General features: G+C 56.6%; 57 protein-coding genes, 1 tRNA gene and 1 pseudogene (1 of these 59 running past the window's edge). 20 read left to right on the plus strand and 39 right to left on the minus strand.

Features of this window, described 5'->3' with window-relative positions:
• The 19 genes and pseudogenes from ACU6HM_RS18230 to ACU6HM_RS18320 all read right to left on the minus strand — a co-directional run.
• Positions 1-1,482: pseudogene (locus tag ACU6HM_RS18230) on the minus strand (hypothetical protein); the annotation flags it as partial.
• A 73-nt stretch (positions 1,483-1,555) separates the two neighbouring features.
• A complete protein-coding gene (locus tag ACU6HM_RS18235; RefSeq protein ID WP_446764165.1) occupies positions 1,556-2,212 on the minus strand; it encodes a DUF2612 domain-containing protein in 657 nt (218 codons plus the stop codon).
• The gene (locus ACU6HM_RS18240; RefSeq protein WP_446764166.1) at positions 2,212-3,603 is read right to left on the minus strand and encodes a baseplate J/gp47 family protein; all 1,392 of its coding nucleotides are present in this window, start codon (positions 3,601-3,603) and stop codon (positions 2,212-2,214) included. Before ACU6HM_RS18240 ends, ACU6HM_RS18235 begins: the two co-directional genes overlap by 1 nt.
• A gap of 71 nt (positions 3,604-3,674) precedes the next feature.
• On the minus strand, positions 3,675-4,037 hold the full coding sequence (locus tag ACU6HM_RS18245; protein ID WP_254499481.1) for a hypothetical protein: 363 nt from the start codon (positions 4,035-4,037) through the stop codon (positions 3,675-3,677).
• A complete protein-coding gene (locus ACU6HM_RS18250; RefSeq protein ID WP_446764167.1) occupies positions 4,037-4,708 on the minus strand; it encodes a Gp138 family membrane-puncturing spike protein in 672 nt (223 codons plus the stop codon). Before ACU6HM_RS18250 ends, ACU6HM_RS18245 begins: the two co-directional genes overlap by 1 nt.
• Entirely contained in the window at positions 4,705-5,556 is an 852-nt protein-coding gene (locus tag ACU6HM_RS18255; RefSeq protein WP_446764168.1) for a phage protein, read from the minus strand. Before ACU6HM_RS18255 ends, ACU6HM_RS18250 begins: the two co-directional genes overlap by 4 nt.
• Before the next feature lie 40 nt (positions 5,557-5,596).
• On the minus strand, positions 5,597-5,926 hold the full coding sequence (locus ACU6HM_RS18260; RefSeq protein ID WP_247965630.1) for a phage baseplate plug family protein: 330 nt from the start codon (positions 5,924-5,926) through the stop codon (positions 5,597-5,599).
• The gene (locus ACU6HM_RS18265; protein ID WP_446764169.1) at positions 5,923-6,489 is read right to left on the minus strand and encodes a phage baseplate protein; all 567 of its coding nucleotides are present in this window, start codon (positions 6,487-6,489) and stop codon (positions 5,923-5,925) included. Before ACU6HM_RS18265 ends, ACU6HM_RS18260 begins: the two co-directional genes overlap by 4 nt.
• Positions 6,490-6,567: 78 nt before the next feature.
• On the minus strand, positions 6,568-8,469 hold the full coding sequence (locus ACU6HM_RS18270; RefSeq protein WP_446764170.1) for a tape measure protein: 1,902 nt from the start codon (positions 8,467-8,469) through the stop codon (positions 6,568-6,570).
• A 142-nt stretch (positions 8,470-8,611) separates the two neighbouring features.
• On the minus strand, positions 8,612-9,091 hold the full coding sequence (locus tag ACU6HM_RS18275; protein ID WP_254499493.1) for a phage tail assembly chaperone: 480 nt from the start codon (positions 9,089-9,091) through the stop codon (positions 8,612-8,614).
• Positions 9,091-9,519, minus strand: coding sequence for a phage structural protein (locus ACU6HM_RS18280; protein WP_247965634.1), 429 nt, complete (start codon positions 9,517-9,519; stop codon positions 9,091-9,093). Before ACU6HM_RS18280 ends, ACU6HM_RS18275 begins: the two co-directional genes overlap by 1 nt.
• A gap of 77 nt (positions 9,520-9,596) precedes the next feature.
• Positions 9,597-10,955, minus strand: a complete 1,359-nt coding sequence (locus ACU6HM_RS18285) for a DUF3383 family protein (RefSeq protein ID WP_254499494.1) — start codon at positions 10,953-10,955, stop codon at positions 9,597-9,599.
• Between the two features lie 94 nt (positions 10,956-11,049).
• A complete protein-coding gene (locus ACU6HM_RS18290; RefSeq protein WP_446764171.1) occupies positions 11,050-11,529 on the minus strand; it encodes a phage neck terminator protein in 480 nt (159 codons plus the stop codon).
• A gap of 177 nt (positions 11,530-11,706) precedes the next feature.
• Entirely contained in the window at positions 11,707-11,955 is a 249-nt protein-coding gene (locus ACU6HM_RS18295; protein WP_009459904.1) for a hypothetical protein, read from the minus strand.
• On the minus strand, positions 11,952-12,332 hold the full coding sequence (locus tag ACU6HM_RS18300) for a hypothetical protein (RefSeq protein WP_021446766.1): 381 nt from the start codon (positions 12,330-12,332) through the stop codon (positions 11,952-11,954). The genes ACU6HM_RS18295 and ACU6HM_RS18300 overlap by 4 nt, the downstream gene beginning before the upstream one ends.
• A 13-nt stretch (positions 12,333-12,345) precedes the next feature.
• Positions 12,346-12,669 (minus strand): hypothetical protein, encoded by a 324-nt coding sequence (locus tag ACU6HM_RS18305; protein ID WP_369326629.1) that lies wholly within the window; start codon positions 12,667-12,669, stop codon positions 12,346-12,348.
• Between the two features lie 7 nt (positions 12,670-12,676).
• Positions 12,677-13,384 carry a replication protein P gene (locus ACU6HM_RS18310; protein WP_254002993.1) on the minus strand — a complete coding sequence of 236 codons (708 nt, stop codon included), beginning with the start codon at positions 13,382-13,384 and terminating at the stop codon, positions 12,677-12,679.
• Positions 13,368-14,153 (minus strand): hypothetical protein, encoded by a 786-nt coding sequence (locus ACU6HM_RS18315; RefSeq protein ID WP_250757008.1) that lies wholly within the window; start codon positions 14,151-14,153, stop codon positions 13,368-13,370. The genes ACU6HM_RS18310 and ACU6HM_RS18315 overlap by 17 nt, the downstream gene beginning before the upstream one ends.
• A 262-nt stretch (positions 14,154-14,415) precedes the next feature.
• The gene (locus ACU6HM_RS18320) at positions 14,416-14,607 is read right to left on the minus strand and encodes a hypothetical protein (protein ID WP_094196318.1); all 192 of its coding nucleotides are present in this window, start codon (positions 14,605-14,607) and stop codon (positions 14,416-14,418) included.
• A gap of 82 nt (positions 14,608-14,689) precedes the next feature.
• On the opposite strand from ACU6HM_RS18320, the gene ACU6HM_RS18325 reads away from it, so the two are divergent.
• The gene (locus ACU6HM_RS18325) at positions 14,690-15,379 is read left to right on the plus strand and encodes a LexA family protein (protein ID WP_009459439.1); all 690 of its coding nucleotides are present in this window, start codon (positions 14,690-14,692) and stop codon (positions 15,377-15,379) included.
• Positions 15,380-15,415: 36 nt separating this feature from the next.
• On the opposite strand, the gene ACU6HM_RS18330 is transcribed toward ACU6HM_RS18325, so the two are convergent.
• Positions 15,416-15,682 (minus strand): hypothetical protein, encoded by a 267-nt coding sequence (locus ACU6HM_RS18330; RefSeq protein ID WP_446764172.1) that lies wholly within the window; start codon positions 15,680-15,682, stop codon positions 15,416-15,418.
• Between the two features lie 189 nt (positions 15,683-15,871).
• On the opposite strand from ACU6HM_RS18330, the gene ACU6HM_RS18335 reads away from it, so the two are divergent.
• The 4 genes from ACU6HM_RS18335 (at position 15,872) to ACU6HM_RS18350 (ending at position 17,891) form a co-directional block, all read left to right on the plus strand.
• Positions 15,872-16,126, plus strand: a complete 255-nt coding sequence (locus ACU6HM_RS18335) for a type II toxin-antitoxin system Phd/YefM family antitoxin (protein ID WP_009459443.1) — start codon at positions 15,872-15,874, stop codon at positions 16,124-16,126.
• A complete protein-coding gene (locus ACU6HM_RS18340) occupies positions 16,119-16,382 on the plus strand; it encodes a Txe/YoeB family addiction module toxin (RefSeq protein ID WP_009459444.1) in 264 nt (87 codons plus the stop codon). Before ACU6HM_RS18335 ends, ACU6HM_RS18340 begins: the two co-directional genes overlap by 8 nt.
• A 786-nt stretch (positions 16,383-17,168) precedes the next feature.
• Positions 17,169-17,247: transfer RNA gene (locus ACU6HM_RS18345), tRNA-Ile, on the plus strand.
• A 152-nt stretch (positions 17,248-17,399) separates the two neighbouring features.
• Complete coding sequence (locus ACU6HM_RS18350) at positions 17,400-17,891, plus strand: MFS transporter (RefSeq protein WP_446764173.1); 492 nt, start codon at positions 17,400-17,402, stop codon at positions 17,889-17,891.
• Between the two features lie 22 nt (positions 17,892-17,913).
• Here the strand turns inward: ACU6HM_RS18350 and ACU6HM_RS18355 are convergent, their stop codons facing one another.
• Positions 17,914-18,150 (minus strand): hypothetical protein, encoded by a 237-nt coding sequence (locus ACU6HM_RS18355; RefSeq protein ID WP_254499498.1) that lies wholly within the window; start codon positions 18,148-18,150, stop codon positions 17,914-17,916.
• Between the two features lie 137 nt (positions 18,151-18,287).
• On the opposite strand from ACU6HM_RS18355, the gene loiP reads away from it, so the two are divergent.
• The 7 genes from loiP to nhaA all read left to right on the plus strand — a co-directional run bounded on the left by loiP (position 18,288) and on the right by nhaA (position 23,114).
• A complete protein-coding gene (loiP, locus tag ACU6HM_RS18360) occupies positions 18,288-19,046 on the plus strand; it encodes a metalloprotease LoiP (RefSeq protein WP_009459460.1) in 759 nt (252 codons plus the stop codon).
• Between the two features lie 335 nt (positions 19,047-19,381).
• Entirely contained in the window at positions 19,382-19,783 is a 402-nt protein-coding gene (locus tag ACU6HM_RS18365; protein ID WP_009459461.1) for a YchJ family protein, read from the plus strand.
• A complete protein-coding gene (locus tag ACU6HM_RS18370; protein WP_446764174.1) occupies positions 19,780-20,250 on the plus strand; it encodes a GNAT family N-acetyltransferase in 471 nt (156 codons plus the stop codon). The genes ACU6HM_RS18365 and ACU6HM_RS18370 overlap by 4 nt, the downstream gene beginning before the upstream one ends.
• Before the next feature lie 37 nt (positions 20,251-20,287).
• On the plus strand, positions 20,288-20,806 hold the full coding sequence (locus ACU6HM_RS18375; RefSeq protein WP_009459463.1) for a DedA family protein: 519 nt from the start codon (positions 20,288-20,290) through the stop codon (positions 20,804-20,806).
• 6 nt (positions 20,807-20,812) lie between these two features.
• Positions 20,813-21,157 (plus strand): DMT family transporter, encoded by a 345-nt coding sequence (locus tag ACU6HM_RS18380; protein WP_009459464.1) that lies wholly within the window; start codon positions 20,813-20,815, stop codon positions 21,155-21,157.
• A gap of 15 nt (positions 21,158-21,172) precedes the next feature.
• A complete protein-coding gene (dtd, locus tag ACU6HM_RS18385; protein ID WP_009459465.1) occupies positions 21,173-21,631 on the plus strand; it encodes a D-aminoacyl-tRNA deacylase in 459 nt (152 codons plus the stop codon).
• A 118-nt stretch (positions 21,632-21,749) separates the two neighbouring features.
• Positions 21,750-23,114, plus strand: coding sequence for a Na+/H+ antiporter NhaA (gene nhaA, locus ACU6HM_RS18390; RefSeq protein WP_336972119.1), 1,365 nt, complete (start codon positions 21,750-21,752; stop codon positions 23,112-23,114).
• Positions 23,115-23,179: 65 nt separating this feature from the next.
• On the opposite strand, the gene cnbZ is transcribed toward nhaA, so the two are convergent.
• Positions 23,180-23,941, minus strand: a complete 762-nt coding sequence (cnbZ, locus tag ACU6HM_RS18395) for a 2-amino-5-chloromuconate deaminase CnbZ (protein ID WP_009459468.1) — start codon at positions 23,939-23,941, stop codon at positions 23,180-23,182.
• A 483-nt stretch (positions 23,942-24,424) separates the two neighbouring features.
• Here cnbZ and mgtE point away from each other — a divergent pair, with 483 nt between their 5' ends.
• From mgtE to ACU6HM_RS18415, 4 genes are all read left to right on the plus strand, one after another.
• Positions 24,425-25,765, plus strand: a complete 1,341-nt coding sequence (gene mgtE, locus ACU6HM_RS18400) for a magnesium transporter (protein ID WP_446764175.1) — start codon at positions 24,425-24,427, stop codon at positions 25,763-25,765.
• A 160-nt stretch (positions 25,766-25,925) separates the two neighbouring features.
• Entirely contained in the window at positions 25,926-28,892 is a 2,967-nt protein-coding gene (locus tag ACU6HM_RS18405) for an MHYT domain-containing protein (protein ID WP_446764176.1), read from the plus strand.
• Complete coding sequence (locus tag ACU6HM_RS18410) at positions 28,885-29,901, plus strand: response regulator (protein WP_009459474.1); 1,017 nt, start codon at positions 28,885-28,887, stop codon at positions 29,899-29,901. The genes ACU6HM_RS18405 and ACU6HM_RS18410 overlap by 8 nt, the downstream gene beginning before the upstream one ends.
• Positions 29,902-29,959: 58 nt before the next feature.
• Positions 29,960-30,532: a helix-turn-helix domain-containing protein gene (locus ACU6HM_RS18415; RefSeq protein WP_009459475.1), complete on the plus strand. Its 573-nt coding sequence runs from the start codon at positions 29,960-29,962 to the stop codon at positions 30,530-30,532.
• A gap of 9 nt (positions 30,533-30,541) precedes the next feature.
• Here the strand turns inward: ACU6HM_RS18415 and ACU6HM_RS18420 are convergent, their stop codons facing one another.
• The 11 genes from ACU6HM_RS18420 to ACU6HM_RS18470 all read right to left on the minus strand — a co-directional run bounded on the left by ACU6HM_RS18420 (position 30,542) and on the right by ACU6HM_RS18470 (position 45,010).
• Positions 30,542-30,958: a hypothetical protein gene (locus ACU6HM_RS18420; RefSeq protein ID WP_009459478.1), complete on the minus strand. Its 417-nt coding sequence runs from the start codon at positions 30,956-30,958 to the stop codon at positions 30,542-30,544.
• Positions 30,959-30,971: 13 nt separating this feature from the next.
• Positions 30,972-32,087: an aminotransferase class V-fold PLP-dependent enzyme gene (locus ACU6HM_RS18425; protein ID WP_446764177.1), complete on the minus strand. Its 1,116-nt coding sequence runs from the start codon at positions 32,085-32,087 to the stop codon at positions 30,972-30,974.
• Between the two features lie 15 nt (positions 32,088-32,102).
• Positions 32,103-33,401: an MFS transporter gene (locus ACU6HM_RS18430; RefSeq protein ID WP_009459482.1), complete on the minus strand. Its 1,299-nt coding sequence runs from the start codon at positions 33,399-33,401 to the stop codon at positions 32,103-32,105.
• Positions 33,402-33,500: 99 nt separating this feature from the next.
• Positions 33,501-35,897, minus strand: coding sequence for a mechanosensitive ion channel family protein (locus tag ACU6HM_RS18435; protein ID WP_446764178.1), 2,397 nt, complete (start codon positions 35,895-35,897; stop codon positions 33,501-33,503).
• Between the two features lie 43 nt (positions 35,898-35,940).
• A complete protein-coding gene (locus tag ACU6HM_RS18440; RefSeq protein ID WP_446764179.1) occupies positions 35,941-38,382 on the minus strand; it encodes a DUF3772 domain-containing protein in 2,442 nt (813 codons plus the stop codon).
• 305 nt (positions 38,383-38,687) lie between these two features.
• Positions 38,688-40,280: a phytoene desaturase family protein gene (locus ACU6HM_RS18445; RefSeq protein WP_446764180.1), complete on the minus strand. Its 1,593-nt coding sequence runs from the start codon at positions 40,278-40,280 to the stop codon at positions 38,688-38,690.
• Positions 40,281-40,384: 104 nt separating this feature from the next.
• Complete coding sequence (locus ACU6HM_RS18450) at positions 40,385-41,212, minus strand: SDR family oxidoreductase (RefSeq protein ID WP_009460939.1); 828 nt, start codon at positions 41,210-41,212, stop codon at positions 40,385-40,387.
• A gap of 9 nt (positions 41,213-41,221) precedes the next feature.
• Positions 41,222-41,830: a cysteine hydrolase family protein gene (locus tag ACU6HM_RS18455; RefSeq protein WP_035268323.1), complete on the minus strand. Its 609-nt coding sequence runs from the start codon at positions 41,828-41,830 to the stop codon at positions 41,222-41,224.
• On the minus strand, positions 41,830-42,366 hold the full coding sequence (locus ACU6HM_RS18460; RefSeq protein ID WP_088452498.1) for an aromatic-ring-hydroxylating dioxygenase subunit beta: 537 nt from the start codon (positions 42,364-42,366) through the stop codon (positions 41,830-41,832). Before ACU6HM_RS18460 ends, ACU6HM_RS18455 begins: the two co-directional genes overlap by 1 nt.
• Positions 42,367-42,398: 32 nt before the next feature.
• Positions 42,399-43,790, minus strand: a complete 1,392-nt coding sequence (locus tag ACU6HM_RS18465) for an aromatic ring-hydroxylating dioxygenase subunit alpha (protein ID WP_035268328.1) — start codon at positions 43,788-43,790, stop codon at positions 42,399-42,401.
• A 38-nt stretch (positions 43,791-43,828) separates the two neighbouring features.
• Positions 43,829-45,010, minus strand: coding sequence for an ABC transporter substrate-binding protein (locus ACU6HM_RS18470; RefSeq protein ID WP_009460946.1), 1,182 nt, complete (start codon positions 45,008-45,010; stop codon positions 43,829-43,831).
• A 305-nt stretch (positions 45,011-45,315) separates the two neighbouring features.
• Between ACU6HM_RS18470 and ACU6HM_RS18475 the strand changes: the two genes are divergently transcribed.
• Complete coding sequence (locus ACU6HM_RS18475) at positions 45,316-46,302, plus strand: AraC-like ligand-binding domain-containing protein (RefSeq protein WP_009460948.1); 987 nt, start codon at positions 45,316-45,318, stop codon at positions 46,300-46,302.
• On the opposite strand, the gene ACU6HM_RS18480 is transcribed toward ACU6HM_RS18475, so the two are convergent.
• Complete coding sequence (locus ACU6HM_RS18480; protein WP_009460950.1) at positions 46,299-47,459, minus strand: 2-methylaconitate cis-trans isomerase PrpF family protein; 1,161 nt, start codon at positions 47,457-47,459, stop codon at positions 46,299-46,301. The two genes, ACU6HM_RS18475 and ACU6HM_RS18480, sit on opposite strands and share 4 nt — an antisense overlap.
• Before the next feature lie 4 nt (positions 47,460-47,463).
• Positions 47,464-48,474, minus strand: coding sequence for a GntR family transcriptional regulator (locus ACU6HM_RS18485; protein WP_009460951.1), 1,011 nt, complete (start codon positions 48,472-48,474; stop codon positions 47,464-47,466).
• A 169-nt stretch (positions 48,475-48,643) separates the two neighbouring features.
• On the opposite strand from ACU6HM_RS18485, the gene acnA reads away from it, so the two are divergent.
• Positions 48,644-51,298, plus strand: a complete 2,655-nt coding sequence (gene acnA, locus ACU6HM_RS18490) for an aconitate hydratase AcnA (RefSeq protein WP_250756995.1) — start codon at positions 48,644-48,646, stop codon at positions 51,296-51,298.
• Between the two features lie 34 nt (positions 51,299-51,332).
• On the opposite strand, the gene ACU6HM_RS18495 is transcribed toward acnA, so the two are convergent.
• The 3 genes from ACU6HM_RS18495 to ACU6HM_RS18505 form a co-directional block, all read right to left on the minus strand.
• Positions 51,333-51,863 carry a CinA family protein gene (locus ACU6HM_RS18495; RefSeq protein WP_250756994.1) on the minus strand — a complete coding sequence of 177 codons (531 nt, stop codon included), beginning with the start codon at positions 51,861-51,863 and terminating at the stop codon, positions 51,333-51,335.
• A 129-nt stretch (positions 51,864-51,992) separates the two neighbouring features.
• Positions 51,993-52,457 (minus strand): MarR family winged helix-turn-helix transcriptional regulator, encoded by a 465-nt coding sequence (locus tag ACU6HM_RS18500; RefSeq protein ID WP_250756993.1) that lies wholly within the window; start codon positions 52,455-52,457, stop codon positions 51,993-51,995.
• The gene (locus tag ACU6HM_RS18505) at positions 52,457-54,370 is read right to left on the minus strand and encodes an FUSC family protein (protein WP_250756992.1); all 1,914 of its coding nucleotides are present in this window, start codon (positions 54,368-54,370) and stop codon (positions 52,457-52,459) included. The genes ACU6HM_RS18500 and ACU6HM_RS18505 overlap by 1 nt, the downstream gene beginning before the upstream one ends.
• A gap of 374 nt (positions 54,371-54,744) precedes the next feature.
• Here ACU6HM_RS18505 and ACU6HM_RS18510 point away from each other — a divergent pair, with 374 nt between their 5' ends.
• On the plus strand, positions 54,745-56,451 hold the full coding sequence (locus ACU6HM_RS18510; RefSeq protein ID WP_009460959.1) for an FMN-binding glutamate synthase family protein: 1,707 nt from the start codon (positions 54,745-54,747) through the stop codon (positions 56,449-56,451).
• Between the two features lie 20 nt (positions 56,452-56,471).
• Here ACU6HM_RS18510 and ACU6HM_RS18515 read toward each other — a convergent pair whose 3' ends face one another.
• The gene (locus ACU6HM_RS18515) at positions 56,472-56,636 is read right to left on the minus strand and encodes a hypothetical protein (RefSeq protein ID WP_155624338.1); all 165 of its coding nucleotides are present in this window, start codon (positions 56,634-56,636) and stop codon (positions 56,472-56,474) included.
• A gap of 82 nt (positions 56,637-56,718) precedes the next feature.
• Between ACU6HM_RS18515 and ACU6HM_RS18520 the strand changes: the two genes are divergently transcribed.
• Positions 56,719-56,747, plus strand: partial view of a hypothetical protein gene (locus ACU6HM_RS18520; protein WP_021446777.1) — the beginning only. It continues 388 nt past the right edge of the window; the window shows 29 of its 417 coding nt (coding positions 1-29); its start codon is at positions 56,719-56,721; its stop codon lies off the right edge, out of view.

Consider the following 56,747-nt stretch of genomic DNA (forward strand, 5'->3'; position numbering starts at 1 on the left):
AAATACTCCAGTAGAGGGAACCCCCCCGATCATTTCAGCGAGTCTCATTGAGCCTACTATGCGCTCTACTGCGTCATTTTGGCTACTTCCTAACAGTCTCGCATTTGCAGTGTCAGCGTCAGTTCCGGTTGCGCGGATGAATTGATCACGCAAATCAGGTAGACGGAAACTGCCTGCAGAGACTCTGGAAAACACAAACGCTCCCTTCCTCCAGTCGCCGGGAGCAACAACGTGACCGTTTGCCTCTGCCCAGGCGACCAGGGCCACAAAGCGTGTATTGGTTGGAGCAACAACCTGCCCAATTGCATCCACTTCATCGGCACGGGCATCCCTTGATGTCCCCCACACGAAACGACCAACGTTCAGGCTGGCGTAACCGGTAAACGAACCGATGGTTTGCCATTGCAAAAGCTGCTGGCGGTCAATTGCGTAAATCACTGGACCTTCGTTAGTCTTGGGTGCAGTGGCAAACGTAGGAATAGAGGCTGATTTATCGGCCTTGGAGTCGGGGTCAAAGTTTTTGTCGTGCCAGATTTTGCACGCGGCACGATATTCCTTCTTACCCGACACTCCACCGTTTAGATAAAAATTATCAGTGTAAGGATCGGTGGACAGGCGCAAGCCTGCATTCAAGGACGTGCCATAAGGCATATCCAGAAAGAACGAGCCTCCGCCCCAAGTCGTAGCACGGTTCTGGTAGTACCACCCAAATGGGTTGACACTGTCTCGGCCATTAGCCGGATTGACAGTGCCTGCGCCCAAGCCATAATCCCCAACAGCCAGCGCCCGGTTCCATGCGGTGTACTCTCCGGATCGGCGACCGCGCCAAGCCAGCTCACCATCAAAAGACGCATAGAGCTGGCCACCACCGGAACCCGACTGACGGTGAAACACCACCCCTTGATTAGTCACACCGGCTGGCAAGTTGCTGGCGGCTCCTTGCGCATTAGGCACGTAATACATGCCAGCTCCTACCTCCAGCGTACTCAGATTTTCCGCCGGCCAAGCATCCGTCGTTGTATCAGCGCCCGCTCTGCCCAGGCCAAATGCACCTACCGTCAGAATTTTTCCGGCGGTAGTATCACGAGCCGAGGACTGCAGGTTCAGGCCCAGACCGTAAGGAGTCAGTGCCTTGGTCTTGATCGTCCGGGCAGCGGCCTCTGCATCACTAGCGTAGGCTGTCATACCCTTGACCGTCACGCTCGCATCAGGCGTTGCCGCCGTCAGAAGTTTGTTCAGCCCCAGCAGATCATTAGCACCGAGTGTGACCTTGCGCGCACTGGCAGCTGACTTGAACTGTCCCCACAACCAGGCAAATTTTTCATCGTTCAGTTGCTGCAGTTTGTTGAACTGCTCAACGGAAGGCGGAGTCGAGCCGATAAAGGCCCAGCCCAATTTGTATTGATCATCTTGCAGATCAATGACCCCTCCAGTTTGACCCCACTTGTACTCGAAGCCAGAATAAAAATTCACTGCTGCCATATTCACACCTCATAAAAAAACCGTCCGAAGGCGGTGGCTACCAACACGCGTGCGTAGTTGGCAATATTGGTTGTCAAATCACTCGTGCAAGCATCCCAACGCCAAAGCCATAAAAGCCCTGGCTGGTAAAGCCGAACGGTTTGTCGTTGGACCCGGTAAATATGTGGACCCCAACTCCAGCTGCCGCAGGTACCCACCGATAAGGATCAGCCATCAACGGGTTGTTAGGGCCAGGTAGAGCGCTGATCCAGATATTCAGCTTGGCGTTACCCACATCTTTGATGCGCGCTTGGGAGACATCAAAAATTGTCTTCAAGGCCGCCGCAATTTCCGGGGTTGTGCCGTGTCCGTTATTGACGGCGATCTTCCAGTACAGGATTCGCCGGTACTCCGGATCCAGAAGCTTGCTGGAGCCCGATGTCTCGCTTTCATGTTCACGGCGAATACGCGCCAGATCGAAGCCAACGGTAGCTGGCTGACCGACAAAGCCAAAGAACTGCACATAAACCGAGTTTTCAATCTCGCGAGATTGCCCCACGATCTGACCAATGCCATCCAGTTGGCGACCCACTGCAGCATCCAGCCAACGCTCGTCATGCAAAGCCTTGAGCTGATGATGTTCAAGCGGCACATACAAGGCTCGCACCAAAGACTCCAGCCTTGAGGAGCCGCCGTATTGGTCCAGAAAGTGTTTCCAGGCAATATCGGCATGATCTTGTTCCAGATTCATCACGTCACCTCGATCCGGCTGGCATCAAACAGCGCCTTCTGGGCATCCCCAATTTCAATATTGGCTGCCTTGTAATCAGCGGGGCGAGGCACAAAATGGGGATCGGTGGAATGGGCAAGCTTCAGATCCACCTGCGCAATGCCCTTGGTGCCATAAATCAGACAAAAGAAGCGCTGGTGGCGTACATCCAGACCAATCGTGTGCTCTTGCCCGGTCGCCAAGATAGCTTTCTCTATCTGTCCAAAACCATCGGGCGGAAAGGCCTGCTCGTCTACCGGAAGCAAGCTCACCACTGCCCGCACCCACACGTATACAGGCTGAGGCCGATCAAACTGAATCAGTTGGATTCCTTCCGATGTGTCCAGCACTTTGGTGACTGCACCATTGGTATCAATGCCACCGCTCTTGAAGCGATAAATCGCATGGGCAATATCATCATCAAGGCCACCATCAACAATCACATGCACACTGTGCGGCTTGCGTCCGGCGGTATCAATTTGATCAGTTTGATTGTTGAAAACCCGGATATCACTAATACCGGGAACCTCGTTAAGAATGTTGGGACCGATACTTGGTAGCGTAGCTGCACCAAACCGGAACACACCCAGGCGATAGCGCGCACGCAACTGAGCGTCTGTTTCTCGCTGATGTCCTACTGCCCCTTGCTGCAAATTCACGACCCGCGCCCAGCCGGGAACCAGTGTCACGATCGAATCCAGGTCCCCGGGTGCGGCCATCTCGGCGATTGCATCCACAGTTTCTGCCAACACAGGCGAACCAAGCTCTGCGAAAGACAGGTTGCTGCTTAGCTGAACACTGACTGCCAAGGTGGCCACGGCAACCAGACGGATGGTTGCGCCGTCACTGGCGATCCGTAAACCACTGGGTGCCAAAGCCACCATCAACCCAGCCAGGACAGAAGCCATGGTGGCCCCGATGCCACTGGTATAGACATAGGGCGTGCCATCTACCGTTACCGAATAGCTGGTCGAAGACTGCACAATCGGAGCAATGCGCAAATCTGCAGCGGTCTCCGCACCGATAATCAGGTCCTGGGTTGTGCGCCAGATCGTTTGCGTACTACGGTGACGAATCTGTGCACCAGCCGGAACTTGAGTGCCTTGCAGGCCATACGCCACGACATACACTCGGCTGCGTTCTGCCTTCAAGCGCTTCACCCCTGAAAAAGACACTGCCCTGTCCAGGGAAGCTCCACTGGCCGAACCCGGATACATGGCGTAGTACACCCCCTCTCCCATTTCCCACAGAGCCGCTTCACGCTCGGCAAACGTGTCGATCAACACCCCCGTTACCGAATCCGGCCTGGTTTCCATATCATCAGGCAAGCCGCGAGCACGTAAATTGCGGCGCAGCTCTTCTATGATTTCCATCCGGACCTCAGGTAGGCGCGGACGCACAAACCCCTCCGGAGTCACACCGTAATCAGCCATTTTGAAGAATCCTATTGGGTGACGGTGACCGTAAGCGGGCCCGCGTCTGTTTGAATTTCAGGCAACGTGATCCGGGCTCGGCGCGCAATGGCATTGAGCTCAATCTGCACCATGGGCACAGCAATCACACCTGGGACGGCACGCACTTTGGCGCGCACAATGTTTTCAATCTCAGCCCGATTAGGAGCCTTGACCATGATTTTTTCCAGATAGGGAACGCCCCAGCTCTGGTCCAGAAACCACTCGCCCAGAAAAGTCAGCAAAGTGATGGTAATTTGCTGACGAATCCGCCCAACCCCCTCAATCAAAACCAAATCCTGCTCTGAAGACAAAGCCAAATCATGGCGGCCATTAAGTTGCAGATCCCATGTCATTACACCGGCCCTCCAGTTGTGCCACCGCCGGTCTGCACCCCGCTATGACGATGGTCCGAACCGATGTTCTTGCCGTCATGCATAATCGTTCCCCCCTCAAAACTGGCACCACCACTGATGCTGATTGAATTGCCAGAGCCCCCAGAACCGGCCATCCCAGCGGTGTAAGTCAGCAAGCCGTTGACGGTGACAGGACTATCAAAAATAGTTTCCTGGGCAATAACATGCTGACGGGGGACGCGCACGGTCAAACTGCCATCCGGCGCCAGCTTCATCGAGCCAGGACCATATTGCACTGTCAGATTTTCCGTATCCGCTACCGGGCCAGGGCGCATTACTGGCGTAGCAAAGGCATCGCTCAAATCAAATTGACGGGGATCATCGGGAGCCTGGTCTGAACCCGATAGCCAGTTCTCCAGGCTGCGTTGAGAAAAATGCAAAACAACGGGATCACCCGATTTCAGGGGGACCGTAATCATGGCCTGCCCCCCATCGGCAATCGGCCAACACACGGGTACAGCAACGATCAGCGGTGCAGCCAAAGTCTGACCATTGGCCAATTGCTTGGGCAAAGCTGGTTTTGCAGTCACGGTCTTGCCGTCGTAGGTCTGTACCACACCGGGCAAGCAGACATTAATGTCCGACAAAATAGACGTAATGAGCTGATTCATGAGCTGTCCCTCTCCTCTTCAGGTGATGCGTGCCGATCCAGCAGCTCCATCGTGGTATGCCAGTTTCCGGAGGCACTCCAATCCCCTGAGTGCTTCAGACTTTCTACCCGAAACCAATCCACTGCCTGGCGACTTTCCAGTTTGACCAGATCACCAGGGTTCAAGCCGGGCAACAGCAAGGATGTGACACGCCAACCATCGGCCTGCTGGCGTTCGGACTTGGTCCTTTCGCTGCCTTTGCTATCCGCCTTTTCTTTGGCGCTCTGCCGTATCCGTTCCGGATTGCCTAGCAAACCACTTTGTGCCGACAGAACAAAACCCTTGCGCGGCGTTACTCCACAACGCTCAATAACTTGTAACTCGCCATTCTGTATGGAGTACTCGAGGCCGCTTCCCTGCACAACTTTATGCAAGGCCACGCGGGCAGCACCGTAAAAACTGAAACCGTTTTGCCAGACACGATCTGGCGCATCCTCAGCCATCACCAATGACAAGCCCATTTGGAAGGCAATATCCTCAATGATCAGCCGGGCCCGAACACCAGCACCACAGCCCAAGCTGACGACGGTGTCTCGAATTTGGGTAAAACCATCCAGCACCTCCAATTCGGTCACGATTTCCGCACCCTGAACGCTACTTGCCCCCTGCACCACGGTTCCATAAGCCAGAAGTAAAGCCCCGTCTTCCTGACCGTAACCCGCATAAAGGGTGACCACATTATCGGGCTCCACAATGGCTTCACGGGTCTGCGGGCTCAAATTCCAGACGCTGATCCTGATCTGGTTCGGAGACTCGCTGGTATCCTTGCTCACCTCAAACTTCATGCGCAATGGCGGAGCGATTTCCACGCCCTTCTCCCCTGGCCGGCCCACCAACAATCGGTACGTTCTATCGAAGCGCGCCATACTCTTGCCTACTCAAGTAAAAGAAATTGGCCTGGCCGCTCAAAAAAGAGTCTCGATTCAATTGCAGTTTTTCATCCTGCACATCCACGATAAACTCTCCAGGGGGCACATTCAGATGCCGAAATTGCTCCAGCAATGGTGTATTGGGTACCAGTACCAAACCATTCAAAATGCTTTTTGTATGGGCGTCCTGCAGCCCCAAAATCCAGATTTTGGCCTCACTGTTCCAGTTGAAGCTCAGAAAGTAGCTGGCTCCTTCCAGACTGGCTTCAATCACAAAGCTGTTCTGGTCTGCCAAGGGAATTTCAATCATATCCCACTCCCTCCTTGCACTTTCAGTTTGCTGGCAGGCGTGCTTTGAGACCGGGTATCGCTGACTTTCCCACCCGCTGCCCCTGTCTGGCCCGCCTTGCCTTGAACAGAGGGCGCTACCTTGTCTGCAGGGATATCAGCCTCTCGCAGCTGGGCTACAACAATCTTCTGAAAGTTGCAGACCACGTCCAGCTTTTCACCTTCATTCTTGCGAGTGATCGCTGCCTTGGTCATCGCGTAATTCTGATAAATATCAGCCCCGGTCACGATAGTGACAGGCTGACGTCGTTCATGAATCTGGCGAATGGCATCCTTGGCAGCAATCAACTTGGATCGGCCACCACTCAGAAACGTGTAAATACTGGCAGCGGTAATCACCCCTGACAGACTCAAAGTCTCCGGCTCCTGGGCAATGTGGTCGGAGATGACCGAACCATCCTCAACCGCGTACTTGCTGACGCTGGCGGTCAGCTCAGTTTCCTCTGTCAGCAACGCATCCAAAGGGATACTCCCCAACATGCTTTGCTTGCCAGCCAAATCAAATAACAAGGTTACAAATGCCATGATGAGCACCCATAAAAAACGCCGCTCTATGGCGGCGGGTCTGCATAAAGCGCATCAAGGGCGCAAGAAAAAGCAAGCTCAAGGTGGGGCTTCGGTATACGGAGCACGCGCACTCAGACCCTGACTCGAGTTGGCAAATCCATACTGCTGCACGGCCTGGCCAACCGTATCTACAATCTTGTCGGCCTGATCTTTCGTCTGCACAGTCACCGTCATGGTGCGATTGTCGGTGTACTGACCTGCCGCCCCTGTACTGGATACGGGAGTCGCCGTTTCAAAGCCCAAGACACTCTTGACGCCATCCAATGTGGCCCAGCTTGGCAGCTCCGGCACCATGGAGGAAAAGAAAGCCCCCACATTGGCAAACTGCTCTTCAAACCAGTTGAACATACGGGTGAATGTGGCTTTGATCTCGACCCAGGTCTGCTCGGCTGCCAACACGAACGTGTCCCAAAAATCTTTCGCAAAACTCACAATCTCGTCGCGGTAGCTCAGGATCAATACAACCAGTGTCACGATCAAGGCCGGAATGCCACCAATCAACAGCACCAGGCCAGTCACTACGGTGAGAACCGCTCCCCACTTTTCAATCCAGGAGTCCACAGTCTCTGCTCCGCCCCCCAGCAAGTCCTTGACCCATACTAAAGCACCACGAACGGCCTCAATCTCACCTTGCCACTGCTCGGATCGACCAATAATCGAACCCAGTACAGAATCGCCCCCCTGAAACCAGGAAATTACATCCTGAATGACCAGACTGATGGCTTCCACAATAATCATCCAGCGCAAGAAAGGACGGACCGCTACCCAGAGCTCCTTGGCTAATACCCCCGCTACGCCGACCAAGCCACGCAGCATTTGGGTCACAGACTGCCCTTTCCCTAGCAGGGCCCCCATCCCGGCTTCCAGTTTGCGCAGGCCCTGTGCTGCTCCAACCAGGAGCAGCAGATGCACAATTTGCTCAAGATGTTCACCCAACACTTTCAAGGTGAAACTCAACAGATCAATCACACCGGTCTGTTGCTGCAGTACCCCGCTAACCCGCGCCAGCTTGTCCGAAAATTCAGTCAAAGAGTTGACCAAGGAAGCTGGCAGTTTTTCCACGTCCCCACGCATGGTGTTCAACTGGCTACCCAGCGCAGACACCATCATGTCAGACGTAATCAGGCCTTGCTCAGCCAACTCAAACAGGTTCTGGCGAGTGACTCCCAGGGCAGGATTAGTCTTGTTCAAGCCTTCAAGCAAGTACGTCAACATACGCCGATTATTGGCCAGCATGTTCTGAAAGCCTTCCCCGCTCAGCTTTCCCTGAGCCAGATCCTTGACAAACTGCGCCATAAAAGCGCTGGTTTGTTGGGGGTCAGAGCCACTGGCCGTCAAGGACAGACCCGTTGCTGCGACCATATTCAGGCTGTCCCGGGCCCCCTTGCCTTGGCTTTGCATAAGCGGATGGATACGCAGAAACAAATCGGCACTTTGCGCAAACGGCTGGCGCGCCTGCACGGAATCTGCAACCAAACGCTGGTCAATAAACAGGTGTTCTTGTTCACCTTGAGAACTCATTGCGAGCTGTGCCTGCACCTGGTTGAACTGGTCACCTGCCAGAAGCACATCCTTGACCGTATCAAGACCCACATTTTTGACAATGGTTTGCTTGATAACCCCGGCCCAGGAACCGGATACCGTTCCCCCGGCCACACCCGGTCCTGTCGGCTTGCCAGCTTGTGATGGATCCAAAGAGCGAGCTCCCACCCCAGGTCCACGAAAGCCGCGCACCACATTCCCCACAGCCAGATGGGCGTTTTTAGCGCCACGCTCAAGCGCATTCAGGGCGCGACTTTGCTCGATGGACTGCCTGGCCAACTTCGCAAAGTCCACCGCATCCCTCTGAAGGCGCTGATACCACTGCGCATACGCCTTCAAGTCGGACAAGTCCACCAGGCTGCGCATATTCGCGACAATTTCACGGACATTTGTCATTACTTATTCACTGTGCGTGCTGCTTCCAAAGCAGCAGCCTCAGCGTCCATAAGGTGGTTTAACTTGATCAAATCCAGCAAAAGCACCTCCCGTCGGCGAATCTCGCCGACGGTGACTTTGCTGGCCATCACGGGCCGCCAGATCAGGAACTCTCTTTCGAGTTCTGGCTGATAGCTCCCAACGGGCTTGCCGGCAGTTGGCTCAGGTCCACACCAGAACGGCTGAGCCAACGCCCTAAAGGGGAGGCAAAATTCACCTTCAATACATGAAACAGCAGCTCCAGAATATCGGTGAACTCCTTGAAAGCCATCGCACGTGCCGCCGCATCCAGACGCATGTCCCGACCATTCATCGACACAGCTACGGAGTCGGCGTTGATCAAACGATCCGTCCACTGCTTGAGCTGACGGCCACTTAGCTTTTCGGACAATTTTTCAATGGCACCGGTCATCAACACTTCGGCCTGCTCCGCTTGCGCCCCCAGACTCAGAGACAGCAGCTCCCCCACTGCAGGTAGAAGATCTTTTTGCAAATCGCCAAAAACCTCCAGCGCCTCAAACGCATCCATCGGGGTAATCAGAAAAATGGTGTCATTGACCGTCACTTCCACTGGGCGGGCCATCAATCGTTACCCCCGTTGGTAAAGCCGCCCACCGCCTCCAGCGTCCATTCACGGCTGCCAATACCTTTGGCAAACGTCGCGTTGGCCTTCTTTTGCACCCAGGCGGTACCGGTAAACAGCGTACTGCCACGCAGGTCCGTGATCAGAATGGGAAATGCACCGGCACCGCCCGAGAGACGGTCCACGTCGCACAAGGACGAGAGCACATCGTTGGAACGGCTGGTTTGTTGCAGTGTGATCTTGATGATGTGTCGCGGGTCATGACTGATCGAGCGAGATACATCCCCATACACACCTACCGAGCTGCTGACACCATCACCCTGAGGCTCAATGCTGATGAAGGTGTCATCGGCTGGGCCCGTGACAGTATGTGCGCCCAGCACACATTTGACTTGCTTGGAATCGTAGCTTTTCAATTCATAAGCCATTTCAGGCTCCCAAAGAAAAAAGCCTGGCATCGAGCCAGGCTGGAGTTATGACAAGAAGGGGCGCTTAATCTCCTGGATTACAGGGCGTAGCTCAAGCTGCCCTTGATTTCCGACACATGAATGGCACCGGCCAGGCGAGCAGTGAAGTACACGTCGCGCAAGACACGATTAGCCTTGTCGTTGAAAGGAACCTGGCTGCTGCGCGGTAGACTCAGGGTATAGCTGGGAACAATGCGATCGTTCTCGTCCAGCTCTTCGGTTGCAATGCCACCGCGACGCACATTCAGGTCCAGTGGGGCACGAATGGCATTGCCAATCATCTGGATACCATCGTCGGTGAAGGCCACCTTGCCATCTGCATTGATCATGGCCGAGACCACAGACACCTTGATCTGCTCGACCAGCGCATCGCGCAAGCGAATAACATCAATCCATTCACCCGCCGCCGTCAAACCACCTTGGGTCACTGCAAAATTGCGGAATGGCTCAAAAGTGGAAAAGCTCTTGCCATGCGCCACCAAAGCCTGGCCTTCACTCAGCTCGTCATACGCAATGCCGGCCAGCTTTTTCAGTGCCCAAGTTTCCTGACCTGGGTAGTAAGTGAACATGGAGGACATCAAAGCAGCTTCAGGATACTGAATTGCGGCTGCCGCGCTATAAACGCCAAAGCTGCGGAAATACTGCTTTGCCTGCAACTGACTGGCCAAATCATCGGTCGAGTCCGGATCGAGAATGCTCGCATCGGCCGATGCCGTACCAAACAACTTCTCGTTGGATTCAGTCCAGGCGGCCGCCGACAGCACGTCCTCAATCACGCGGCTAGTAATAACCAGGCCATACCAATTAAAGGGCCCATTGGCGATGGTGGACAAAGCCTGAGTCACAGTCTCGGTGCCGGGCACCACCTGCATGGCCAGATTACCTTGCGGCTGAACAGCCAGAGCCGTACCTGCCGTTTTATTTTTCACCGTCACTACTGCCTCAGCAGCAGTAGCCGTCACAGGAGCAGCCGTTTGCGCAATCGCGCTAGCCAAACCCGAGGCAATTTCCGCTACCGTGTCTGCTTCCAGCGCCTTGTACGACACCTGCGCCTCCAGCTGTTGGCCCTGTTCGCCACGCCAGCGCAGCTGGACACGGTAGTCGGCATCAGGCACTGCACGACTTACCGAGATCTTGAGTTCGTCAACCTGACGACGACCAATAAAGACTTGACGTACGGCAGGAATCTGCGCGAAAGCATCACGCGCGGCCCAATACAAGGGGTCCGTATCTTGCAGACCCATGTCCAGCAGTTCATCCGCAGCGGTAATGGTCATGGCGCGTGCCGTGGAAAGCACGTGACTGCCCAAAATCAACATGTCGGAAAAGGATTGCTCATTGATTGCGGTCGTACGCAACGCAATATCTACGTTTGCGATCCGAGATAGTTTTGCCATCGGTGGCTCCAAAAAGAAAAAAACCACCTGGATCGGTGGCTAAAGCGATAAAACTCGCGTTCATGAAAACAGGCCTGCTAAAAGACCTGTCTGGTCACTCAAGCGGGGACGGTTGCTCCCCTTTCACTTCCACAAACTCGATCACATGCACCTCATCGTCCAGACTGGCCGTATACATCACATCCAGGTCCAAACGTGCATGGGCTCTTCCGTACTCGGTCTGATCCTGCTCGACCTCCAACCTGAGAGCACGAACCAATGCAATGTTCAACTTCTCACTCAATGCTTGCAGCGCCTCGGACTCCAGTTTCAGATGCAGCCGCTCCAGAATCTTCCAACTGTTCGCAGCAAAACATCGCACTTGTACCAAAGCTTGATACTGCACACTAATGCGGCGAACACCAGCGTCATTGACCCGTCCATAATGGCTCGGGCCAGGTCGGCCTTGAGTCAAGGAAAAAAGCAGATAAGGCATGGCAGGGAGCTGCCCCTCCTCAACTGGATCACGAAGCACCGCATACGGCTCGGCAGCTTTGGCGATCAGCGTGTAAAAATCATCTTGGGCATTGTTCATGGCAGTACATTTCCTGACCTGAACAAGCAGGCCAACACAGTGATCAAAGGACTCATCAAGAAAAGCGGTGTCTGATGCGAGGCATAAAAAAACCCCGCAGCAATTTCTTGCTCGGGGTTGTTTCGTTTGCATTGGACGCAACTTTGCACGCCCATTATTGCAATTGCGCTTGCAGATTCATAGCGGCCCATGTTGCAGACTGCAACGCCAGGCGTAAAAGGCTGAGGTTTCACCCTCTTTGATCTTGTCCACCTGACCTGAATCCTGCAATTGCACCAGCACACGCTTGACCCCTTCGCGCATGGCGTTGCGTTGGGCCGTGGACAGCTCCATGCCTTTGCTGACGTGCCGCACAATCTGGATCATGCGGAACTCTCGTCCCGGATAGGCCGCTAACAGGTCTATGACTTCGGCTGCATACTTCACCGCAAAATCTCCTTCTCGACTGTGATTCTGAAATCCATCAAATGGCGGCGGTAGTCCTCATCCCGAAGGACCGCGCCCGTAACCTTCTTGATCCACAAACGAGCTGTGGCCTGGCGCTCGCTGGCGGTCAGATGGCCGTACTGAGCATTCTTGCGTGGGTACTCGGCCTGGATGACCATGGCTTGGTAATGCGGCAGGCGCTGGTAGAGGGCGTCAACCGCCAAAGCGTGGTCTTGATGTATGGGCCTGAAGTCCTCTTGCCACGGAACGTAGCGTTCCATATTGCCCACGGTCTGCCCGGACCAGCACCAACGGGCCCAGTTCCAGAGCAAGTCGTCACCACTCAGGCCCTGCTTTTTTTCTGCTTTGATTGTCATGTGGGTTCCTCCTTCAAGCCCAATGAACGGTGATACCGTGCATCCGGGTCAGCAAAATTCGTTTGATGCTTTGGAGCAGGCTTTCTGTATCGCCGCTTAGCTGCACAATGCGATCGCCGCTGCTGTTGTCCGTGTAGGCAAAATCCGCGATATAGCAAATCCTGCCGGCGGGTATCAGGTGGCTGAAAAGCCGTGGCACCAGACTCCAGGATGGCTGCTGTACCAAATGCCTGATCTGGTCGTTCCGCTGCAAAGCCAGCAGTTCTCTGTAGCGATGGGCAGGTGCTCCTGTGACCACCTGATGCACCTCTTGATGACGCCGTGTTGTCAGATCCATGGCTGTTTCACTCCTTGCCCAAGGCTGCTTTGGCCATCTTCAGCACAGCCAAGGAACACGCTTCCGGGCGGGCCAAGATCCGGTTCGCCCAGACTCGCGGGTCCTTGTTGGTGTCGCCCGAAATCACCTGAGCCAGATCGCGCACGCGTCGTTGCCCTTCCCGGCGCCCTTGCTCCCAGTCTTGCGGGGAGGTCAGGGCCAATCGAGGCGGCGGGATTTCTGCCCACTGTCCTTTGGCCAGGTGATCTCCCAGCACTTTGTGCCAGCGTTGTTCCAGCTGCGTGTAGGCCTGATTCAGCATGTCAAACTGCCCAATGCTGATTGCTGCGTGATAGATAGCCGGGTGTGACCACTCGCCCATTTCTCCTCGCACTCGTGCCTGCATGCCACGCACGGCCTGGAAAAAGGCGGTTTCTGGTTCCAGTTGAGGGCGGCACGCACGCAAGAACTCCGGCAAGCTGGGGGGCCAATCAAACATGCGACGGCAATTCTTGATGCCTAGTGCCACGTCATTGGGCGAGACACCTTCCTCGTCAAAAGCTTCGGCCCAGGCCTGTTTCCAGTCTTCAATGGCTTGCTTGTCCCGAAAGTTGGAGCGGAACTTGTTCGGATAAATGCCATTGAGCCGGTTGTACAAATGGTCCATCAGGCTGATGCCTTCCAGCTTGGTATGACGCAGCAGCCAGGGGTTGGAAAAATCAGATATCGATGACATCGTCTATCTCCTCGCGTTGCCGATGACGGTTCACATAAGCCAGGGGATCAAAGCCCGACGCCTGACCTGCACGGGGCTCGTTGCGTCCTTCCAGCCAGCTGGCCTTGCCCCCGCGCCAGCCACGCAACATGCACTCGGCCAGAAAGTCGTCCACGCTGTAGCCCATTTCCAAAGCACGGTGGGCTTCGGTGCCAAGGCGGTTCAGGGCGGTTTGCGTCAAGGGCGCTTTGATCTCGCGACGATGGCGCAGATAATCCGCCACTACGTCTGCGCTGGGTTCGGCAGGCCAGGCAGAAAACTCCAGCGCCGGAGCCTTGCTACGCACGTTTGTTTTTTCTGTATCTGTATCTCCTTCTTTATCTGTCTCTTTATCTAGCGCGTTACCCGGCCGTTTCGGTAACGTTACGGACGCGTTACTGCCTTCGTTACCGTCTTGTTCCTGTTTTTTTCTGGCCCGAAAACGCGCCACCCGCTCCGCGCTGCTGTCGGATTTCATCTGGCGTTTGTCCCACGCCAGAGGCTGCAAAGTTTCCTGGTCGATCAGGCCCACTTCGCTTAAGCGGCGCACCACATCGTCCAAGGTGCGCAGGTCCAGGCCCAGCTTGACGGCCACCTTGCGCAGCATCAGCGTGTCTTCGCTGTCTAGCACGCCCTGCCCTTTAAGGCAGAGCAAGGCCACGTAATGCCATCTGTCCTCGAAAGCCAGCAGACGCAACTTCTCGTCGTCCACCATCTCGGTATAGGCGCGAAACCACGGCATATTGCTCATAGGCACGCTCCTGACTGTGTGAGCCATCGACAAGCAAACTCGTGTCGATGGTTGTGAATACGTGTTTTCATGGCACCCCCGTCTGAAAAACCGCACGCCTCTGATGTATTTACAAAAATATGACGCGCAGCAGGACCCCTGGCCCAAACAGGCCACGAACATCCGATTGATAGGCAATGCCCCAAGGGCACAAGAACTGCGTCACCCCATGACGCAGTCGAACTGTCAGGCATGGCTTGCAAGCCAAACCCGTCGTAAATGATTAGATATTTCTAGAGCTCTCTTTGGGTGCTGGGGCGGGCACCACCGGGTTCATGTGATGGAAGACCAGTTGCCAGACGCGCGGTATGACACCCGCCTTCTCCCATTGAGATATGCGGCCTTTGCTCAAGCCCGTGATACGCAATACGGCTCGGCGACCGCCCATTTCTTCGATGATGTGTTTAGCGTTCATGCATTGAGTATAGATAGTTCTAAACGTAAAGAAAAGAAATATCTAAACCTATGTTTAGTTTTTTCTTGTTTTAATGTCGGGTATGGATATTTACTCGATTCGCCGCAGAAACCTGCAACGCCTGATTGAAGACCGCGCTCACGGCAACGCGGCTGACTTTGCGCGCTCTATTGGGCGCACACGGGCGCAACTGGCCCAGTACCTGTCATCCTCCTACAACGGTGGGCGCAGCATTGGCGAACGAGTGGCGCGAGCCATAGAAAAAGAAGTGGGTCTGGAAGCGCATAGCCTGGATCAGCAAGGCTATGGTTTTGGGGCCAAGCACGGTTTTGACTCCAACGTGCAAGACGCCATGATGGGCGAGCGGCGTATCCCCCTGCTGAACTATGTGCAGGCAGGTGTGTTTCGGGATCCCGGTCAGAACTTCACGTTTGAAGAAGTGGAATATCTGCTGACAGACCTGTGTCTGTCCGAGCGGTCCTTTGCCTTGCAGATCAAGGGCGATTCCATGTTGCCGGACTTCAAGGAAGGCGACCGGATTATTGTGGATTGCGAGCTCACGCCCCGCCCCGGTGATTATGTGGTCGCCAAAAACAGCGAAGAAGAAGCCACCTTCAAGAAATACCGGCTCTTGTGCATAGATGAAGGTGGGCAAGAAATCTTTGAGCTGGTGCCGCTGAACGAAGACTATCCTTCCATTCGCAGCGACCAGCATGCTATTGAAATCATTGGCACCATGGTGGAGCACCGGAAATACTATCGGCGTTCGTAAAAAGCTGGCAGCGCAGGCTGCCATGCATGATACGGCTTAACGCTTTTTCATTTCCTGATCGACCTTTTCCATCCAGACCTGATCACAAGGGACGGGCTGTGCTGAGCGCTGACCATACAGACGGATATGCACCACGTTGCACCACTCCTGCGAGCCATAGTCAGGGCCATGCCCTTGCCCATCGGAGACAGCCAATTGGCGATCCACCTTTTCCAGCCAGGCTTCACTGCCGACTTTCTCGGTGGGCGCCGTAGTTTGGCAAGCGGCTAACAATAAAGCGGGGGCAAGCATCAAGATTCGCATGGCAATACCTGAAAAGAAGAGGCGAAACGTCCTTTATAGCAGAGTGCAAGAGGGTGGGTTGGGCGAGAATAAGCTCACTGCATGCGCCTGGCTCCTTCCTCCATCAAAGGCTTTAACCCGTACAGTAATCTGTACAAGTCATTCTATTTCCATTAGACTTGTACAGTGAATTGGACAAGTGAGGTTGCCATGAAAATCATCTCGTTTTCAGAAGCGCGCAACAGCTTGAAAGCTGTACTGGATAGCGTAGTCGATGACGCCAGCACCACCATCATCACGCGTCGTGATGCGGAAGACGCTGTAGTCATGTCACTCGATTACTACAACAGCTTGATGGAAACCGTCCATTTGCTGCGCTCCCCCGCTAATGCGGAACACCTGAGCCGCTCTATCGAACAATATCGTGCTGGCAAAGCCATGCCACGCGAGCTGAGCGATGACTGACCGTTTGTTATGCTGGACTGACGCTGCCTGGATTGACTATGTGTATTGGCAAGGCCAGGACCGCAAGACATTGAAGCGTATCAACAGACTGATAGAGGAAGTACGACGTGCGCCATTCGATGGCATAGGCAAACCTGAAGCGCTTAAAGAAAATCTGTCCGGCTTTTGGTCAAGACGCATTGATGACACGAATCGCCTGGTCTATGCCGTAGACAAGGCAAGCATCACCATCATTTCTTGTCGTTATCATTATTAATCAACCGGACTCCACTAAAGCATCCAAAACCAGTCTGAATTCTGGTGCCCCCCCAGTGAATCGAACACAGCCCCCTACAATCCGAAGTGACTAATTCGTCCCTGGCATGTAAGACAAGAATGAAATGGCTGTTCCTATGCCTGATCATGGCATTGCTACCTCTGCACACTCAAGCAAGAAATACACCCTGCTCAGGCAAAAAAGGCGGCATTTCCCACTGCGAGGGGGAAGTCTTTGTATGCCGTGATGGTTCAGCCAGCGGCAGCAAGCGGTCGTGTCCTGCATACACCGGCACTGCAGGACAAAGTTCGCAGTCCAGGCCACAGGCGCTGCGATACAGCAGCGCCTGCCCCTGCTCCAGTGGAACCTATTGCACCGGCCCTCGTGGAGGGCGCTATTGCGAAACCAGCACAGGCAGCAAACGCTATCAGCGCAAATAAGGGGGCAGCCTGCGGTACTTGCTTAGCAATTGCCCTTTTTAGCCTGGCCAGGTGGACAGTGACGCTGCCCATATCCACCGTAACCATCCGGATCCACGATCACCGATCCCCGGGGGGTATGGACGGCACAGGCGGAAAGAACAGCTGTCATGGTCAAAGCTAAAATAAGTGTTTTCATCATTATTCTCTGGGTTTTAGACGCGCTCATTGTGCGCCAAGGATACACAACAAGGTGCTACCAATCGCGAGCAAATACAGTTGGCCTTCCAGATGCTTGAATCTCTTGCTCTAGCCGTGGCTACGCTAGGCACAAACACAGACTTTATGTAATAATTGCGGACTTGTTGCCCCTCTAGCTCATGCTTGGTTAGAGCAGCGGACTCATAATCCGTTGGTGCCGTGTTCGACTCACGGGGGGGGCACCACCCATTTCAAGCTGCACCTGTATTTCAAAGTCGCACAATCTGCGGCTTTTATTCATTCAGGGATAACCGAAGCTCTGCCTCGAAACCCGTTCGCCTGGTTTAACCACGACGGAAGGTTCTGGCGTGGTCATCACGTTCAGAGGAAAGAGAGCATGGATCCCCGCGTCTTCTTGTTTGCCTTGGCCACTTTCGTCACGGGCACAGCAGAAAACATCATTGTTGGGCTAGTACTGGATGTGGCTTCGGACCTGCGCGTCTCAGTGGCCCTGGCCGGACAGTTAACGGCAGTTTTCTCCCTCAGTTTTGCCTTGATGGCGCCATGCGTCCCTTTATTGGGACATCGGCTGCGCCCTCGCCCCCTGTACTTGAGTGCCTTGGCACTATTCGTCTTCGGCAATGTCCTGGCCGCCCTCAGCCCTTCCTTTACGCTGTTATTTTTGGCAAGAGTGATGATGGCTTGTGCCAGCGCGGTAGTCTGTGTGCTGGCAACAACACTGGCAACAGAATTGGTCCCACCTTCCCTGCAAGGACGTGCCATTGGTCTGATTTTCATGGGGATCAGCGGGTCGCTGGTGTTGGGGGTTCAGGCGGGAATGTTAACTGGCCAATGGGGCGGCTGGCGGATCGCCTGCCAGCCCCGCTAGCCTTGAACCTTGTAGCCGCACTTTATCTTGGCAGCCTGGTTTCCTTGCCCTTTTTACTGAACCACCTGCCTTGGCTAGGCAGCTTCATGGTGCTGATCTGGTTTGCATCAACGGGATGATTTCCCCGGTCGTACAAAGCTTTTTGATCCATACCGACAGTGAATCCGCACAGGCTGGCATCAGCCTGAACTTCTCGGCCATGCATATGGGTGTAGGAGCCGGAACTGAGGCGAGGGTTAATCACAAATGCAGCGAACATCGCTTATCGTGCCCATCAAGGCCTTCCATAAACTGTAAATACGCCCACAACAATTGTTAAAGTTTGTTTTATACAGGAACCCTTCGCCGCCTAGTCATTAAAATCGCTTCTCTTTATATAAGTAGAAGGGGAAGTCCATGACTTTTCGTATGGGTGCATTGGCCGCTATGCTGGCCGTCGCTGGCCTGACTGCAGGCTGTCAGACAATGGATGTGGGTGGCATGGTCGGTGCCGGCAGCAAGGCTGTCCAGGCGTTCAATTTGTCCGATCAGGAAGTGATTGCTCTGTCGGATCAGTCCTGCAAGCAGATGGATGCTGAAAACAAAGTGGCCAGCCCCAACAGCAAGTACAACAAGCGCCTGCAACGTGTCGTCAAGCCATTGGCGAAACAGTTGAACGGTCAAACACCGAACTTCAAGGTTTACCAGACTCAGGAAGTGAACGCCTGGGCCATGGCTAACGGTTGTATCCGTGTGTATGCCGGTCTGATGGACAAGATGAACGACGACGAACTGCGCGGCGTGATCGGTCACGAAATGGGCCACGTTGAACTGGGCCACAGCAAGAAAGCCATGCAAACCGCCTACGGCCTGTCCGCTGCTCGTGACGCTGCTGCCGCCACCGGTAACGGCGTGGTTGCTCAGTTGAACTCCAGCCAATTGGGCGAACTGTCCGAAGCCTTCCTGAACGCTCAGTTCTCGCAATCGCAAGAATCCGACGCTGACGACTACTCCTTTGACCTGCTGACCGAGCGCAAGCTCAAGACCCAGGGTCTGGTTTCTGCCTTTGAAAAACTGGCAGCTCTGGACGGCGGCGAAAGCAGCGTGATGAGCTCGCACCCCGGCTCCAAAGAACGCGCCCAGCGTATGCAACAGCGCATCGACGCGGCTAAATAAGCCCCTTCGACGCAGCGAATCGCATGCCGCTAACCCGTCCGCTTTTGCGGGCGGGTTTTTTTATGGGGACACTAGGGATCACAAGTCAGGATGCAGCACAGCATCGGACCGCCGCTACCAAACGCTGGATGCTCGGCCTGGAACTTTTTATCCATACGATGAACCAATCAGACATTACCAACACCCGTACTCCCTCGAACGCCCCCGCCTGACAAGCGATCCAGCTACAGCAAAACCTGGTCTGTAAATCCTTACTTTTCGTCGCGGTGGCGCCATAAACCAGTACCTGCTTTCAGGTATGCTTGTGCCATTCTTTGGTCTTGGCAGTTACGCTCTTGAAAAAGTCTTCCTCTTCAAAAAATTCCTGTCCCTGCGGCAATCCCAAAACCTACGAAGTTTGTTGCGGCCCTTGGCACCAAGGCCCGCAGTACTTGCAAGCCCCCGATGCGGCTACCCTGATGCGCTCACGGTACAGCGCTTTTGTGCGCGACGATCTGGACTATCTGCTGGCCACCTGGCATAGCTCCACCCGCCCTCATTCGCTGGAACCCAATCCGGAAGGTTTGCAATGGTTGGGCCTGGATGTGCGACGTCATGAACGTGTTTCCGACACGGAAGCGATTGTGGAATTTGTCGCTCGCAACCGTCTGAATGGCCGGGCGAACCGTCTGCATGAAGTCAGCCGTTTTGTCCTTGAACAAGGCCAATGGTTTTACGTGGACGGGGATTTCTCATGAGCCAAAGCAACGACTTTGTACAAGCTGAACAGGTCCATGGCTCCAGCCTGCCCATGGCTTTGCTGCTGGAAGCCGATCCCAGCACGAGTCTGATTGAAAGCTACAAAGACACACCGCACGCCTGGTGCATTAAAGATCAGGAACGCATCGTGGCGGCTGCTATTTTGCAGCGCAGGAACGCCCAGGATTGGGAACTGATGAACATCGCCGTTCAGCCCTCGCACCAGGGTCATGGATTGGGTGCCAAGCTGCTGTCTGCCCTGATTAGCTATGTACGCGAACAAGGTGGGCAAACCTTATATGTGGCCACCGGCACCATTGGCTACCCCCTGTTTTTCTACCAGCGCGCCGGCTTTCGAGTGATAGCGGTAGAGCCCGATTATTTCCTGCACCATTACGACGAGGCCCTGTTTGAGGACGGTTTGCAGCACAAGGACCGCCTGATTCTGAGCCTTGCCCTGAACTAAAAGACTGCAATGATGCTGTCCCTTCCTTCTGGTTGATATGCTGAGCACCCTAAGCAATTTTGCAGAACAGGCCACAGCCCTGATCAGCGCCAACCCACAATGGGTGGCCCCCGCTGTTTTCGCTTTGTGCCTGGTCGAGTCCCTGCCCTTTTTGGCCCTGATCATACCGGGTACAGCCATCCTTTTATCCGTCGGTGCCCTGGTCGGCGCCGGGGAAATGAGCTTGCTGCCGATCTGGCTGTCCGTGACACTGGGCGCCGGCCTGGGCAATGCCATCTCGTTTTTTCTGGGCCAGCGTTACGGCGGCAATCTGTTCCACTTCGAGTGGGCCCGCAAGCGCTTGCATCTGTATGCAAAAGCGCAGGCTTTTTTTGCACGCTGGGGATGGTTTAGTATTGTGGCCTGCCGCTTTGTTGGTCCCTTGCGCTCAACTGTCCCCTTGATTGCGGGCACCTGTGCCATGTCGCCTCTGAGTTTTCATATCTCATCCTGGGCATCGGCCGCCTTGTGGGCCAGTGTCTTGCTGCTACCTGGCTGGTTCAGTTTCCAACCCTGATTTTCAATGACCCCTGTAAGCCTCGCCTACCTGCATTTATTCATCGCGATTCTCTTCGAGATCATCGCCACCAGCTTGCTGCAGCGCTCCGAACAGTTCACGCGCCTGATGCCCAGCGCCTTCACGATCATGTTCTACGCGGGTGCGTTCTACTTTCTGTCACTCAGTCTGCGCGTCATGCCGGTTGGGGTGGCCTATGCCATCTGGAGTGGAGTGGGCATTGTGCTGATTTCCTTGATTGGCTGGGTGGTCTTCAAGCAGAAGCTGGATTTGGCCGCTATGATTGGCATCGGTTTTATTGTGGTGGGTGTGCTGATTGTGAATCTGTTCTCCAAATCTGTCGGCCACTGATTTTAGTGAATAAATATGATTGCCTTGATTCAACGGGTACGTCAGGCCCAGGTCGATATTGAAAACCAGACTGTCGCAAAAATTGGCGCAGGCATGGCCGTTCTGGTCTGTGCCGAGCACGGTGACACCCGCGAGCAAGCCACACGCTTGCTGGATAAATTGCTGGCCCTGCGCATTTTCTCGGACGAGCAAGGCAAGATGAACCTGAACTTGCAGCAAGCCGGTGGTCAGCTATTACTGGTTAGCCAGTTCACCCTGGCGGCCGATACGCGCAAGGGCAACCGTCCAGGATTCAGCCGCGCTGCGCCTCCTGCAATCAGCCAGCCCTTGTTTGACGAGCTGGTAGCCATGGCCCGCACCCGGCTGCCTGATACCCAGTGCGGCGTGTTTGGTGCCGATATGCAATTGAGCCTGACCAACGATGGGCCAGTCACGATTCCCATACATATTGCGCCCGACGCAGACCCAAGCTGACGATTGCCTTAAAGAGGCTCCATCCCTATAATTGCGCAGGGTGTTTTGCTGGCATGGTGCAGCAAGGCAGGTTAATTACATACGCAAGGTCGGGCCGCCTTGTGGAGATTTGCCGACCATGTCCCACCCTTCTTCCGGTGCGCCTTTGCCACGCGCCCATGTTCTGACCCGCCAGTTGCAAGCCCAATTGCAACGCCTCCTGCATATCGAGGCCCTCGGCGGTGTGGTCTTGTTGATGGCTGCAGCCATAGCCCTGATCTGGGCCAACTCTTCATTTGCTGATAGCTATTCTGCCTTGTGGCACACCCAAGTGACCTTGGAGCTGGGCTCCTGGCGTTTCTCGCAAGATCTGCATTTTTGGGTCAACGATATTCTGATGACCTTGTTCTTCCTGGTTGTCGGGATGGAGATCCGCCGCGAGATCCATGACGGTGCCCTGTCCGACTGGCGCTCGGCCATGCTGCCTATCTGTGCTGCCCTGTCCGCCATTACTCTGCCGGCGCTGATCTACGCCGCCATGAATCCCGACCCGGCTGTGCTGATGGGTTGGGCCATTCCTACCGCCACCGATATTGCCTTTGCAGTGGGTGTGCTGGCCTTGCTGGGCCGCTCCCTGCCCCCCAGCTTGCGGGTGTTTTTGCTGGCGCTGGCCATTATTGATGACCTGGTCGCCATCCTGATCATTGCCTTCTTCTACTCGGGTGGCCTGGACTATAGCGCCTTCCTGATTGCAGCCGTTGGTATTGTGGCCGTCCTGGGTCTGCAAAAAATGGGCATAGGCTCGGCCTGGGCCTATGTCGTTCCCGGTGCGATCCTGTGGTTTGGCTTGTTGAAGACAGGTGCTCACCCCACACTTGCCGGTGTGGTTCTGGGCATGATGAGCCCTGTGCGCGCCCTGCCCTTGCCTCGCAAGGCCCGTCACCTGAATCTGGAACTGGCCACCAAACTGGAAAGCCAACATGACACCCACGAAGTCATGCACACGCTGCAGAAAATGCAGCTGGCTCAACGCGAGATTCTGCCTCCGGTCCAGCGTATTCCTGCACTGCTGCACCCCTGGGTAGCGTTCATCATCATGCCGGTGTTTGCGCTGGCCAATGCCGGGGTCAGCCTGAATGGTCTGGACCTGAATGCCGCCGGTGCACAAAGCGCCCTGTTTGGTGTGGCGATTGCCCTGATTGTGGGCAAGCCCCTGGGCGTCCTGCTGGGCACCTGGTTGCCCGTACGCTTGGGGCTATGTACCCTGCCTGCCGGCATGGATTGGGCCGGCGTCACCCTGATTGGTTTGCTGGCCGGTATTGGCTTTACCATGTCCATCTTTGTGGCCAACCTGGCCTTTGCCGAGCCCGTTTTGCTGGATGCTGCCAAGCTGGGCGTTCTGTGCGGCTCTTTGGCGTCCGCCGTTCTGGGCTTGGCGTGGGGCCTAATTGTGCGTCGTCGCTATCAGCAGTCTGCCAGCCAGGCAGCTTATAGCCAGGCATAAACAGCCAGACATCAAACAAACAGGCCCACGCTAGCGTGGGCCTGTTTGTTTTAGGGGCCGATCAATTAATCAATGGTCAGCACGCGTTCGTTCAGGATACGGCGGCAATCCATTTCAAACTCCAGATCCTTGACGGGAGGACGGGCCAGGTGCCAGCCCAAGCCATGGTTAATCGCACCGCGCTGAGCCAGTTCAGTAGCCATGAAAGGATGCAGATTGTGCACCGTGTACGCATGGGTGGCCGTCGTGTCAGCCCATTCATGGCCCAACACTTCCAGACGACGCTCCATTTCACCCAGAACCCATTGCGCCTTCTGCAACAGCCCTTCAGGCGACACGTCCTGGTAGGCCACAATGCTCTCTATATAGTCGTCGGGCGTTTCGGGGACTTCGCAGCTGCCTGCGATCACAAAGGTGGCTTCTTCAATATCGGTTTCCACCGTGTAGCTGAAAGCGTAAAAACTGGGCTCGGCAGGTGCGCCTACCAGCGGCGACACGTTGCTGCGGGCGACCGGATTATGCTTGCCTTTGACCAGGCCCCACTCTTTCAGCGTTTCCAGATACAGCTCATTGAACTTGTTGAAGTCGCTGTCGCTAACTGGCTCGGGCGAGCGCAGCTCGCAGGCGCACAAGGCTGTCAAAGGACGCTCTTCTGCTTCCAGCACGGCCTGAATCAAGTCAAAACCTTCTTTCAATGGCACGGGGGCAGAAAACACGACCCGGCAGATCTCGTAACCGGGCTGAGCGGCCACCCCGCCCGAAAAGCGGTTCACGCCGGTCGGAATGAAGCGGTAGTTGCCTTTGTCAAAATTAATCGCATTGCTCATGGTTGTTCCTGATCGTGTAGTGGGCCTTGGCCCGCCGGGGTCGAGTCGCCGTTATGCGGCAAAGCGGGCACTATAGCACCCTCTTAACCGTCTCAAGTTCGGTGCATGGGCACAAGCCTCACCTTAACAGCACAAATCATTTTTTTGCGCATCATTGCAATCGCTTTGACTTCCAGCGCAGACCTCCCTACGATGGCGATATTCTTCATCACGCTGAGTTTCAGCTTGGTAGTGCACTGAGCGGTTCTATGGGTAAATCATGGATCGATTCACAGACATACTTAGACCACAGCATCAGCAATTTCCCAGACAAAATGCAGCGGCCTGGCGTTTCCTGCGCCCGGCTTGGGAAGCACGTATCCGCAAAGAACGCTATCCTAGCGAGTTTCGTGCGAACTGAGCCGGTTCGCTTTACGGTCTGTTGGCCCGGTGCCAACGTCCTGAACTCAAGACCCTGTACCTGCACGCCCACTGGAGTATTGCATGTCCACGCATCCATCAACTGAGCTACTTGGCCCTCAAACCCCGATTGCCGATATTGTTCTGGCCCTGAATCAGCTGGAGCAAGGCCCCGCGCTGCTCGCTGCCCAGGAGCTGGACAACGAACGCCTGCAAGCCTTGCTGGAAGTGCCGGAGTTGCGTTGGGCCAGTGCGCTCTTGATGGAGCTGACACGTCCCGAACGCCTGCCAGTGCTGGAGCAACTGGCCGAAGACCGAATGGCCGACTTGCTGCAAGACCTGGACCATGAAGACCAGGAGCAGATTCTTGGTCGCCTGACCCAGCACACCCGCACCTCCATCATGCGTCTGATGCACTATCCGGCAGACACAGCCGGCGGCATCATGACTACCGAGTTTCTGCAAGTGCCCATGAGCTGGAATGTGGCACAAACCTTGCAGCACATTCGGAAAGTGGAAAGTACCCGCGAAACGGTCTATGCCATCTATGTGGTCAACGACAAGCAACAACTGCAATTTGTGGTGCCTTTGCGCAAGCTGGTGTGCGCCGACCCGCAAGCGGCCCTGACCGAGTTGTGGAGTGGCGACAGCCCCATTGCCGTGCAGGCCCTGACGGACAAGGAGGCTGTGGCTCAACTGATACGCCGCCACGACTTTCTGGCCATTCCAGTGGTGGACGAGGCCAATGCCATCATCGGCATTGTGACGGTAGACGACGTGATCGACGCCCTGATGGACGAGGCCGCCGAAGACATGAACCGCTTCGGGGGTGCCGAACATATTGGCAAACCCTATCTGCAAGCGGGCTTTAGCACCATGATTCGCAAACGTGGAGGCTGGCTGGCCATTCTGTTCCTGGGTGAAATGCTGACCGCCAGTGCCATGCAGTACTACGAAATACAGCTGGAAAAGGCCGTGGTCCTGGCCATGTTCATTCCCTTGATCATGAGCTCCGGCGGTAACTCCGGCTCGCAGGCCACTTCCTTGCTGATTCGCGGTCTGGCCCTGGGTGAAGTCCGGGTGCGCGACTGGTGGCGTGTCCTGCTGCGCGAATTGCCGGTGGGTCTGATGCTGGGCACCATGTTGGGGGCGATCGGCTTTATTCGTATCGAAATCTGGCAACACCTGGGCCTGTACGACTATGGCGAGCACTCCTTGCTGATTGCCTTCACCATCTGGCTGGCTCTGGTGGGCATTGTGACGTTCGGTTCTTGTATTGGTTCCATGCTGCCCTTCATCTTGCAGCGCGTCGGTTTTGATCCGGCCAGTGCCTCGGCACCCCTGGTGGCCACGCTGGTGGACGTGCTCGGTTTGGTGATTTACTTCTCCGTGGCCGCGATGTTGCTGACAGGAACCTTGCTCTAGCCATGAATTTTTTTGTTGAATCCATACAAAAAAGCGCACAGTAAGAGACAAACTCGGTAACCTATCCGAATTTCACCGTTACATTCCCTCTGACAGGCAGGGGGAGCCTGACACATTTCGTCTAACTTGGCCCCATGGGCCGCTTCGGACATCAGCACCTATGCGGATACTCGACCAGTTCTTCATCAGTGCAGACCAGATGGCTCCCTTCTTGGTTGGCAGCTATAACAGTGGTCTGGTCATCCTGTCGCTACTGGTTGCCATCTTCTCCTCGGGCATGGCCTTGCAAACGGCCCATATTGCCCGCATGGCTGATTTGCGCATACACCGCCAGATTGCCATTTGTACGGGTGCCATCGCCCTGGGCGGTGGCATCTGGACCATGCACTTTATTGGCATGTTGGCGTTTGAACTTTGCACCAGCGTCCATTACGACCCGGCCATCACCATGTTGTCGGTTCTGCCCAGCGTAGGGGCATCCTGGGTCGCCCTGCAAATTCTCTCGCAAGCCCGTGTACAACGCTCGCACCTGATTGTGGGCGGTATTTTGGTGGGTCTGGGTATAGGCACCATGCATTACAGTGGCATGGCTGCCATGCGTATGGCGCCGGTCCTGCGCTATGAGCCCATCACCTTCTTCCTGTCGATTGTGCTGGCCGTGGTACTGGCCACGCTGGCCTTGTGGATACGCTTTCGCCTGCATCGCACCCGCCTGACCTTGCTGCAACGCGTGGTCATCAGCGGCATTGTGCTGGGCCTGGCCATTTCCGGCATGCATTATACCGGCATGGCGGCCGCCCGCTTTATAGGCCAGACCACACCGCCCGATGACATGATCATCTTCAACAGCACCTTTGCCTCCATGGTGCTGTCCACCTTCACCATTACGGTGACGGTACTGGTGACCGCGGCCAACGGCCTGCTGCGCTACCGCCAGTTGTTCTTGAAGATGGAAGAAAGCGAATCGCACAACCGGGCCATTGTGGATACCGCGATTGACGGCATTATTACCATCAACAGCCACGGCACCATTCTGGACTTCAACCATTCAGCCGAACGCCTGTTTGGCTGGAAGGCTGGCGAGGTGCTGGGGCGCAATGTGAACATGCTGATGCCCGAGCCGGACCGCTCGCGCCACGACAGCTATCTGTCCAATTATTTACGCACCAACGACCCAAAAATTATTGGCGTAGGCCGGGATGTCACCGGTTTGCGCAAGGATGGCAGCTTGCTGCCGATGCGCCTGGCCGTAGGCAAGGTACGCCAGCCGGGTGACCCGCTGTTTGTCGGTTTTGTCACTGACATGAGCCGCTACAAGGCACTGACCGAATCCCTGCGTCAAAGTGCGGAAAAAGCCGAGCAGGCAGCCCAGGCCAAGACTGCTTTTCTGGCCAATATGAGCCATGAAATCCGTACCCCGCTCAACGCGATTATTGGCTTTAGCGACTTGATGCTGAATGATCAGATCAATGCGCAGCAAAACAAGCACCTTGCCATCATCAACCAGTCCGCCCACTCCTTGCTGGCCTTGCTGAACGACATTCTGGATACCACCAAGCTGGAACGCGGCTCGGTCGAGCTGGAGCAAGTGGATTTTTCGCTGATTGAATTGTGCAATCAGGTCGTGGCCTCCTTGCGTTTGGCAGCGGATGCCAAGAACCTGGAGTTCCGTCTGAACCATGCGCCCGAGCTGCATCAGTTTTACAAGGGCGACCCGATGCGGATTCAGCAGGTGCTGAACAATCTGATCGGCAATGCCATCAAGTTCACCCAAAGCGGAGCGGTGCATGTGGATGTCAATCCCGAACCAGGGCGCAATACCGTCTCCATCCGCGTCACGGACACCGGCATTGGCATGACTCCTGAGCAGTTGCGCCATGTGTTCACCCCTTTTACACAGGCCGATGTATCCATCAGCCGCCGTTTTGGCGGTACCGGCCTGGGCGTATCCATTGCCCGCCAGCTGGTGGATCTGATGGGCGGCACGCTGAAGGTTGAAAGTACCCTGGGTGTGGGCAGCGTCTTTGAAGTCCGTATTCCCCTGGAACCGGGCAAGGAACCCAGCCTGAGCCCGGACGAGCAGCCCGTGCCCCGCCTGCCGCCGCTGCGCATTCTGGTGGCCGATGACATCAGCCTGAATCAGGAACTGCTGACCTTGGCCCTGGAGCAGCACGGACATTCCGTCACAGTGGCCGACAACGGTCACAAAGTGCTGGAGCTGCTGTCCAAAGAAGATTTTGATGTGGCCTTGCTGGATGTGCACATGCCCGAGATGGACGGTCTGGAAACCGCCCGCCGGTGGCGCGAACAGGAACGCCGCGAAGCGCGGCTGCCTTTGCCACTAATTGCGCTGACTGCCAGTGTCATGGAGTCCGACCGTCATGCGGCCCAGGAGGCCGGCATGAATGGCTTTGCCACCAAACCGCTGGATCTGCCTTCTTTGCTGCAGGAGATTGCCATGGTGATGGGTCTGCCCCCCACCGGCCCCTTGGAGCACAGCGTCGAACCACAAGAGAGCAGCCTGATCGATTGGGAGTTGGGCCTGAGCCTGTGGGGTTCCCAGGTCCGTCTGCGCCGCGCTCTGCTGAGCTTTCTGTCTGACCTGCATACCCGCTACCCGCTCGATGAAATCAAGCAGGCATCCCCGAACTGGGAGATTGTGCTGGGCAGCCTACATGGCATTCGCGGCACCGCCGGCAATCTGGGTCTGCCCCAAGTGTCTGCCCTCAGCGCCGAGCTGGAAGAAAAAATTCGTCGTGGTCAAACTCGCCAGATGCGTCGCCGTATTGAACAGTTGCAGGAAATGTTCAACCGCATCGCTCACGAACTTGGTCACAACGGCCCACCGACTACTTATTCAGACGCTCAACAGGTCGTGGTGCATCCCCCCGACGTTGCCTTGAACAATCTCCACATTCTGCATAGCAGCGTCTTGCTCAACGAGCTGGACGAGCCTGCCTTGCAAGTGGTCTGTCAGTATCTGGAAAGCACAGGGCAAACCGATACCCTGAATGATCTTAATAAAACCATCGACGTGTTCGACTTTGCTCAAGCCAGCCTGATCCTGTCCAAGCTGATCAAAGACCTGAATGCGAGCTTGGCCAAGGATCCGCCACGCCATGAATGAATTTACCTCGCCGCGCCCCACCCTCTTGCTCATCGATGACGAGCCCGCCAATCTGCAGATTCTGCGCCATACGCTGCAACAGGATTTCCGGCTGCTCTTTGCCAAAGATGGCATCAAGGCGCTGGAGCTGGCACAACGGGACCTACCGGACCTGATCTTGCTGGACATCATGATGCCGCAAATGTCGGGTTACGAAGTCTGTCGAGCCTTGAAGGCCGACCTTAAAACCCGCCACATCCCCGTTGTTTTTGTAACTGCGCTCTCGCAGCCGCAGGATGAGCAAATGGGGCTGGACATGGGGGCGGTGGACTACATCTCCAAACCCTTTAACCCGGCGATTCTGAAGGCACGTATACGCAACCATCTGTCCTTGGTACAAATGCAGGAACTGCGCGACAGCCGCCTGCAGATTATCCGTTGCCTGGGGACAGCGGCCGAATACAAGGACAACGAAGTTGGCCGCCACGTCATCCGCATGAGCCACTACACGCGCATTCTGGCCCATTGGCTGGGTTACTCCAGCGAAGCGGCCGACGAGCTGCTGCACGCCGCACCCATGCACGATATTGGCAAAATCGGCATCCCGGATTCCATCCTGCAAAAACCCGGCAAGCTAACGCCCGAAGAATGGGAAATCATGCGTACGCACACCTTGATTGGCGCCCGCATTATTGGCCAGCACTCGCATGGCTTGTTGAAACTGGCACGCACGATCGCGCTGTATCACCATGAAAAATGGGACGGCAGCGGCTATCCCTATGGTTTAACAGGCGAGAATATCCCCCTGCCCGCCCGCATCGTGGCGGTGGCCGATGTGTTTGATGCCTTGGCCAGTGAGCGACCCTATAAGAAAGCCTGGAGTGTGGAGAGCTGCATCAGCTATCTGCGCGAACAATCCGGCCAGCACTTTGACCCGCAACTGATCGCTCTGCTGGATAAATGCCTGCCTGAAATGCTGCATATCAAAGAAAAATGGGCCGACGATCCCCAGCCGATGGCAAAGACTTGAACCGATTGGCCCGTAAGCAGCAGGTGGGCCAGGTCCCGCGCTCCTCAGACCTGCGGGCTTGCCCTACAATGACGGCTTTACTACCTACCCCCGCATCTACATGGCCGCTTTGCGTATTCGCCAAGTCCGACTTCATAAAAAACTGTCTCTGCGCAAGCTGGCCGAGCTTGCCCAAGTCTCCCCCGGCCTGATCAGCCAGGTGGAACGCGGTTTGACCCAACCCAGTCTGGATACCCTGCGCCAAATTGCACGTGCGCTGGATACGCCCTTGTTTTCCCTGCTGGATGACAATGTGGAGCAAGTGGCGGTGGTGCGCCAGAACGAGCGCATGAGCATTCAATCCGCTTCGGGCGTGCAGTACCAGCGGGTGTCGCCGGGCTTTGGCAGTATTGAAATGCTGGCGGGATTCTTGCCGCCGGGAGGAAGCTCGGTCGGGCAGCGCTGGAGCCACCCTGCCGAGGAATGTGTGCTGGTGACGGAAGGCCAGCTGCTGGTCGATGTAGGGGATGATCAGCACTGTCTGCAAACGGGCGATAGCTGTTATTTCAACTCCAGCCTGCCCCATGCCTACCGCAATCCTTACGACACGGATGTGCGCTTTATTGTGGCGATCACCCCACCAAGCTATTAAGCACGAGCACTAGGCGGCGCTGTGCAGCTGGGCCTGGATCAGGTCCAGCTCGGTTTCATGGCAACGCTGCAAACGTAGCCAGCGGTTTTCATCCATGTCTGCACCGCGTGTCGCCAGCATGATCAAGATGCAGGAATTCTGATCCAGCGGCTGCACCATGGCGCTGATGCGCGGCGTACGTTGTGTGGCGCTACCTACCCAATAGCGAATCAGCCCTTGCTCGGCCAGAATCTCCACGCTGACATGGGTTTGGCCACCATCAAACAAGGACGTCCCCACCACCAGGCCAGGCTCCACCGTTTCGGTGTCAAAGCAGCCCAGAGACCAGCGTCCCAGCGCATCCAGATCCGCCATATAGTCCATCACGACCTTGGCGGATCGTTCGATACGACGGCTGGCCTGATGAGCCCAGGTTTGGCTATCCATATCCCCTCCTCCTTTACCAACCGGCTTGCAAGGTGTCGCACAAGCGCAGTACATCCTGCTCGGTGCAGACATTACCGGGCGACAGACGCAATACGCCGTCACGCTGATCGCAATAGAGCTCCTGCTCACGCAGCTGATCCACCATAGCCTGAGCGCGTTGGGCACTGCTGGCGCGCAACATGATGCTGCCGCCGCGCTCGTTCTCGGCCAATGGGGTCAGCACGGGCCAATTGGCTTTGGCCGCACGATCCAGCAAGACCGCCGTCAATGCCCGGTTTTGCTCCAGCAGTTTTTCTACGCCAGTTTCCAGCACGAAACGCATGCCAGGCAGGGACGCAATACTTCCCAAAATAGCCGGTGTGCCGTGGTCGAAACGACGCGCGCCGTCAGCATAGCTGAACTGGTCCAGATTCCAGTTAAAGGGATTTTCCTGGCTGAACCAGCCGCGAAACTCCGGCTCGCACTGCTCGATCAAATCTGCACGCACATGCAAGAGGCTGGCACCGGACACGCCGCATGCCCACTTCAAGGAGGCCGACAAGGTAAAGGCCACGCCTTCATGCACGGTGAACGGCACCAGCCCGGCAGCTTGTGTCAAATCCAGCGCCATCAGGCTGCCGTGCTCCGTCGCACATTGCGCCATGCGATCCACATCCACCCGGTGCGAGGACGTAGAGCTGACCCAGGTCACCAGGGCCAAACCCACACTGTCATCCCAGGCATTGATGAAATCATCGTCCGTCACATAGGACAGGCCGGCGCTCAAAGGTACGGTGCGCAAGGTGAAGCCCAGGCGCAAGGCCAGTTTTTGCAACAGGAAATGCAGGCTGGGAAAGCAATCGGCCGCAACCAGCAAGGTACGCCCTTTAAGTACATGCGAAGGCAAAGAACCCAGAATGCTGTAGAGGCCGCTAGTGACGTTTTCACTTAGCGCAATATCCTTGGAATCAGCACCAATCAAACGGGCCCAGGCATCCATGAAAGCCTGTTTCTGGCCCAGAGCGTACCCCCACTGGGCATCGTCCTGCGCCGACCAGACCTGGCTGAACTGATCCAGCTCGGCACGCATGGCCGCTTCCTTGCCCTCGAACATGCCAATGGAGTGATAAAGAAAATATCCGGACATCATTTACTTCCTTGAAAATCAATCGGCCAACTGACGGCCAGAGGTTTCCTGCACCGTGCTCAAAGCCACAATCCCGATCAGCGCCACTACCATCACGTAAAAGGCAGGTGCCATGCTGGAACCGGTCAGGCCCGTCAGCCAGGACGCCACGAATGGCGCCGTCGCTCCACCCAGAATGGTGGCGATGTTAAAGCCCAGCGACACGCCGCTATAACGCACTCGCGTAGGGAACAATTCGGCATACAAGGGGTAGCCCACGGCCTGCACTACGATGAAGGGCAAAATGGACACGGCCACCGCGATCACCGCCAGCGGGAAACTGCCCCAGGAGGCGACCCACATCGTCAGCGGCACCAGCACCAGATAGCCCAGCAAGCCAATCGTCAGCAAGGGTTTGCGGCCAAAGCGATCAGACAGGCCACCGGCAAAAGGCATGATGAAGGCCGAGCACAAGGTGACCAGGGAAATCAGCCAGAACACCGCAGTGCCGTCGTATTTCAGGGTGTGAATCAAATGGGTACTCAGATAGACCACGCCCACGTAGCCTGCTGCATTCTGCGCAAAACCAATGGCAATGACTTGCAAAAGGGGACGGCGGTAATCACGCACAATCAAGGACAGGGGCGAGTGCTCGGGATGATGGCTTTTGAGCATTTCCTTAAAGCGCGGCGAATCCTCGATACGTGAACGAGCCCAGACGCACAGAATGATCAAGGGAATGGACAGCAGAAAGGGAATACGCCAGCCCCAATCCAGCATGGCTTCCTTACCCACCAGCGCCGTCACCAGGCCGGCTACGCCGGTGGCCAGAGACAAGCCCAAAGTGGCGGCGGCCGGGTTGAACGCGCCAAAGAAACCGCGCTTGCCGGGGGGCGAGCATTCCGCCACATAGGTAGCTGCGCCCGTAATTTCACCACCGGCAAAAAAGCCCTGCAGCAAACGACACAGCAATAGCAAGGCCGGTGCAGCCAGGCCCAGCGTGGCGTAGGTAGGCAACATGCCCATCAAGGCGCTGGCCACTCCAATGCCCACAATCGTGAACATCAAGGCAGCGGTACGGCCATGCTTGTCGCCAAACCAGCCAAAGAAAATACCGCCCAAGGGGCGTGCCAGAAAGGCGCCGCCAAACACGGCCAATGTGGACAGCAAGGCCGCATTCTCATTGCCGGCGTGAAAAAACAGCACGCTTAGCGTCACAGCCAGGACGCCGTACAGCTGAAAGTCGTAATACTCGATCATGGTGCCCAAACCCGCTGCGCTGGCGGCACGCCAGGGCGATACGGGGGCCTCGTCCTGTGGGGACTGTTTCTTGCTCATGTCTCATCCATCCTGATACGCATAATGCGTCTATTCTGTTTAGTGTGGCTAAACAAATTATACGGATGAATATTTCAGCTTTCAATCACTGGGAAAACCCTAAAGGTCGGGGTCTTCGGCCCTGTCCTTGTCCATGGCTTCCTGAACCCAGCGTTGGGCCGGATGCAGACTGATGCCCTGTTGACGCAAGCGCCGCAGAATATCGAGCATCAGATTGCTGCGCACCCGGCGCTGGACTCGCATGGTATTGATGAAACAACGGGTGCTGAATGCCACCCCATCCCCAAAAATTCCGTCGCAAGACAAGATAGGGGCTGGCTCGGTCAGAATTTCCGGTTCGGACTGTACGGCCTCACGCAAAATCTGCATGACCGCATCCGCGTCCACATCCAGCGGAAACAGCAAGCGGGACTCGATCGCGCCCAAGGAGGTCGGGGTGTAAGTCAGATTACGCACCTGCCGCCCCATCATCTGGGAGTTGGGGACCATGACCATGGTGCGATCAAAGCGCTCAACATAGGTCGCCCGCAAGCGAATCTGGCGCACATTGCCTTCGCTGCCCTCTACCTCCACCCAGTCTCCCACCTTGACGGGACGCTCGACCATCAGCATCAGGCCAGAGGCAATGTTCTGCACAATGCCTCGCAAGCCAAAACCCAGACCCACCGTCAAGGCCGTAAAGATCCAGGTCACCGATTCAATCGGCACACCCAGCATGGACAGGCAGATCACCAACAGAACAAAATAGGCAACGTACCCAACCATGCCCACGATCGCATTTTGCAGGCCCGGCTCCAGCGTGGTGTTAGGCATGTAATTCTGACGCAGCCAGGTGCGCAGAAAATGAATCAGAACACCTCCCACCAGCATCACGCCCAAGGCAATCAGCCACAAGTCCAGGCGCCACTGCACCGCTCCAAGACGCAAGGCCTCACGCGAGACATCCAGTCCCGACTCCAGCATCTGTTTGGGTTCAGTTAACCAATCCCCACTCACCATCCAGATCGCCAGAAGCAACACGCTCATCCGGGCGATAGCAAAAAACACAACAATGAACTGGCTTTGCACGCGAATCGGTGCCGCATCAGGATCACGGCTGCGGTTGTGCAAATAGGCCAGCAAGGAGTCCGAGATGTCCTGCAGCCACACCATGAAGACATAGGCAATCAAGCCAAAGATCAAAGGCATGGTGATGAAGTGGGACATCAAATCATCCGACAAGCCCTGCCACCCACCGATGAACAGCCCAGCGACCAGAATATAGACGGCGACGGCCCCTTTGAAGACCAGGCGCGCCCAGCTACGCGCTGTTCTGACAGAGCCCTGCCCCGACGATTCGGTCTGGCCAAACAGCTCGGCCCGCAGTATCCACAAGCCATAGCCATACAAGACCAGGTAAAGCAGGCTGGTGATGCCATCCATCAAGGCTTGAAACGTGTCTGACGTTCCTATCGAACCTTTAAAAAAGGTCGCCACAATGTCCAGATAGGCAATCAGAAAAAAGGCGAGTGCAAAATAACGCATTCGCCCTTGCGCCTGAGTCGACAAGGGCAGCAAGCGCCAGGAGGCACGACTCTGGATCAAGATACCTTTCATGGTGGCCAGCACCACCGCCGCCACTGCCGCTCCGAACTTCAAGGTAGCCAGCAGTTCAAACTGCATGGCGCTAATGCCTGGGCGATCGAAGAACAGCTCAATCAACTGATCCACCAGAATCAAGCTGACAAAAAACCACAACAGGAAATTGGCCAGAGTCAGGCTGGAGCGGCGCAAACGCCCTGTCGGTAAATAACGGCTGATCCACACCGGCATCAGTCGCAGCAAAACAAACCCCATGATCAGAACGGCGATCACCATCCCGAATGATGCGTTACTTTGCTGCCAGCTCGTGTCTTTCCAGGTTTCACGCCACTGCTGAGCGAAGTCGGACAGTTTTTGCCGATCCGCCGGCCAGGCCTCGCTCAATCCAGGCAGACTTTGCAATAAGACCAGGGAAGCACTGCGTTGCCAGCGCTTGGCATGTTCATAGCGCGCTGTCGCATCCCGCAACAGCTGACCTGTCTGTTCCGTTTCCAGTTGCACCAGGCGTGCTACCCGCAAGTCTGCGCGCAAGGCCGCGTCAGCCCGTCGCAATTGCTGCCGCTCATTATGAAGTGTGGTTTGGTCTGCCTCGTCTCCAGCATCTTCACCCAGCTCCTGCAAGCGCGCCCGCAACAAGCGGCTACGTCGCTCCAGCTTTTGCACGACCCGGCTGGACAGATCGCGCGCATGGGTGAGCTTCTGCTCGAACTCGTAGCTACGTTCGCGTCGTATGGAGGTTTGATTGCCTTCCAGGCGATACTGTAAAAGGCGAACTTCATCTTGCGCCTGCTGCAGCTCCCGCATCAGCTGACGCTCTTGCTCAATCTCGGACAGGGTTTGTGCCTGAGACCCGCCCCCCAGCAGCAGGCCAATAAACAAGAGCAAGACCTGCACACCTAGTCGTAGCGTCTTCATGGCTGTTGTCTCCCTGGGGCCTGCCTGTTGTTTTTATCGAGGTTCAATCATTCAGCAAGGGGTTGCCGCTTTCACTCTGGCTGGCGACCGGTGTATTGGGCAATACCGTCATGGTCTGAGTATGGTGCAACGCCAGACCTTCCTTGCGTAATTCATCCAGAATATCGAACATCAGGACACTGCGTACCCGGCTGCCAATGCGAGGCGAGCTTACATAGCAGGTCGCCGTAAACTGCAAGCCGTTAGCATCAAAGCCGTCCAGCGTCACATCCGGCGCCGGGTCGGCCAGCACGTCGCTGTAGTTCTGCATCACATCCAGCATGATAGAACGTACCCGTTTAGCGTCTGTGTCGATAGGCATATTGATCTTGACCTTCACCACCCCCAAGGGGTTGCTCAAGGTCACATTACGCACGGTTTTGGTGATGAATTCGGAGTTCGGCACGATCAAGGTGGAGCGGTCGAACATTTCAATTTCCGTGGCACGGGCATTGATCTTGCGTACATTGCCCTCTACCCCGTTCAGGCTGACCCAGTCCCCAATTTTGATGGGACGTTCGGCCAATAGAATCAGCCCCGATACAAAGTTCTGCACCACCGCTTGCAAGCCAAAACCGATACCTACCGACAAGGCTGAAATCACCCAGGCCATGCGCTCCAGACCGATTCCGAGAGACGAAATCGCCGTAGCCACCACAATAAAGTAGCCCACATAGCTGAACAGATTAGCAGTAGACACTCGCATACCCGGATCGATACGCGTGGCGGGTAAAAGCTGGTTGGCAACCCAGCGCTGCAAGGCTTTGACAAACAAAATGCCCAGCACCAGAATCAGTACGGCCAGCAGGACCGAGCTGGGTTTTAACTGAACCTGACCTAAAGAAAAACCTTTAACCAAAAAGCCCAAACGACGCTGCAACCACTGCGTGGGGTCTTCTCCAAAGGGCAACAAAACCAGGGTAATTGCCGTAATAATCAGGCACAGACGCAAGGCTCCGGACAATACGATCACGATCTGGCTGCTGCCCCGCAATTGCGTACTGGTCCATTCATTGGCGGCGCGCTTCTCTTTAAATTGCAGCAAGAGGCTTTGACCGATATCCGCAATCAGCGCGACCAGGACATAGCAGGTGCAAATCACCAGACTCAGCCACAACACCTCTTGCACAATCAGACTGCTCAAGGCGATGTAGCCCAGCAAGAAGGCAATCATCCCCAGCCCAATGACCACACCCAGGGTGATAGGAATGGCGCGTAACCAGGTCGCCCCCTGCTGAACCGGAGCCGTTTTCTGCGGGTCCTCGCCACCTTCTGGAACGGGAGTCTTGTCCCGTCCCTGGCTCAAGTTCCAGGCTGCAATGGCAATAAAGATGCTCAGTGTCAGCGTGTTAAAACTGTTGACCAGCAAGGTAGTGCTGAGCGTGGCATTGATCAGGCCCAGCAACTGCTGCGACATCCAGGTCAAGGCCACCATGATGCCCAGAGCAATGGGCAACCATGCCAGCTTCAAAGCCACATTGCTGGGGATGGGAGGCAAGCGCCAGCTAGGACGCTGCGCCGACAGGAGCACGCGGCCCATCCCGGTCACAAAGCCACCCAGATACAAGGCGAATACGGACTTGGACACAAAGCTGGACAGATCCGGAGCCAGATTGCCGTTCCAGTAAAACAGCCCTGCCGCCACCGACGCCAGCAAACCGGGCGTCAGGCTGTAGAGCACAATCAAGGCCGTCGCATAAAAAGAGCGTCGCAAGCGCGAGGGCTTGGTGTGGTTGATGGTAAAACGCTCCAGCCCCCGTACCGCCCAGACCGACAAAGCCAGCAAGACCAGAGCCAAGGCTCCTGCCGACCACAGCACATAAGCGGGCAAATCGATTACCCGCTGAGCCAGCTCCTTGCGCATGCGTTCAACCCTGGCCAGATCACCGGGCAAATCGCGCGACACATTGCGCCAGAAGCGCGGTGTCAACACGGACTGCGACTGCCGACCCAATTCCGCCTGGAAAATTACGCGGCGCTGCTTGGACACCTGATCCAGGCCTTGCGTTGTTTCCACGCCGATCAAACGGGCCAGCTTGATCATGCCGTCCAGCTCGGTCACCGCCTGCTGCAATTGAGCACGCTGGCGCGCAATGTCCTCGGACTCCCCCGCCGGATCATCCACAGGCCCCAACTGATTCAGACGCGCGGTCACGCTCAACAGCTCAGGCTCCAGACGCACACTCATTTCCTGAGCCTGCTCTTGCGCCAGCAGCAACTGATTGCGCAAGGCAACCAGATCGGAATCGCCCAAGCCATCATTTTTCTGCAAACGGTCCTGGACAGTTTGCAGCGTGTCACGCAATTCATTCAGGGATTCACTGGCCTGCGCAGGCGTCAATGCCACTGTCTCGGCCGTCACAGGGACAGCGGTAACAGCCAGCACCACAGCCAGCAGCCACAAGGACAAAAAAGCACACAGGCGCGAACGGCGAAAAGCGTGCATCAATAAAACTCCGGCTAAACAATGAGGCCCCAAGCATGAAACCGCCAGGGCAGCAGAAAACATGCACAGAATACCGAACTATTGTGGGCTTGGCGCATGAGGTATTCACGAGAACCCTGTTTTTTTAGGCGATAAACGCCCCGAACTGCTCACTTTTCAGGTTCCGGCTCCTTTACTCCCCCTCATCTCCCCTTCTGGCTGAATGCCAAGAAGCAAAAAAACCGGCCATAACAGGTGCAAAACACCTACCCCGGCCGGTTATTCTGCCTGCAGGCATCAAGCCTCAGGCCCAGGAACAAGCAGGATTAACGAATCTGCTCCGCCACCATGAATCCGGACGCTCCCGCCAGACCTGGGCCTGGATGGGTGGACGCACCAATGTGGTAGACGTTCTTGTACGGTGTAGCGTGAGAGCGAGCGCCATTGCTGGACGCAAAAGGGCGCATCCAGAAGAACTGATCAGGGGAGCAAATGCCCGAGTACGGGTCCCCGCCCACCAGGTTGCAGTTGATGGACTCCAGATCGGCAGGCGACAGCACTTTCTGGCCCACGATCTGCTGACGCAAACCGGGCATCACGCCTTCCAGCTGGTCGATAATGCGCTCGGCCACGGCCTTGCTGACTTCTTCGGTCCATTTGCCGTCTTCTGGCACTTCGATCTTGCCAGCAGCATCGCCGCGTAGCTTGGATGGCATGTCCTGCATCTGCATCCACAGTATCCATTTGCCTTCCGGCGCACGGCTGGGGTCCAGCGAGCATGGCTGGCCGATCGCCACGGTGAACTTGGCCGGGATCAGGCCGTTATTGGCCTGGGCCACGCTCATGCTGACGTCCTCCAGGCTGTCGGACAAGTGCAGCAACGGTACTTTCAGCAGCTCTGGATCGCTCCAGTTAGGCATGCTGTCCAGCGCCAGATGAATTTGCATGTCGCCACGGCCAAAACGGTAGGCATTGGCTTGTTCACGTACTTGGGCGGGAGCACCCGGCAACAAACGACCATAGAGCTGTGGCGGTGTAACGTTGCACACCACATGGCTGGCTTCGTAGACTTGACCACCGGCACGCACGCCACGAGCCTTCTGGCCGTCCAGCACAATTTCTTCCACTTCCGTGTTCAGCTGAATACGGCCACCGGCTTTTTCAATAATAGCGCACAGAGCACGCACCAGATTCTGGCCGCCGCCTTTCACCACGGGCATGCCACCGGCGACCACAGCCGCAAAGGTCAGCTTGCCGATCAGTGCCGAGCAGGCATCATCAGGGCCCAGGCCCGAATGCAGAACCCAGGGGGCCATCATGCCGCGCACGCGGTCATCCTTCAGCTCCCGGTCCGCCCAGCGACGGAAGGATTCCAGCGACTCGCGACCATACTGCACCATGCCGTCCATGCGACGCTTGCGCCATTGCGAGAACAGCAGACCCAACAAGCCACGGCTGTAAGGTTCTGTGCCCAGCAAGCCAAAGGTCAGGCCAGCATCGCGCTCGAACAACTGGCTGCACATGGCACCAAAAGCATCGCCATCGCCAGCTTGCAAACCATTGATACGCTGAATGGAATCACCCACATCGTGACGCAGGGCCAGGCCTTTGCCATCGCTGCCCACCACCCCCGTGGTGTAGCCGTTTTCCAGAAACTCCACGCCCTGGGCAGCCAGATCGTCTTTCAGACGGGCATAGGCCGCACCGGAGGTGAACAAGGGGTACCAGGACGACAGCAATTCATGGGTAAAGCCGGGGAACAGTTCCTCAGTGCGGATACACCCACCCGCACGGTCGTTACGCTCCAGCACCAGGACCTGCTTGCCCTTTTGCGCCAGCAAGGCGGCACACACCAGGGAGTTAATGCCACTGCCCACCACAATAACGGCATACGATTTTTTATTTGTTGAGTCTGTCATCCCACACCTTTTTTAAATTGCCCTGAACGGGGTCAGGGCTTGTGAACACGCCACAAGAAACAGCTGTTCACAAGCCCTGGACATCTTTTACCGCACTTTTCTATTTACGAGCCAGACGACTGCGCCTGCCAGCGTTCAAACCAGTGACGGGGCGACTTGCCCTGTTCTGGCCCGAGCACGGAAAAGCCACCATCGACGGGCAGATCAATCCCTGTCATCCAGGACGCCGCGCCCGACACGGCAAACAGCACTACCTGAGCAACCTCTTCACCCGAACCCACACGGCCCAAAGGATGCACTTGTGCACCGACCTGGTTGGCCAGTTCACGCGAACCGCCGCTCATGCGTTCAACGGACGGCGACCAGGTCCAGGCGGGCGAGACTGTCAGCACACGAATGCCCGAGGGAGCCAGCTCCACCGCCAGACTCTTGGTGAACTGCAGGATGGCCGCTTTGGAAGCGGGATACAACGCACGTCCAGCCACGCCAAACTTGCCACCCGTACTGCCCATATTGATGATGACCCCGCCCTGCCCCATATAAGGCGTGGCTTTCTGGGCCAGAATGGCGCTGGAGATCAGGTTCACGTCCAGCGTCTGATGCCAGAGCTCGCGGCTGGAGGCCAGGCCTTCATCGCCATACGAGCAGGCATTGTTGACCACAATATCAATGCGCCCGGTTTGCGCCAGAGCCGCCTGTACACAGGCATCCAGCTGGGCATCGTCGCAAATATTGGCGGCCATGAACTGAGCCTTGCCCACCGCTTGCAAACGCGCCTCGGTACGCTGACCTTCTTCCTGACTGCGACCCACGATCAGCACCCACGCACCGGCGGCACACAGAGCCAGGGCGATGTCCGCCCCCAGCCCTTGCGTGGACCCGGTCACGATGGCGACCTTACCTTGTAAATTCACCTTCATGTCCTGCTGCATGTGCTTCTCCTACTGTGCTTTTGGTGCGCCGAACACCGTCGCCCAATCTTCGTCCCGGTCAATATGAGCAATCAGGCTCATGCTGGCCAGGGAGGCCTCATGGGTCGCGGGGGGAGCACCACAGGCGCTGGCCACCACCGCCACCTCATAGCCCATATCCACCGCATGGCGCACTGTGCTCTCGACTACAGAATGGGTAGCCACACCGGCAATCACCAGACGCTCCACGCCCAAACGACGCACCACCGGCTCCAGCGCGGAGCCAAAGAAAGCGTTGATACGCGTGTGGTGAACTTCAAACTCGTCGGGCAAGGGAGCCAGCCCGTCAAAGAACTGGGCTCCCCAACTGCCAGTCTGCATGGCACCGATTCGTTTCACATTGTGCAGAATCGGTGCATTGCACAGCAGGTCGGCATAGTCAGGCCGATAGCCCACCCGCACATGCACAATGGGCACGCCCTGTGCACGGGCCTGCGCCAGCAAACGGCCTGCGGCCTCGATCAAGGCCTGGCGCTGGGGACTATTGGCCTCTACCCCCACGCGGATCAGGCCATCGGCGTGCAGGACGTCGTTTTGATAATGCAGGGCCAGCAAGGCTGTGTGATGGGCTGCCGACATTAGATGTACACCTGAATAGCGCCGTGAACCGCGTCACGATCCACCAGGTTCACCTGCTTCATGCGCAGTTTCCAGCCACCGCCCTCCTGGGCCTGCAGCTTGTGAATCAGGCTGCCCACACGGTAGACCGGATCCTTGCCACGCCACTCCATGGAGTGGAAGCTGGAACGCACCACCAGATAGCCTTCCGAATCAGTGCCATCAATCATCACATTGCCCAGCACACGGCAGGACTGTGTGATTGGCTGCTGGGACCAGTTGCGGTGGTTTTCCAGACGACGGATACGCAATTCACGCAGCAGCTTGTTTTCCCAGCACAGGGAAATGTGCTCGTAAGGGCTTTCCTGATCGTAGCTGTGAGGAATCCAGTACATGCCCTCCTCGGTCCACAGATCCAGCCATGCTTGCCAGCGACGCTCGTCCAGCAAACGAGCTTCGTGATAGATGAACTGCTCCACTTCACGGATGGCTTCCAGGCTCAGGTTCACAGGCGTGACCTGATCCACGCTGACGTCAAAATCAATATCAAACAACATAAGAATTCTCCTTGGCTCGGACAGCAGCCCGCTTAAGCCTGTGTTGCGGGGGCGATGGGCTCACCAGAAGCCGAACGCACCGTGGCTTTACCACTGTCTTCCGACTGCGCAGGCGCGTCGTACAGACTGGTAGTCATGAAATGCTTCCAGGCGCGGAACTGATTGCGCATGGGCAATTCGCTGGTGCCGTTGGTGGCGACCATACCGCCTTCGATAGGCTTGTCGGTGCCGTCATAGCGGTGCATGCTGATCCAGTCTCCGCCATTGGTCTGGTTACCTTCCTGACAGCGGCCATAGACTTCGATATCGTCCGGCATCACGTTGGACGACGGCGAGTTGATCAGGTTGGCGTACATCAGGCCGCGCTTGTAAATATCGTCAGGCGCACCTTTCAGGCGGAACAGCTGGATTTCCACATGAGTGCGGTCCACCGCCACCGGGCGAATCACACGGAACTGCTGGAATACGGTGTGGGGCGAGCCACTGCCGTAAATAATGCTGTTGTGACGGTTCTCGCCCAGAATGTTCAAGGCTTTTTCTTCACCGTAGGCTTCTTTCAGCGTTTCGTAGTGCGCCTTGGTGATCGGGTCGGTTTCGATGGCACCGGGATTGAAAATCCCTTCCATATAGCCGTGGCCGTTATCAAAGGCATACAGATCCAGCTTTTCCCAGAAACCGTAGGGCTCGCCGTTACCGTCCATGATGTGCAGTTCCAATGGCATGGAGCCGTAATCTTCGGCTTGCTCACGGGCGGCCACGTAGGACGACTCGTGCGTCACGTTGGCGTGCATGGTGTCGTGCAGGTTCTCGTAGAACACCTTCCAGTTGGAGGGCTGCCAGACCTTGAAGCTGCCACCGGCCACTTCCACTTCACCCACGGGTGAGCGATCGCACAGATTGTCGATGGAGGTGATGATGGGGCCCAAAAACTCTTTCAGGTCTGGGCCGTGGGCGCTTTGACAGGCAAAAACAAAACCACGGTAGCTTTCCACACGAGCCACACGGCGCATGGAGAAGTCCGGGTGCTTGGGATCAAAGCAGGTGTTTTCCAGGCCGTTTTTCATCGGAGCGGCCAGATGCTGACCGTCCAGCTTGAACGTCCAGGCGTGGTAAGGACAGCGGAAGAACTTGCCCGCGTTGCCACAGCCATCGGCCACTACTTTCGCACCCTTGTGCGGGCAACGGTTGTAGAGCACGTACACCTTCTTGTCGCTGCCGCGCACCATGATGACGTCCTGGCCGCCCAACAAGGTGGTGTGGTAGTCGCCGGGATTAGGCACCTGGCTGTCGTGGCCGATGTAGATCCAGGCACGGCCATAAATGCGCTCCATCTCCAGACGGAAGATCTCGGGGTCGGTATAGACCGATTTATGTACGCTGTCTCCCCGCACCAATGCGGACAGCTGTTCGTTGCTATAGCTCATCATTACCTCCTTGCTGCCGGATGCTTGACGCACCCTCTTTATGACTTTTCCATCTTGCACTGCGGTGCAAAATGATCCTGGAACTGCTCGAATACGGTGGACACAATCTTGTTGCTCATCTGGCCCTTGTCATTCGGGGCCACTTCACGCATGTAGTAGGTCTGCACCGGATACTGGTTGTTGTTAAAGGCAAAGGCGCCGCGTACGGACTCGAACGGTGCACTGCGCAAGGCTTTACGCAGGGCCTCCCGGTCGGTAGCGGCCTTGGGATCAGCCTTCAGTGCGCCATCCAGCAACAAGGCGGCGTCGTAGCCCTGGGAGGCGTACATGGAAGGCAGGCGACCGTAGGTCTTTTCAAAATCCGCCACAAAGCGTTTGTTGACCGGGTTATCCAGATCGGGCGACCACTGGGCGGCATTCGCCATGCCCTTCATGGACTCGCCAATCGCGGCAATCGTGTCCTGATCAGCCGAGAAGCCGGGGGTATACACCGCCAGTTGCGTGGACAGGCCCGAGTTGATCAGTTGCTTGATAAAAGACACGCCCATGCCGCCGGGCAGGAAGAAAAACACGGCATCCGCACCCGAAGCTCGCATTTGTGCCAGCTCGGCGGCGTAATCCATCTGGCCGACCTTCACATACACTTCGTCGGCAATCTCGCCCTTGAACAGACGCTTGAAGCCTTCAATGGACTCGCGACCACCGGGGTAGTTGGGCGCGATCAAATAGACTTTCTTGTGCGCCTGATCGGTCACGTACTTGCCCATGGCAGCGGGAATATCCTCGTTCTGCCAGGACACGCTGAAGAAATTGGGGTGACAACGTTCGCCCGCGTAATCGGCCGGGCCGGTGTTGGCGGAAATATAGACCGTGTCACTGTTCAAAATCGTCGGCATCACGGGCAGCAGTACATTGGAGAAGGCCATGCCGGTAATCACATCGACCTTGTCGCGCTTGACCAGACGGTCCACCGCCTGGCGGCCTTCCATTGGTTTTTGCTGATCATCCAGCACCGTCAAGGCCACATCCACACCGCCGAGCTTGCCACCCGAGTGGTTCAGGCCCAGCTCGAAACCATCACGGATTTCTGCGCCAATGGCTGCACCAGGGCCAGACAAGGTGGTTAGCAGCCCCACCTTGAATACTTCCTGACTGGATGCCGGGCTACAGGCCAGGGCCAAGGCCAGCGTGCTCATACAGAACGCCACTTGTTTTTTCATGTTTGTCTCCGTCCTCTGTCTTTCAAAAAACTGGACTTTAGTTCTGCCTTGGACCACCCCCAATACGCCGGAAGCTGTGTACCACTGACGCCCGTGATTTTTGCGGCGCTTGTCCTGCAAGCCAGAAAAGACGGGCCCAAGGGACTACGTGAATACAGCAATTCCCAGTCGTATCCCAATCTGCTAAGGTGCCGGGACAGGACTACTGTTTTAGGTTTGAAATACATTAGACCGGCGCAGAATGGGCGGCTATCCAGATATGGCAAGCCTTATCCCGAACCGGCAATAATTTGGAGACACACATCATGCAAGCGTGGTTTATGTCAGGGCTGGCCCCCTTGCAACACAGTGCGCCGCGCTTTGAATCGCGCTGCCCGGACCAGACACGCAGCGAGACGGCCGGTTTTTTAACCGAGCACCGCTTGACCTGGAATGACGGCCCGGTCGATGCTTCCCTGCGCTATGCCAGCAGCCACAGCTTTTCCTTTGTCTTGCTGAAATATGGTGCGGCGGTGCAGGTGTCGCCGGGGATTCTGGAGGATTTCCTGCTATTTCAGGTGCCTATACAGGGACGCTCCTGTATTCGGGTTGGTCGGGAGTACGTCCAGGCCAACCCCAAAATCGCCAGCGTGATCTCCCCTTCCCTGCAGGTTGAACTGGATTGGGAACAGGGCTGTGAACAGTTTTTAGTGAAGATTCCGCGCCACAGGCTGGAAGAAGTGGCCCGTCAGACCTTGGGCTTGAGCCTGGATCGGCCCATTGAATTTGCTGCTGGCATGTCTCTGGATTCGCCGCACGGCTGCGCCTGGCAGCACCAGATTGGCAGCTTGCTGGCTTACGGTGGGCATTTGCCGCCCGAAATGGACCAGTGGTCGCGTCAGGCCGAGGACAATCTTTTGCTGCATCTGTTTCATACCCAGCCGGGTAACTACAGCCAGCAATTGCAGCAAAGCGTGCGCCCGGCCAGTTCGCGCCGGGTACAAAGAGCCGAGGATTTCATGCGGGCCAGCCTGGACGAGGCCCTGACGCTGGAGCAGATTGCCACCGCGGCCTGTGCCAGTGTGCGCAGCCTGACGCTGGCATTTCGTACGGAGCGGGGGCTGAGCCCCATGCAGTTCTTGAAACAGATTCGTCTGGAAGCGGCCCAGCAAGCCATTCGTCATGCCGTGCCGGGCACCCAGGTCAGCGAGATTGCCTTGCGCTGCGGCTTCAACCATTTCGGCCGCTTCTGTGCAGACTACAAGTCCCGCTTCGGGCGTTCGCCCTCGCAGGACTTGCGTATCGTGGATTAGTCCTTCAAGGCTTTGCCAGGAACCCACACACGGCCGTCAAACAGGCGACGCGCCGTACGATAGAAAGAACCGGCCTTGGCAAACCACTGGCCATCTTTCTTTTCCACTTCCGCGCCCACTGTCAGCACACCGGAAGGCATGCCCAGACGCAGTGGACCTTGAGGGGCAACCGAGTCAGACAGACATTGCGAAGGCAGGCTGCCCGTCAAACGAGCAGCCACAGCAGTGCACAGCGAGATCGTCAAGGGCAAGGCGCGGTGCGGCTGGCCATTGGAAATCACGCGGGCAACCAGATCAATCTCTTTGGCAGGAACCACGTCGCCAGACAAGGTCGGGTTGTCCTGAGCCGGCGACACGATGCAAACAAAGGGCACGATGCGAATCTGGCGTGCGGCTTCCACATCGGGAGCAATGCCCATGCGTACCGACGCCTGCACACGAATTGCGTCCAGACGCTCCAGCACTTCAGGGTGAGCTTCCAGCCAGTCGGGCAATTCCAGACCGGTCAGGCCTACATCAGCCGCGCGTACAAACACCGCTGCGTTGGCCGCGTCCACCAGCGACACCTCGATACGGCCTACGCCAGGCACATCCAGCCACTCGGTCAATTCACCGCTAGGCAGCAAGGAGCCAGTAGAGGCACCACCAGGTTCCACAAAGTCCAGACGGATAGGCGAGCCCGTGCCGCCTACGCCGGGAATGGACAGATCACCGTCGTACCGGGGCTGACCATCTTCAACCGTGAAGTGGGCGTGAATGATCTTGTTGGTGTTGGTATTCAGAATGCGTACGCACGCTTCGCCATCCTCAACCTTGACCATGCCCTGCTCTACTGCGTAAGGGCCGACGGCCGAGCTCATATTGCCGCAGTTGCCACGGTAATCCACCTTCTCTTCCTTGATGGCTACTTGCGCAAAGGTATAGTCCACGTCCGCGTCCGGATGGCTGGACGGGCCGATAATACAAACCTTGGACAAGGAAGAAACACCACCGCCCATGCCGTCCAGTTGGCGACCATAAGGGTCCGGCGTACCCATGGCAGCAGAAAACAGAGGCGTCCAGTCGTCGCGCTCGGCAGGCAGGTCTGCAATATTGAGCATCAAGGCTTTGCTGGTGCCACCACGCATGAACACGGCGGGAAGGGATTTTTGCTTCATCACGTTATTCCTGGTTCTTGGCTTGCGCCATTAAAGAAAATTGCGCCGTCTCCTCCATGGGTTCGGCGTGAGAGACCATCGATTCACTAAAAGCGCCGGGCTGGCCGCTGCGTTGCTGCTGCTGCCGCTCCAGCTGCTGTACTTTCTCTTCACTGGCATTGCCCAGATGGCGGGCCAGCAGGGCGGAGGCCTGAGCGCGTTCGCCCTTTTCCAGCAAATCCAGAATTGCCAGATGCTCCAGGCATTGGCGACGAATACGTTCCCGATCCAGGGTTTCCTGATATTCCAGCAAGCGCCGCAACTGGTTCTGGCGTGTCACGGTCTGGGCGATAAAGCGGTTACCGGACAAGGAGGCCAAGGCTTCATGGAAGGTGGCATTGGCCTGATACATTTCCGCGTGTCCGGCATGACGCCAGCCCCCGTCGGCCAAGGCCTGCTGCTGCAAACGCACCCGGCGCAAGACAGTGGAGTCAATGGCGAAGCCCGGCAGCAGCATGGCCGCTGGTTCCAGCATCTGGCGCAAGGTATAGCTTTCTTCGCAAGCCTGAGGGCCGTCAATCATGGGCAGGAAAGACCAGCCTTTGCTGGCGCGCTGTTCCATCCAACCTTCATTGGCAGCACGAGCCAGAATGCGGCGCACACGCTCGCGTGTCAGGCCATAGCGGCGCATGGCGTCGTTCTCCGACAAGGTGTCACCCCAAATACCAGATAGCTTGTCGCGGGCCAGTTGCAGATAGATCTGGTCGTCCTGGCTGGTGCCCAGCTCTTCTTCGATCACACCAAGCTGGTCGGCCCCTTTCAACAGATATAAGCCACGTCGGGGCGGCTGTGCGCCCACAATGCCTTTTTCCGCCAGATAGGCCAGTGCGCCGCGTATGGGCGAGCGCGACGCACCCAGCGCCTCGGCCAGCGATTGTTCCGTCAAATGATGCCCGGCCTGCAAATGCCCTGCCCGCACGTAGTCCAGCAGGCGATGTGCCAAGGTGACATGCAAAGAATTGGATTGGCTTTTCATGCCGACATTCCTAAAAATCGAAGCGATCCTGGATCGTTTTATTGTATTATATACAAACAAAATACAATTTAATTGTTTTATCAAGGCTCCAGACGCATAATTTTATTGATTATTCTTGCTCAGGTTGGCCCTGCTTTCCTGGCTTCTTATTACGGATGAATCGTTTGCCATGTCTCAGTCTCTTGCCCTAGAAACGCTGTCCCTGAACGGACGTTCCGTACGTTACGTTCCTATCGCCGACATCCCCGGTATTGAAAAGCTGCCGTACTCGCTGCGCGTTCTGCTGGAAAACCTCTGTCGTCAAAAGGCCGTGCGTCACGCCGACGTGGATCAGGAAATTGACTCCCTGCTCCAGCGCAAGGTGGGCGACGGCATCACCTTCTACCCTGCCCGCGTCTTTGGTCAGGACATTTTGGGTTTGGTGATGCTGCTGGACATGGCCGCCTTGCGCGAAGGCGTACAAGCAGCCGGTGGTGACGCCAGCCGCGTGCGCCCTCAAGTCCCTATCGACGTGATTATTGACCACTCCCTGCAAGTGGACAGCTGGGCCAACCCCAAGGCAGCCGACATCAACCTGGCACGTGAATACCAACGTAACGGCGAGCGCTTTGCCTTCCTGCGCTGGTGTTCCAGCAACTTTGACGGCGTGAAAGTGGTGCCACCTGGCAAAGGCATCATGCACCAATTGCACATCGAGCATATTGGTCAGGTTGTATGGACCGAAGAAGGCAAGGACGTGGATCTGGTCTACCCCGACAGCTGTGTCGGGACCGACAGCCACACGCCTATGGTTAACGGCCTGGGCATTCTGGGCTGGGGTGTCGGAGGTATTGAAGCCGAAGCCGTGATGGTAGGCCTGCCCGTCGCCATCGCCCTGCCTGCCGTGGTGGGTATCGAGCTGACTGGCAAGCTCAATGACGGCGTGCTGCCTACCGACCTGGTTCTGGTCATTACGCAAAAACTGCGCGAACTGGGCGTGGTGGGCAAGTTTGTCGAATTCTTTGGCCCCAGCATGGACGAGCTCTCCCTGGGCGACCGTGGCATGATCGCCAATATGGCACCAGAGTACGGCGCAACCGCGGTGTTCTTCCCCATCGACGACGCTGCCCTGCACTACATGCACATGACAGGCCGTCCACAAGAACAGATTGATCTGGTCGAGCAATACAGCAAGGTTCAAAAACTGTGGCGCGACCCGGCCGCCCCCGCTCCTGTTTACGACACCGTGTTGAAACTGGACCTGAGCAGCATCAAGCCTAGCCTGGCTGGCCCCAGCAATCCTGAAGATCACCTGGATCTGGACACCGCTGCCCAGTCCTTCCCCGCCCACCACCAGAAAATTGCTGGCCGTCCTTACGACCCGCAACGTGCCGTACCCGTGGAAGGCGAGGACTTTGTGCTGAATGATGGCGATGTGGTCATTGCCGCCATTACTTCCTGTACCAATACCGCTAACCCCGCCAATATGATGGCCGCCGGTTTGCTGGCCCGTAACGCCGTCGCTCGTGGCCTGCGCAGCAAGCCCTGGGTCAAGACCTCGCTGGTGCCAGGTAGCCAAGTAACAGCTGACGTGCTGGAGCGCGCTCAACTGCAAGACGACCTGGACGTGCTGGGCTTTAACATTGCCGGCTTTGGTTGCACCACGTGTAACGGTGGCTCGGGCCCACTGCCTGCCAATATCGTCAACGCGATTGAATCCGAAAAGCTGATTGCCACCGCCGTACTGTCGGGTAACCGTAACTTTGAAGGCCGTATCCACGCCAACGTGCGCGCTGCTTACCTGGCATCGCCCGCCCTGGTTGTGGCCTACGCCCTGGCCGGCAACCTGAATGTAGACCTGACCCGCGACCCGCTGGGCAAGGATCAGGACGGCAAAGACGTCTACCTGAGCGACATCTGGCCCAAATCGGCAGAAGTTCAGGAAGCCATCCACGGCGCGTACGACCGCGACCTGTTCATCGAACGCTATGCCGAGCTGTACGACGGTGGCGAACCCTGGGATGCCCTGGCCCGCGAAAGCAATGGTGGCCACTACCCATGGGAAGCCGACAGCACCTACATCCGCAAACCGCCTTACTTTGACGGCTTGCAGCGCGAACCGGCTCCCGTGGCCAACCTGCGCGGCATGCGTCCGCTGGCGATTCTGGGTGACTCCATCACCACCGACCACATTTCGCCATCGGGTTCGATCAGCCTGGGTACGCCTGCTGCTGACTTCCTGCTATCCAAGGGTGTGGAGCAAAAAGACTTCAACAACTACACCACGCGCCGTGCCAATCACGAAGTGGTCAAACGTGCGACCTTCGCCAACATCCGTCTGCGCAACAAGATTGTTCCCGGCGTGGAAGGCGGCGTCACCAAGGTGATGCCGGAAGGCGAAGTGATGCGTATTTTTGAAGCGGCCCAGACCTATCAGGAACGTCAGGTTCCCTTGCTGGTGATTGCTGGCAAGAACTACGGTTGCGGTTCTTCCCGCGACTCCGCCGCAAAAGGCCCTGCTCTGCTGGGCGTGAAGGCGGTGGTTGCCGAAGGTTTCGAGCGTATCCACCGCACCAACCTGGTCGGTATGGGTGTGCTGCCCTTGCAGTTCCAGGACGGCACCAATGCCGATACCCTGGGCCTGGACGGCACCGAAACCTTTGATGTGAAAGGCCTGGAAGAAAACCTGGGTGTACGTTCACAAGCCGAACTGATCATCCACCGTCTGGATGGCAGCACCCAGTCCGTGCCGGTGATTGTGCGTCTGGATACGGTCGAGGACATGGAGTACTGGCGTCATGGCGGTATCCTGCCACGCGTCTGGCGCAAATACCTGGAAAACTAAGCCTTTACAGGCTTAGCTTGTCCAGTTAGCAGTATCAAACGCCAGGGGTCACACCCTGGCGTTCTTGTTTAACCAGCCGCAACCAATGCTCGATGCGCAGCAAGGCATGATTCGCACTTTGCTGGCGGATTTCATCCCGCGTGCCATCGAAAACAATCGTTTCCGTATAGACGACCAAAGGATCAAATTTATCCTGTGGCTTGAACAGCCAGGCAAAACATTGCGTGCCGGCCGGAATCTGCGGCTCCGCAATATCGTCAGCCACCCCCGTATTGGCAATGATCAAATTGGCCGGGGTCAATTCTGCGGCTCCTTTGGCCATGGCCCGCGCCACTGCCTCACTGCACAGATTGTTTTCCGCCAACACCCGCTGATCGACGCCCAGGCAGCGATACTTGGCCTGCGGAGAATACGTCACAAAAGCACAATCCAATACAGCTGCCGCCCCCGCTTGGTCAGCCAGCGTGGACGCAATCAACCCTGCCGTGCAGGATTCTGCGGTTGCCAGCGTCAGCTGGGCCTCGCTCATGGTTTTAACCAAGCGTGCAAGATCTACATCGTTCATGGCATACCCTCCTTATTGCTGAAACAAGGACGGTTTATTCAACCATAAAGTAAAAAAGCAGGAAACCAGCTCCTGCTTTCTGCTCACCATCTGGAACATGCGCTTACGCTACCCCGCCCAGGCCCTTGATCAATCCCCGAACAGGCTGGACATATCCGTTGCTTCCAGCCCCAAATTGCCGGCCAGCGCGTCAAAACAACGCAAAGCCGCTTCTATATCTGCGTCCGCAATCCCTTCAAACAGGGGAGCACGGGATTGGCGCAGCAATTCCAGCAGGCGTTCGTGAAAGTCCCGCCCTTTTTCAGTCAGACACAACAGGCGAGCGCGCTTGTCCTGCTCGTCGGGCACACGCTCCAGCAAACCGCCGGACTCCAACTGGTCGATCAGGCGCACCAGGGTGGGGCCTTCCAGACGCATCATGCGTGCCAACTGCCCTTGCCGTATGGGTTCTCCCAACTGGGCCAGATAGCGAATCGGCAGGATGGTGGCCTCGGACACGCCATAACGCACCAGCGTCTGATCCAGTTCACGACGATACAGGCGCGCCAGCACAATCATGGACAGGCCAAATCGTTCATAAAGTTGGTGATTCATCAGGAAGTCTCCACAGCGCGCGGCGTAGCATCAGGCGGGTAAGCATAAACCAGAACCGCTTGCGCCCCTTGCAAGGACTGCGCCACATCCATGATCGCCTGCCTCAATACCATGTCGGTACAGGATTGGCTGAGACGCAGCAATTGCTGGGCCAACTCCACGGGCTGATGCTCAAACCCTTCCAGCAACTCACAGACCAGCTCCACACAAGCTTGCTGCTCCGTTCCGCGTTTGGCCAGCCGCTTCAGCGCGACCACGCCATGGCCCAGGTTGATCAAGGACAGCAAACCATGAGGGGTCTGCTCGCCCATCCAGTGCCAGAGACGCACCCATTGACGCGCTACCCGCGCACGCCAGACCCGGAACAGGCGTGGGCGCGAACGCTTGATCAAGGGATACAGTTCGCGCACCACACGTCTGACCAAGGCTTGGCCACGAGGATGAGTACGGCGAGGCAAAAGAAAGAAAGCACTGCACACGACCGCGGAGCCCGCCAGCAAAGGCAAGGACTCCTTCAAGATGATGGGCCAAGTAACCGCCGCCATCCCGGCCTGACTGGCCAGCTGGAAACACATATTCGCGTCCAATGCCCAGGTCGAAGTAGGACGGTTGGCACGTAACAAACCGCCGATCACCAAAAAAGGAAGCACGGACAGAATGACCTGCCAGTCCGCAACCAGGTGTACCTGGACGAAATAGCGATAAAAGCTGGCTACCAGCACGCCCACGGCAATCCCGGTAAACATGGTTCGGCTCATCAGTTGCGGACGCGGCATGGAGCCCAAAATAATGGAGAACGTACACACCCCAATCGCCATCAACTCCAGCGCGGGGCTGGCCAAAGCGTAAGCGATACCACCTGCAGTGAAAGCAGCCAGGCCACTGACCAGGCCTGTGCGGATTGCCAAGGGCCAATCCACCGAAACAGCAGGCGTCGTCAGAAAACGGTGCCGTCTGGGCTGCACCCGTTCAGCGAACAACCCATGCTCCGCCCTTTGTATTTGACCCATTGCACGGCGCAAGCGCGCCAGACTGATCTGCCCCTCTTGCCGCAAGGCTGTCTTGCCCAGCACCCGCAAACTCAGACCGTCCTGCAAGCGTTGTGCCTGTTCCTGCAAGTCGCGTGCATAATCCGCGGCAGGCGAGAGGCCCTGCTCCCTTTGCTGGACAATCAGCGCGCTGGCGGCCAAAAGCTCAATCACGGCGTACAGAAACGCATCCACATAAGGCAGGCGTCGATAAGCATCCAGAGAGCCTGCCGCCAGAATACGGGCTTGGGCATCCAGATCTACAATCTCCTGGCGGACACGGCTCCACGAGCTCTGATCCGGCTGCTGATAAGACGGCCCCAAAGCATGAGCAGCGATGCGCAAGGCATCCGCCGCCAGGACACGTACGCGCTCGTAATACGTTTTGCGCTGACTGCGCGGCGTTGTCCGCGAGCACAGCAAGGTGGTGACCACGACCCCGATCAGCGTGCACTCCACTCGCGACAAGGCCAAATCCAGTGACGCATCCGGAGCCAGCACCGAGGGCAAGACCACCACGCCGATCGTGATCCCCGCCAGCATGGGCAAGTAAGAAAAAGCGCCCCGAAACACATGGGTCAAGGCCGAGGCCACCCCCACCACCAGGGCCATCCCCAGCAATTGCAGATAAGGATTGGGCAAGTGCAGGAACGCCAATCCCAAACCGGCCCCCACCAACGTTCCCAAAATCCGCCACAAAGCCCGCTCGTACACCAGCCCCCGATACGCTTGCGACAGCACCCACACCGGCATGGCAGCCCAAAACGGGTTATCAACGGAAAGCAGAACAGCGATGGTGAACGACAGCCACGCTGCCAAGGCCAAATTCAGGCCATGCACAAGCGCAGGTCGATCCAGCTGGATCCAGGAAAGAGAGGGAAACATAAAAGACAGGGGACAGAACAAAGGCTAAAGCATGATTATATAGATAGCTTACCTACCTATTCAATTAAAACTCGCTGAATATCGTGTTTATGGCAGCTCCGGCCCTGCCCGCCAGACATAAGCTTCAAGGCAGAACACCCTGTTTCATGCTGCACCGCAACAGCCTCCCTGGTTTCCATCAAGCCTTTCAAAACTAAACAATTTGCGCCCTGCCCCGCCCTTTTTCAGCCACTCCATGGTTGTTTGTTAGTTTTCATAAACTATCGCCATCCAGGCATGGTCAAACCGTACGGGAGCGTTCTATGATGTTGGCAGCCTGACCGGCAGGTACCCGAAATCCTGCCCGTCACCCCGTTTTCTTGGCAGGAGTCTTTATGCAAAAGTGGCTGACACGCTACACCGCCTTCTACATCATCATTGGCCTGACCGCCTTTTTCTTGCTGCTTTCCTTGTTCAGAAGCGCAAGCTGGCTATGGCTGGCGATACCAGGGCTGGCCCTGTGCATTCAGGGCTTGGTGGACATCACTCAAACTCGTCACGCCATTCGTCGTAACTATCCGGTTATCGGTAATCTGCGCTTTATCTTTGAAGCCATACGCCCTGAGATTCGCCAGTACTTTCTGGAAGGCGATGAGCAGCAACTGCCTTTTTCGCGGGCGGACCGCTCCCTGGTGTACCAGCGCGCCAAACAGCAGGTCGACAAGCAGCCTTTTGGTACTCACCAGGAGGTCTACAACAATGGGTACGAGTGGATCAACCACTCCATGACGCCCAAGCACATCAAGGACTCACAGTTCCGTATCAAGGTGGGTGGGCCGGACTGTACCCAGCCCTATTCGCTGTCCGTGCTGAATATTTCCGCCATGAGTTTTGGGGCGCTGTCGGCCAATGCCATCCTGGCCCTGAACAAGGGCGCCAAGATGGGCAATTTTGCGCATGACACGGGCGAAGGCGGCATCAGCACCTATCACCTGCGTCATGGCGGTGATCTGATCTGGAATATTGGCTCGGGCTACTTTGGTTGCCGCGATGAACAAGGCAACTTCTCGCCCGAACGCTTTGCCGAACGTGCCACTCAGGATCACGTCAAGATGATTGAAATCAAGCTGTCGCAAGGGGCCAAACCTGGCCACGGCGGCATCTTGCCCGGCACCAAGGTCTCGCCTGAAATTGCCCTGGCACGCGGTGTACCGGAAGGCGTGGACTGTAACTCGCCACCTAGCCACAGCGCTTTCCATTCTCCCGTAGAGCTGCTGGAATTCGTGGCCAAGCTGCGTACCTTGTCCGGTGGCAAGCCCGTGGGTTTCAAACTCTGTATCGGGCACCCCTGGGAATGGTTTGCCATTGCCAAAGCCATGCTGAAAACAGGTATCACACCGGACTTTATTGTGGTCGATGGTGCTGAAGGCGGTACCGGTGCCTCCCCCGTGGAGTTCATTGACCACGTCGGCACCCCCTTGCGCGAGGCTCTGCGCCTGGTTCATAACACGCTGGTGGGTATCGGTTTGCGCGAACAAATCCGCCTGGGTGCCTCGGGCAAGATCATCAGCGCCTTTGATATGGCCCGCATCATGGCCCTGGGTGCTGACTGGTGCAATAGCGCGCGTGGTTTCATGTTTGCCGTGGGTTGCATTCAGGCGCAGGCCTGTCATACCGACAAGTGCCCCACTGGCGTGGCGACACAAGATCCGCAGCGTCAAAAAGCCCTGGTGGTTGATGACAAATCCCTGCGCGTGGCCAGCTTCCATGGCAATACGCTCAAAGCCCTGGCTGAACTATTGGGTGCGGCGGGCCTGGAACATCCGGACCAGTTACGTCCCCACCATATTGCCCGCCGTATCAGCAACGGCGAAGTGCGCGTGATGTCGGCTCTGTTCCCGGATCTGAAAAAAGGCGAACTCTTGCGCGGCCACTATCGTCAAACGATTTTCCGTGTGGGCTGGCCTATGGCTAACCCCGACTCCTTTGAACCGGCCTATAGCCTGAGCAAAGCCTTGTCGTACTTGAATGATGAAGCTGATCCTGAAGAAATCATGAAAAAACAGGATGCAGCTGACAGCGCAGGCCAAGCTCTGGCTTAACGCTGCAAGCGGCAGTCTCCCTAGTGGGACTGCCGCCGGGTCCCTACCCCCGCATCCACTTCCCCGTAAACTTCAACGCCCGACGGTCGACTCCAGCTGCTGTCTGCAGAGCGATCCGGTGTTGAACACGCCGCCAGCCCCAGCACCATGACCAAGGCGCTCAGCACCCCATAAATCTGTCGCATATCAAGCTCCTTGATGATAGGCGTCTACTGTGCCACAGAATCTGGGCAAACTGATTTCCATCTGTACTAGAATGCTCTGATCATGATCAGGCACTGCGCATTCCCCACCTC

The organism is Alcaligenes sp. RM2, from assembly GCF_052931795.1.

Coding starts and splice junctions, on each gene's coding strand:
- ACU6HM_RS18515 (WP_155624338.1), bottom strand. CDS start 56,636: ATGCGACAGATTTATGGGGTGCTGAGCGCCTTGGTCATGGTGCTGGGG.
- cnbZ (WP_009459468.1), bottom strand. CDS start 23,941: ATGAGCAATGCGATTAATTTTGACAAAGGCAACTACCGCTTCATTCCG.
- ACU6HM_RS18335 (WP_009459443.1), top strand. CDS start 15,872: ATGAAAATCATCTCGTTTTCAGAAGCGCGCAACAGCTTGAAAGCTGTA.
- ACU6HM_RS18280 (WP_247965634.1), bottom strand. CDS start 9,519: ATGGCTTATGAATTGAAAAGCTACGATTCCAAGCAAGTCAAATGTGTG.
- ACU6HM_RS18445 (WP_446764180.1), bottom strand. CDS start 40,280: ATGACAGACTCAACAAATAAAAAATCGTATGCCGTTATTGTGGTGGGC.
- ACU6HM_RS18235 (WP_446764165.1), bottom strand. CDS start 2,212: ATGAATCTGGAACAAGATCATGCCGATATTGCCTGGAAACACTTTCTG.
- ACU6HM_RS18460 (WP_088452498.1), bottom strand. CDS start 42,366: ATGTTGTTTGATATTGATTTTGACGTCAGCGTGGATCAGGTCACGCCT.
- ACU6HM_RS18270 (WP_446764170.1), bottom strand. CDS start 8,469: ATGACAAATGTCCGTGAAATTGTCGCGAATATGCGCAGCCTGGTGGAC.
- ACU6HM_RS18300 (WP_021446766.1), bottom strand. CDS start 12,332: ATGACAATCAAAGCAGAAAAAAAGCAGGGCCTGAGTGGTGACGACTTG.
- ACU6HM_RS18340 (WP_009459444.1), top strand. CDS start 16,119: ATGACTGACCGTTTGTTATGCTGGACTGACGCTGCCTGGATTGACTAT.
- ACU6HM_RS18465 (WP_035268328.1), bottom strand. CDS start 43,790: ATGAGCTATAGCAACGAACAGCTGTCCGCATTGGTGCGGGGAGACAGC.
- ACU6HM_RS18315 (WP_250757008.1), bottom strand. CDS start 14,153: ATGAGCAATATGCCGTGGTTTCGCGCCTATACCGAGATGGTGGACGAC.
- ACU6HM_RS18350 (WP_446764173.1), top strand. CDS start 17,400: ATGGATCCCCGCGTCTTCTTGTTTGCCTTGGCCACTTTCGTCACGGGC.
- ACU6HM_RS18470 (WP_009460946.1), bottom strand. CDS start 45,010: ATGAAAAAACAAGTGGCGTTCTGTATGAGCACGCTGGCCTTGGCCCTG.
- ACU6HM_RS18435 (WP_446764178.1), bottom strand. CDS start 35,897: ATGAAGACGCTACGACTAGGTGTGCAGGTCTTGCTCTTGTTTATTGGC.
- ACU6HM_RS18380 (WP_009459464.1), top strand. CDS start 20,813: ATGACCCCTGTAAGCCTCGCCTACCTGCATTTATTCATCGCGATTCTC.
- ACU6HM_RS18330 (WP_446764172.1), bottom strand. CDS start 15,682: ATGCGAATCTTGATGCTTGCCCCCGCTTTATTGTTAGCCGCTTGCCAA.
- ACU6HM_RS18505 (WP_250756992.1), bottom strand. CDS start 54,370: ATGTTTCCCTCTCTTTCCTGGATCCAGCTGGATCGACCTGCGCTTGTG.
- ACU6HM_RS18500 (WP_250756993.1), bottom strand. CDS start 52,457: ATGAATCACCAACTTTATGAACGATTTGGCCTGTCCATGATTGTGCTG.
- ACU6HM_RS18420 (WP_009459478.1), bottom strand. CDS start 30,958: ATGGATAGCCAAACCTGGGCTCATCAGGCCAGCCGTCGTATCGAACGA.
- ACU6HM_RS18475 (WP_009460948.1), top strand. CDS start 45,316: ATGCAAGCGTGGTTTATGTCAGGGCTGGCCCCCTTGCAACACAGTGCG.
- ACU6HM_RS18290 (WP_446764171.1), bottom strand. CDS start 11,529: ATGAACAATGCCCAAGATGATTTTTACACGCTGATCGCCAAAGCTGCC.
- ACU6HM_RS18375 (WP_009459463.1), top strand. CDS start 20,288: ATGCTGAGCACCCTAAGCAATTTTGCAGAACAGGCCACAGCCCTGATC.
- ACU6HM_RS18370 (WP_446764174.1), top strand. CDS start 19,780: ATGAGCCAAAGCAACGACTTTGTACAAGCTGAACAGGTCCATGGCTCC.
- ACU6HM_RS18275 (WP_254499493.1), bottom strand. CDS start 9,091: ATGGCCCGCCCAGTGGAAGTGACGGTCAATGACACCATTTTTCTGATT.
- ACU6HM_RS18245 (WP_254499481.1), bottom strand. CDS start 4,037: ATGACATGGGATCTGCAACTTAATGGCCGCCATGATTTGGCTTTGTCT.
- nhaA (WP_336972119.1), top strand. CDS start 21,750: ATGTCCCACCCTTCTTCCGGTGCGCCTTTGCCACGCGCCCATGTTCTG.
- ACU6HM_RS18305 (WP_369326629.1), bottom strand. CDS start 12,669: ATGGATCTGACAACACGGCGTCATCAAGAGGTGCATCAGGTGGTCACA.
- acnA (WP_250756995.1), top strand. CDS start 48,644: ATGTCTCAGTCTCTTGCCCTAGAAACGCTGTCCCTGAACGGACGTTCC.
- ACU6HM_RS18510 (WP_009460959.1), top strand. CDS start 54,745: ATGCAAAAGTGGCTGACACGCTACACCGCCTTCTACATCATCATTGGC.
- ACU6HM_RS18260 (WP_247965630.1), bottom strand. CDS start 5,926: ATGATTGAAATTCCCTTGGCAGACCAGAACAGCTTTGTGATTGAAGCC.
- ACU6HM_RS18455 (WP_035268323.1), bottom strand. CDS start 41,830: ATGTCGGCAGCCCATCACACAGCCTTGCTGGCCCTGCATTATCAAAAC.
- ACU6HM_RS18405 (WP_446764176.1), top strand. CDS start 25,926: ATGCGGATACTCGACCAGTTCTTCATCAGTGCAGACCAGATGGCTCCC.
- ACU6HM_RS18450 (WP_009460939.1), bottom strand. CDS start 41,212: ATGCAGCAGGACATGAAGGTGAATTTACAAGGTAAGGTCGCCATCGTG.
- ACU6HM_RS18250 (WP_446764167.1), bottom strand. CDS start 4,708: ATGAATCAGCTCATTACGTCTATTTTGTCGGACATTAATGTCTGCTTG.
- ACU6HM_RS18355 (WP_254499498.1), bottom strand. CDS start 18,150: ATGTTCGCTGCATTTGTGATTAACCCTCGCCTCAGTTCCGGCTCCTAC.
- ACU6HM_RS18240 (WP_446764166.1), bottom strand. CDS start 3,603: ATGGAAATCATAGAAGAGCTGCGCCGCAATTTACGTGCTCGCGGCTTG.
- mgtE (WP_446764175.1), top strand. CDS start 24,425: ATGTCCACGCATCCATCAACTGAGCTACTTGGCCCTCAAACCCCGATT.
- ACU6HM_RS18480 (WP_009460950.1), bottom strand. CDS start 47,459: ATGAAGCAAAAATCCCTTCCCGCCGTGTTCATGCGTGGTGGCACCAGC.
- ACU6HM_RS18495 (WP_250756994.1), bottom strand. CDS start 51,863: ATGAACGATGTAGATCTTGCACGCTTGGTTAAAACCATGAGCGAGGCC.
- ACU6HM_RS18325 (WP_009459439.1), top strand. CDS start 14,690: ATGGATATTTACTCGATTCGCCGCAGAAACCTGCAACGCCTGATTGAA.
- ACU6HM_RS18440 (WP_446764179.1), bottom strand. CDS start 38,382: ATGCACGCTTTTCGCCGTTCGCGCCTGTGTGCTTTTTTGTCCTTGTGG.
- dtd (WP_009459465.1), top strand. CDS start 21,173: ATGATTGCCTTGATTCAACGGGTACGTCAGGCCCAGGTCGATATTGAA.
- ACU6HM_RS18285 (WP_254499494.1), bottom strand. CDS start 10,955: ATGGCAAAACTATCTCGGATCGCAAACGTAGATATTGCGTTGCGTACG.
- loiP (WP_009459460.1), top strand. CDS start 18,288: ATGACTTTTCGTATGGGTGCATTGGCCGCTATGCTGGCCGTCGCTGGC.
- ACU6HM_RS18320 (WP_094196318.1), bottom strand. CDS start 14,607: ATGAACGCTAAACACATCATCGAAGAAATGGGCGGTCGCCGAGCCGTA.
- ACU6HM_RS18485 (WP_009460951.1), bottom strand. CDS start 48,474: ATGAAAAGCCAATCCAATTCTTTGCATGTCACCTTGGCACATCGCCTG.
- ACU6HM_RS18430 (WP_009459482.1), bottom strand. CDS start 33,401: ATGAGCAAGAAACAGTCCCCACAGGACGAGGCCCCCGTATCGCCCTGG.
- ACU6HM_RS18265 (WP_446764169.1), bottom strand. CDS start 6,489: ATGGCATTTGTAACCTTGTTATTTGATTTGGCTGGCAAGCAAAGCATG.
- ACU6HM_RS18310 (WP_254002993.1), bottom strand. CDS start 13,384: ATGTCATCGATATCTGATTTTTCCAACCCCTGGCTGCTGCGTCATACC.
- ACU6HM_RS18425 (WP_446764177.1), bottom strand. CDS start 32,087: ATGATGTCCGGATATTTTCTTTATCACTCCATTGGCATGTTCGAGGGC.
- ACU6HM_RS18410 (WP_009459474.1), top strand. CDS start 28,885: ATGAATGAATTTACCTCGCCGCGCCCCACCCTCTTGCTCATCGATGAC.